General features: G+C 54.3%; 47 protein-coding genes, 6 tRNA genes and 3 rRNA genes (1 of these 56 running past the window's edge). 41 read left to right on the forward strand and 15 right to left on the reverse strand.

The genetic code is table 11. The features are described 5' to 3' along the window. Nucleotides 1–103: 103 nt before the first annotated feature. Complete coding sequence (locus MC50_RS09455) at nt 104–793, forward strand: transporter substrate-binding domain-containing protein (RefSeq protein ID WP_080748441.1); 690 nt, start codon at nt 104–106, stop codon at nt 791–793. Between the two features lie 4 nt (nt 794–797). Here the strand turns inward: MC50_RS09455 and MC50_RS09460 are convergent, their stop codons facing one another. Then, a complete protein-coding gene (locus MC50_RS09460; protein ID WP_032690020.1) occupies nt 798–1,610 on the reverse strand; it encodes a dienelactone hydrolase family protein in 813 nt (270 codons plus the stop codon). 266 nt (nt 1,611–1,876) lie between these two features. Between MC50_RS09460 and udp the strand changes: the two genes are divergently transcribed. The 9 genes from udp (at nt 1,877) to tatD (ending at nt 9,837) form a co-directional block, all read left to right on the forward strand. Then, a complete protein-coding gene (gene udp, locus MC50_RS09465) occupies nt 1,877–2,638 on the forward strand; it encodes a uridine phosphorylase (protein ID WP_004869655.1) in 762 nt (253 codons plus the stop codon). 139 nt (nt 2,639–2,777) lie between these two features. Further along, nucleotides 2,778–4,226: a DNA recombination protein RmuC gene (gene rmuC, locus MC50_RS09470; RefSeq protein WP_032697946.1), complete on the forward strand. Its 1,449-nt coding sequence runs from the start codon at nt 2,778–2,780 to the stop codon at nt 4,224–4,226. 66 nt (nt 4,227–4,292) lie between these two features. Next, the gene (gene ubiE, locus MC50_RS09475; protein ID WP_004869660.1) at nt 4,293–5,048 is read left to right on the forward strand and encodes a bifunctional demethylmenaquinone methyltransferase/2-methoxy-6-polyprenyl-1,4-benzoquinol methylase UbiE; all 756 of its coding nucleotides are present in this window, start codon (nt 4,293–4,295) and stop codon (nt 5,046–5,048) included. Between the two features lie 13 nt (nt 5,049–5,061). Further along, a complete protein-coding gene (ubiJ, locus tag MC50_RS09480; protein WP_032690019.1) occupies nt 5,062–5,667 on the forward strand; it encodes a ubiquinone biosynthesis protein UbiJ in 606 nt (201 codons plus the stop codon). Then, the gene (gene ubiB, locus MC50_RS09485) at nt 5,664–7,304 is read left to right on the forward strand and encodes a ubiquinone biosynthesis regulatory protein kinase UbiB (RefSeq protein WP_032690018.1); all 1,641 of its coding nucleotides are present in this window, start codon (nt 5,664–5,666) and stop codon (nt 7,302–7,304) included. The genes ubiJ and ubiB overlap by 4 nt, the downstream gene beginning before the upstream one ends. Before the next feature lie 131 nt (nt 7,305–7,435). Further along, complete coding sequence (tatA, locus tag MC50_RS09490; protein WP_004869668.1) at nt 7,436–7,687, forward strand: Sec-independent protein translocase subunit TatA; 252 nt, start codon at nt 7,436–7,438, stop codon at nt 7,685–7,687. 3 nt (nt 7,688–7,690) lie between these two features. Continuing rightward, nucleotides 7,691–8,239: a Sec-independent protein translocase protein TatB gene (gene tatB, locus MC50_RS09495; RefSeq protein WP_047663725.1), complete on the forward strand. Its 549-nt coding sequence runs from the start codon at nt 7,691–7,693 to the stop codon at nt 8,237–8,239. A gap of 2 nt (nt 8,240–8,241) precedes the next feature. Continuing rightward, nucleotides 8,242–9,015, forward strand: a complete 774-nt coding sequence (gene tatC / locus MC50_RS09500; RefSeq protein ID WP_004869672.1) for a Sec-independent protein translocase subunit TatC — start codon at nt 8,242–8,244, stop codon at nt 9,013–9,015. 39 nt (nt 9,016–9,054) lie between these two features. Beyond that, nucleotides 9,055–9,837 carry a 3'-5' ssDNA/RNA exonuclease TatD gene (tatD, locus tag MC50_RS09505; RefSeq protein ID WP_032690016.1) on the forward strand — a complete coding sequence of 261 codons (783 nt, stop codon included), beginning with the start codon at nt 9,055–9,057 and terminating at the stop codon, nt 9,835–9,837. Between the two features lie 8 nt (nt 9,838–9,845). Here tatD and rfaH read toward each other — a convergent pair whose 3' ends face one another. Beyond that, the gene (gene rfaH, locus MC50_RS09510; protein ID WP_004869678.1) at nt 9,846–10,334 is read right to left on the reverse strand and encodes a transcription/translation regulatory transformer protein RfaH; all 489 of its coding nucleotides are present in this window, start codon (nt 10,332–10,334) and stop codon (nt 9,846–9,848) included. 177 nt (nt 10,335–10,511) lie between these two features. Here rfaH and ubiD point away from each other — a divergent pair, with 177 nt between their 5' ends. Together ubiD and fre are read left to right on the forward strand one after the other, a co-directional pair. After that, nucleotides 10,512–11,987: a 4-hydroxy-3-polyprenylbenzoate decarboxylase gene (ubiD, locus tag MC50_RS09515; protein WP_032690015.1), complete on the forward strand. Its 1,476-nt coding sequence runs from the start codon at nt 10,512–10,514 to the stop codon at nt 11,985–11,987. A 49-nt stretch (nt 11,988–12,036) separates the two neighbouring features. Next, nucleotides 12,037–12,738, forward strand: coding sequence for an NAD(P)H-flavin reductase (fre, locus tag MC50_RS09520; RefSeq protein WP_004869682.1), 702 nt, complete (start codon nt 12,037–12,039; stop codon nt 12,736–12,738). 296 nt (nt 12,739–13,034) lie between these two features. Here the strand turns inward: fre and fadA are convergent, their stop codons facing one another. After that, a complete protein-coding gene (gene fadA, locus MC50_RS09525) occupies nt 13,035–14,198 on the reverse strand; it encodes an acetyl-CoA C-acyltransferase FadA (protein WP_032690013.1) in 1,164 nt (387 codons plus the stop codon). A gap of 9 nt (nt 14,199–14,207) precedes the next feature. Continuing rightward, nucleotides 14,208–16,397 (reverse strand): fatty acid oxidation complex subunit alpha FadB, encoded by a 2,190-nt coding sequence (fadB, locus tag MC50_RS09530; RefSeq protein ID WP_032690012.1) that lies wholly within the window; start codon nt 16,395–16,397, stop codon nt 14,208–14,210. A gap of 191 nt (nt 16,398–16,588) precedes the next feature. Between fadB and pepQ the strand changes: the two genes are divergently transcribed. The 11 genes from pepQ (at nt 16,589) to birA (ending at nt 28,298) form a co-directional block, all read left to right on the forward strand. Continuing rightward, a complete protein-coding gene (gene pepQ / locus MC50_RS09540) occupies nt 16,589–17,920 on the forward strand; it encodes a Xaa-Pro dipeptidase (protein WP_047663727.1) in 1,332 nt (443 codons plus the stop codon). After that, nucleotides 17,920–18,534, forward strand: coding sequence for an IMPACT family protein (locus tag MC50_RS09545; RefSeq protein ID WP_032690010.1), 615 nt, complete (start codon nt 17,920–17,922; stop codon nt 18,532–18,534). The genes pepQ and MC50_RS09545 overlap by 1 nt, the downstream gene beginning before the upstream one ends. A 41-nt stretch (nt 18,535–18,575) precedes the next feature. Next, on the forward strand, nt 18,576–20,027 hold the full coding sequence (trkH, locus tag MC50_RS09550) for a Trk system potassium transporter TrkH (RefSeq protein WP_004119068.1): 1,452 nt from the start codon (nt 18,576–18,578) through the stop codon (nt 20,025–20,027). A gap of 11 nt (nt 20,028–20,038) precedes the next feature. Next, on the forward strand, nt 20,039–20,572 hold the full coding sequence (gene hemG, locus MC50_RS09555; RefSeq protein WP_032690008.1) for a menaquinone-dependent protoporphyrinogen IX dehydrogenase: 534 nt from the start codon (nt 20,039–20,041) through the stop codon (nt 20,570–20,572). Between the two features lie 388 nt (nt 20,573–20,960). Continuing rightward, a 16S ribosomal RNA gene (locus tag MC50_RS09565) occupies nt 20,961–22,500 on the forward strand. 71 nt (nt 22,501–22,571) lie between these two features. Then, nucleotides 22,572–22,648, forward strand: a tRNA-Ile gene (locus tag MC50_RS09570). A gap of 109 nt (nt 22,649–22,757) precedes the next feature. Next, nucleotides 22,758–22,833: transfer RNA gene (locus MC50_RS09575), tRNA-Ala, on the forward strand. Nucleotides 22,834–23,039: 206 nt separating this feature from the next. Beyond that, a 23S ribosomal RNA gene (locus MC50_RS09580) occupies nt 23,040–25,945 on the forward strand. A 93-nt stretch (nt 25,946–26,038) separates the two neighbouring features. Further along, a 5S ribosomal RNA gene (gene rrf / locus MC50_RS09585) occupies nt 26,039–26,154 on the forward strand. The 16S, 23S and 5S rRNA genes sit together here with 2 tRNA genes alongside, the layout of an rRNA operon. A 156-nt stretch (nt 26,155–26,310) precedes the next feature. After that, a complete protein-coding gene (gene murB / locus MC50_RS09590) occupies nt 26,311–27,339 on the forward strand; it encodes a UDP-N-acetylmuramate dehydrogenase (protein ID WP_047663728.1) in 1,029 nt (342 codons plus the stop codon). After that, entirely contained in the window at nt 27,336–28,298 is a 963-nt protein-coding gene (gene birA, locus MC50_RS09595; RefSeq protein WP_047663730.1) for a bifunctional biotin--[acetyl-CoA-carboxylase] ligase/biotin operon repressor BirA, read from the forward strand. The genes murB and birA overlap by 4 nt, the downstream gene beginning before the upstream one ends. Before the next feature lie 47 nt (nt 28,299–28,345). On the opposite strand, the gene coaA is transcribed toward birA, so the two are convergent. Then, a complete protein-coding gene (gene coaA, locus MC50_RS09600) occupies nt 28,346–29,296 on the reverse strand; it encodes a type I pantothenate kinase (RefSeq protein ID WP_094898638.1) in 951 nt (316 codons plus the stop codon). Nucleotides 29,297–29,820: 524 nt separating this feature from the next. On the opposite strand from coaA, the gene MC50_RS09605 reads away from it, so the two are divergent. From MC50_RS09605 to dcuB, 14 genes are all read left to right on the forward strand, one after another. Beyond that, nucleotides 29,821–29,896, forward strand: a tRNA-Thr gene (locus MC50_RS09605). A gap of 10 nt (nt 29,897–29,906) precedes the next feature. Further along, nucleotides 29,907–29,991 (forward strand) — tRNA-Tyr (locus tag MC50_RS09610). A gap of 119 nt (nt 29,992–30,110) precedes the next feature. Continuing rightward, a tRNA-Gly gene (locus MC50_RS09615) sits at nt 30,111–30,185 on the forward strand. Between the two features lie 5 nt (nt 30,186–30,190). Beyond that, nucleotides 30,191–30,266 (forward strand) — tRNA-Thr (locus MC50_RS09620). Between the two features lie 115 nt (nt 30,267–30,381). Further along, on the forward strand, nt 30,382–31,566 hold the full coding sequence (gene tuf, locus MC50_RS09625) for an elongation factor Tu (protein WP_047663733.1): 1,185 nt from the start codon (nt 30,382–30,384) through the stop codon (nt 31,564–31,566). Between the two features lie 229 nt (nt 31,567–31,795). Next, nucleotides 31,796–32,179 (forward strand): preprotein translocase subunit SecE, encoded by a 384-nt coding sequence (secE, locus tag MC50_RS09635; protein ID WP_004118411.1) that lies wholly within the window; start codon nt 31,796–31,798, stop codon nt 32,177–32,179. 1 nt (nt 32,180) lies between these two features. Further along, on the forward strand, nt 32,181–32,726 hold the full coding sequence (gene nusG / locus MC50_RS09640; protein WP_002438628.1) for a transcription termination/antitermination protein NusG: 546 nt from the start codon (nt 32,181–32,183) through the stop codon (nt 32,724–32,726). A gap of 153 nt (nt 32,727–32,879) precedes the next feature. Beyond that, nucleotides 32,880–33,308 (forward strand): 50S ribosomal protein L11, encoded by a 429-nt coding sequence (gene rplK, locus MC50_RS09645; RefSeq protein WP_003862340.1) that lies wholly within the window; start codon nt 32,880–32,882, stop codon nt 33,306–33,308. 3 nt (nt 33,309–33,311) lie between these two features. Beyond that, the gene (rplA, locus tag MC50_RS09650) at nt 33,312–34,016 is read left to right on the forward strand and encodes a 50S ribosomal protein L1 (protein WP_004118413.1); all 705 of its coding nucleotides are present in this window, start codon (nt 33,312–33,314) and stop codon (nt 34,014–34,016) included. 300 nt (nt 34,017–34,316) lie between these two features. Then, nucleotides 34,317–34,814, forward strand: coding sequence for a 50S ribosomal protein L10 (gene rplJ / locus MC50_RS09660; protein ID WP_001207203.1), 498 nt, complete (start codon nt 34,317–34,319; stop codon nt 34,812–34,814). A 66-nt stretch (nt 34,815–34,880) separates the two neighbouring features. Further along, nucleotides 34,881–35,246 (forward strand): 50S ribosomal protein L7/L12, encoded by a 366-nt coding sequence (rplL, locus tag MC50_RS09665; protein WP_004118416.1) that lies wholly within the window; start codon nt 34,881–34,883, stop codon nt 35,244–35,246. A 325-nt stretch (nt 35,247–35,571) separates the two neighbouring features. Beyond that, nucleotides 35,572–39,600, forward strand: coding sequence for a DNA-directed RNA polymerase subunit beta (rpoB, locus tag MC50_RS09670; RefSeq protein WP_032690001.1), 4,029 nt, complete (start codon nt 35,572–35,574; stop codon nt 39,598–39,600). Between the two features lie 76 nt (nt 39,601–39,676). Beyond that, complete coding sequence (gene rpoC, locus MC50_RS09675; protein ID WP_015585387.1) at nt 39,677–43,900, forward strand: DNA-directed RNA polymerase subunit beta'; 4,224 nt, start codon at nt 39,677–39,679, stop codon at nt 43,898–43,900. A gap of 413 nt (nt 43,901–44,313) precedes the next feature. Further along, a complete protein-coding gene (gene dcuB / locus MC50_RS09680; protein ID WP_032695575.1) occupies nt 44,314–45,654 on the forward strand; it encodes an anaerobic C4-dicarboxylate transporter DcuB in 1,341 nt (446 codons plus the stop codon). Between the two features lie 49 nt (nt 45,655–45,703). Here the strand turns inward: dcuB and MC50_RS09685 are convergent, their stop codons facing one another. The 10 genes from MC50_RS09685 to MC50_RS09730 all read right to left on the reverse strand — a co-directional run bounded on the left by MC50_RS09685 (nt 45,704) and on the right by MC50_RS09730 (nt 54,561). Further along, on the reverse strand, nt 45,704–46,012 hold the full coding sequence (locus MC50_RS09685) for a PTS lactose/cellobiose transporter subunit IIA (RefSeq protein WP_004118423.1): 309 nt from the start codon (nt 46,010–46,012) through the stop codon (nt 45,704–45,706). A gap of 3 nt (nt 46,013–46,015) precedes the next feature. Beyond that, on the reverse strand, nt 46,016–46,321 hold the full coding sequence (locus tag MC50_RS09690) for a PTS sugar transporter subunit IIB (protein WP_004118425.1): 306 nt from the start codon (nt 46,319–46,321) through the stop codon (nt 46,016–46,018). A 172-nt stretch (nt 46,322–46,493) separates the two neighbouring features. After that, a complete protein-coding gene (locus tag MC50_RS09695; RefSeq protein ID WP_032690002.1) occupies nt 46,494–48,026 on the reverse strand; it encodes a sensor domain-containing diguanylate cyclase in 1,533 nt (510 codons plus the stop codon). Nucleotides 48,027–48,334: 308 nt separating this feature from the next. Next, on the reverse strand, nt 48,335–49,468 hold the full coding sequence (gene thiH, locus MC50_RS09700) for a 2-iminoacetate synthase ThiH (RefSeq protein ID WP_032695574.1): 1,134 nt from the start codon (nt 49,466–49,468) through the stop codon (nt 48,335–48,337). Beyond that, a complete protein-coding gene (gene thiG / locus MC50_RS09705) occupies nt 49,465–50,235 on the reverse strand; it encodes a thiazole synthase (protein WP_032689999.1) in 771 nt (256 codons plus the stop codon). The genes thiH and thiG overlap by 4 nt, the downstream gene beginning before the upstream one ends. A gap of 1 nt (nt 50,236) precedes the next feature. Beyond that, the gene (gene thiS / locus MC50_RS09710) at nt 50,237–50,437 is read right to left on the reverse strand and encodes a sulfur carrier protein ThiS (protein ID WP_032689998.1); all 201 of its coding nucleotides are present in this window, start codon (nt 50,435–50,437) and stop codon (nt 50,237–50,239) included. Next, entirely contained in the window at nt 50,421–51,176 is a 756-nt protein-coding gene (locus tag MC50_RS09715) for a HesA/MoeB/ThiF family protein (RefSeq protein ID WP_047663737.1), read from the reverse strand. The genes thiS and MC50_RS09715 overlap by 17 nt, the downstream gene beginning before the upstream one ends. Further along, nucleotides 51,169–51,804 (reverse strand): thiamine phosphate synthase, encoded by a 636-nt coding sequence (gene thiE, locus MC50_RS09720; protein WP_047663739.1) that lies wholly within the window; start codon nt 51,802–51,804, stop codon nt 51,169–51,171. The genes MC50_RS09715 and thiE overlap by 8 nt, the downstream gene beginning before the upstream one ends. Continuing rightward, nucleotides 51,804–53,699, reverse strand: coding sequence for a phosphomethylpyrimidine synthase ThiC (gene thiC, locus MC50_RS09725; RefSeq protein WP_032689994.1), 1,896 nt, complete (start codon nt 53,697–53,699; stop codon nt 51,804–51,806). The genes thiE and thiC overlap by 1 nt, the downstream gene beginning before the upstream one ends. A gap of 364 nt (nt 53,700–54,063) precedes the next feature. Beyond that, entirely contained in the window at nt 54,064–54,561 is a 498-nt protein-coding gene (locus MC50_RS09730) for an Rsd/AlgQ family anti-sigma factor (RefSeq protein WP_032695571.1), read from the reverse strand. A 93-nt stretch (nt 54,562–54,654) separates the two neighbouring features. On the opposite strand from MC50_RS09730, the gene nudC reads away from it, so the two are divergent. The 4 genes in view from nudC to MC50_RS09750 are tightly spaced (at most 42 nt apart) and all read left to right on the forward strand, a layout consistent with a single transcriptional unit that may run on beyond the window. Beyond that, the gene (gene nudC / locus MC50_RS09735) at nt 54,655–55,428 is read left to right on the forward strand and encodes an NAD(+) diphosphatase (RefSeq protein WP_032698409.1); all 774 of its coding nucleotides are present in this window, start codon (nt 54,655–54,657) and stop codon (nt 55,426–55,428) included. Nucleotides 55,429–55,467: 39 nt separating this feature from the next. Next, nucleotides 55,468–56,532: a uroporphyrinogen decarboxylase gene (hemE, locus tag MC50_RS09740; protein WP_032689991.1), complete on the forward strand. Its 1,065-nt coding sequence runs from the start codon at nt 55,468–55,470 to the stop codon at nt 56,530–56,532. Between the two features lie 9 nt (nt 56,533–56,541). After that, nucleotides 56,542–57,213 (forward strand): deoxyribonuclease V, encoded by a 672-nt coding sequence (gene nfi, locus MC50_RS09745; protein WP_032695570.1) that lies wholly within the window; start codon nt 56,542–56,544, stop codon nt 57,211–57,213. 42 nt (nt 57,214–57,255) lie between these two features. After that, nucleotides 57,256–57,671 carry the 5' portion of a YjaG family protein gene (locus tag MC50_RS09750; RefSeq protein WP_032689989.1) on the forward strand. Its footprint extends 175 nt past the window's final position, so 416 of the gene's 591 nt are visible here — the first part of the coding sequence; its start codon is at nt 57,256–57,258; its stop codon lies off the right edge, out of view.

A 57,671-nucleotide genomic window follows, 5' to 3' on the forward strand; every position in this document is an offset into this window, starting at 1 on the left:
TTTTCTTCCGTGCTGGCCCATGCGCCGTGCAACCTGCGGAGTTCTCGCGGCTGGGCTACGCTTAGCTGCACAGGGCACGTACAGACATTTCCGGGGGAGAATGATGACCAGACTTGACGATCCGCAGCGGTCTTTATGTTTTGCTATTAATCTGGGGAACCCGGTTCTTGCCACGTTATTGCCGGATAATACCCCGGGTGGCATCACCGCCGAGTTAGCCAAAAAACTGGCCGCTGAATACGGTTGCGAGGCGCGATTTGTGACCTGGCCGACGGCCGGAAAAGTGGTTGATGCGGCTTTGCTGAACCAGTGGGATATTGCTTTCCTGGCGATTGATCCCGCTCGCGAAGACAAACTGTGCTTCACCCCGCCCTATGTCACGATTGAAAGTTCAGCGCTGGTCAGAAACGACAGCGATATTCACTCCGTACAAGAGATGGATCGCCCGGGAGTGACGATTAACGTCGGGAAAGGGGCGGCCTATGAGCTGTATCTGATTCGCACGTTACAGCATGCCACGATGCGTCAATACGCCACCTCCCAGGAGGCGATCCGCGCTTTTATCGCCGGGGAAGGGGAGATGGTTGCCGGGATCCGTCAACCGCTTGCCAGCGTGGCGCGGGAATATCCCCAGTTTCGCCTGCTGCCTGATAGCTTTAGTCAGATACAGCAAGCGATTTGCGTTCCACGAAACCGGCTACAACACTATGAATTTGTCTGTGGTTGCCTGGCGGCATGGAAGAATGACGGCACGATCGCCGATATGATTAACCGTCATATCGGCAACCGCTAGCGGCTTACGCGCGCTTCCCGCCATACTGTGCAAACCACGCCAGCATGCGCTGCCAGCCGTCTTTGGCCGACTCTTCATGATAGCTGGCGCGATAATCGGCGTTAAAGGCGTGATCGGCTTCCGGGTAGACGATGATCTCTGCTTTGGCGTTGGCCGCGCGAAGCGCGTGGCGCATGGTTTCCACCGTATCCTGCGGAATGCTGGCGTCTTTGCCGCCATACAACCCCAGCACCGGCGCGTTGAGATCAACGGCGATATCCACCGGATATTTCGCTGAGTTGAGGGTTTTCTGCCCGACCAGCTTCCCGTACCAGGCGACGGCGGCTTTCAACTGCGGGTTGTGGGCGGCATAAAGCCAGGTAATGCGTCCCCCCCAGCAGAAGCCGGTGATCAGCAGACGATGAGCATCGCCTCCGTGACGTGCGGCCCAGCTGGCGACATGGTCGAGGTCCGCCAGCACCTGTGCATCCGGCACTTTGCTGACCAGCTCCTGGAACAGGGTGGGGATATCGGTATAGTCATTCGGATCGCCCTGACGGAAGTAGAGCTCTGGTGCGATAGCCAGATACCCCTCCTGCGCCAGACGGCGGCAAATGTCGCGGATATGTTCATGGACGCCGAAAATTTCCTGAACAACGATAACGACCGGGAGCAGGCCATCGGCGTTCTTCGGACGAGCATGATAGGCCGGCATGTTCTCTCCCTGAGTGGGGATCGACGTTTCGCCTGTGGTGATGCTCTCCTCCGAGGTATGAACGGCGGTAGAAGCGTGCGGCGTGGCTGCAGGCGCAAAGCCAGGTTGCTTGGTTGTGGTCATGGTATTCTCCGTACCCTTATTTATTAGCGCATCGATAACTATAGACGCTATCGACCGGACGTTAACAAAGCACAGTGCCTGAAACAGGCTATCTTTTGTTCAGGCACGATGAATATAACTTGTTAATGTGATGTTTATCACTTTTTGATGGAAAATCATTGCAATGTTTTTTGTTCATGGTGATTTTTGTCACAAAATTTAGCGGGTAGCTTCTGTAAAGTACCGTTTTGCTTCTGCTGATAATTCGACCCACAGAGGAGTTTTTTATGTCTAAGTCTGATGTTTTTCATCTCGGCCTCACCAAAAACGATTTACAAGGGGCTACGCTGGCTATCGTCCCTGGCGATCCGGAGCGTGTGGAAAAGATCGCCGCGCTGATGGATAAGCCGGTCAAGCTGGCATCTCACCGCGAATTTACCTCCTGGCGTGCCGAACTGGATGGCAAGTCGGTCATTGTCTGCTCTACCGGTATCGGCGGCCCGTCAACGTCGATTGCCGTTGAAGAACTGGCGCAGCTGGGGATTCGTACCTTCCTGCGTATCGGCACCACCGGGGCTATCCAGCCACACATTAACGTCGGCGACGTGCTGGTCACCACCGCATCGGTACGTCTCGATGGCGCGAGTCTGCACTTTGCGCCGATGGAATACCCGGCCGTGGCTGACTTTGCCTGTACCACTGCGCTGGTTGAAGCGGCAAAATCGATCGGTGCGACCACCCATATCGGCGTTACCGCATCATCTGACACCTTCTACCCGGGCCAGGAGCGCTACGACACCTTCTCCGGTCGCGTGGTCAGCCGTTTTAAAGGTTCTATGGAAGAGTGGCAGTCCATGGGGGTCATGAACTACGAGATGGAATCTGCGACCCTGCTGACCATGTGTGCCAGCCAGGGGCTGCGTGCCGGGATGGTCGCCGGGGTTATCGTCAACCGTACCCAGCAGGAAATTCCGAACGCGGAAACCATGAAGCAAACCGAAAGCCACGCGGTAAAAATCGTGGTGGAAGCGGCTCGCCGTCTGCTGTAATTCCTCGCCTCTCACCCCAGGGCCGGATCTTCCGGCCTTTCTTTTTTGCGCTGCGCCTCGCAGGAAATCTCTTTTAAACTGGACGTTTGTACAGCACAATTCTATTTTTGTGCCGTAAGTTGTTGCCGCAGGGGGCGTTGTGGATATCTCGATTGTGATAAGTGCCATCGTGGCGCTGGCCGTAGGGCTGGTCGCAGGGTGGCTGGCGACCAAAGCCAAAGCTGACCAAATTCGCGCCGACCTTATCGAGGATCGCCGTGAACTGGATATCGAGCTCAGCGCTGCGCGCCAGCAGCTGGTGCAAGAGGCCCACTGGCGCGATGAATGCGAGTTGCTGAATAACGAACTGCGCAGCCTGCGTGACATCAATAGCTCACTGGAGGCCGATCTCCGCGAAGTCACCACCCGCCTTGAATCTACCCGGATACACGCCGAGGATAAAATCCGCCAGATGGTGAACAGCGAACAGCGTCTGAGCGAGCAGTTTGAAAACCTGGCTAACCGCATTTTCGAACACAGCAACCGGCGCGTCGATGAACAGAACCGGCAGAGTTTACATGGCCTGCTAACGCCGCTGCGTGAACAGCTGGACGGTTTCCGCCGCCAGGTGCAGGACAGTTTTGGCCAGGAGGCGCGCGAGCGGCATACGTTGGCCCATGAGATCCGCAATCTGCAGCAGCTGAATGCGCAGATGGCGCAGGAGGCGCTGAACCTGACCCGGGCGTTGAAAGGGGATAACAAAACGCAGGGTAACTGGGGAGAGGTGGTGTTAACCCGCGTGCTGGAAGCTTCCGGGCTACGCGAAGGGTATGAATACCAGACCCAGGTCAGCATCGAAACAGAAGGGCGTTCGCGCATGCAGCCCGATGTGATCGTCCGCCTGCCGCAGGGGAAAGACGTGGTCATTGATGCCAAAATGACGCTGGTGGCCTACGAGCGCTATTTTAATGCCGAAGATGACTACACCCGCGAGGCGGCGCTGCAGGAGCATATCGCCTCGGTGCGGAACCATATTCGCCTGCTCGGGCGTAAAGATTATCAACAGCTGCCGGGCCTGCGCTCGCTCGACTATGTGCTGATGTTTATTCCCGTGGAGCCGGCTTTCCTGCTGGCTATCGACCGTCAGCCTGAACTTATCAGCGAAGCGCTGAAGAACAATATTATGCTGGTCAGCCCGACGACGCTGCTGGTGGCGCTGCGGACGATTGCCAATCTCTGGCGTTATGAACATCAAAGCCGCAATGCGCAGAAAATCGCTGAACGCGCAGGTCGTCTGTACGACAAAATGCGCCTGTTCGTTGATGATATGTCCGCCATCGGACAGAGCCTGGATAAAGCCCAGGATAACTATCGCCAGGCGATGAAAAAGCTCGCTTCCGGGCGCGGGAATCTGCTGGTGCAGGCAGAGGCGTTCCGCGGTCTTGGTGTTGAAGTGAAGCGCGGGATTAATCCTGATTTAGTCGATCAGGCAACGGCTCAGGATGACGAATATCGTTCTGAAGAAGACGAAAACGCGCTGGAAGATAACGAATTTATCGCCGATCGGGCCGATGAGGCGATGTCCGGTGAACCCTCTACGCCGCGTTGAACCGTATGGGAAATGCGCTGAATCTGTTACACTCGGCGAACATTTTCTTGATAAGCAGGCATTGAGATGGTTGAGGATTCACAAGAAACGACGCACTTTGGTTTTCAGACCGTAGCCAAAGAGCAGAAGGCGGACATGGTGGCACATGTATTCCATTCTGTGGCCGCAAAATATGATGTTATGAATGATCTGATGTCGTTCGGTATTCATCGTTTGTGGAAGCGTTTCACCATCGACTGCAGCGGCGTACGCCGCGGACAGACCGTTCTGGACCTGGCCGGCGGCACCGGCGACCTGACGGCGAAGTTCTCTCGCCTGGTGGGTGAAACGGGGCGCGTCATGCTGGCGGATATCAACGACTCCATGCTGAAAATGGGCCGCGAAAAGCTGCGCAACATCGGTATCGTCGGCAACGTTGAATACGTTCAGGCTAACGCGGAAGCCCTGCCGTTTGCCGACAATACGTTTGACTGCATCACCATTTCCTTCGGTCTGCGTAACGTCACCGATAAAGAAAAAGCGCTGCGTTCAATGTATCGCGTCCTGAAGCCGGGCGGTCGTCTGCTGGTACTCGAGTTTTCGAAACCGATTATTGAACCGCTCAGCAAAGCCTATGATGCCTACTCCTTCCACGTGCTGCCGCGCGTAGGGGAGCTGGTTGCCAAAGACGGTGAAAGCTATCGCTACCTGGCGGAATCTATTCGTATGCACCCGAATCAGGACACCCTGAAAGCCATGATGCAGGACGCCGGTTTCGAAAACGTCGACTACTACAACCTGACGGCTGGTATCGTTGCGTTGCACCGCGGTTATAAGTTCTGACAGGAGGGATCGCATGCCTTTCAAACCACTGGTTACCGCTGGCATTGAAACCGCCCTCAATACCTTTCTCTGGCGCGACAAAGCGTTAAAACCTGCTCGCCAGCGTCTGCTGGGGAAGGTGCTGCGCGTTGAGCTGAAGGAGCTGTCGACGCCAGTTGTGCTGGTCTTCAGCGAGCGTCAGGTGGATGTGCTGGGGGCCTGGGAAGGCGATGCCGACTGTACCGTCATTACCCGCCTCAGCGTGCTGCCACAGCTGCGCAACCGTCAACAGCTCACGGCGCTTATTCGCAGCGGTGACCTGGAAGTGCAGGGCGATCTGCAGGTGGTGCAGAACACGGTAGCGCTATGTGACCTGGCGGAATTCGATCCGGCTGAGCTGCTGGCGCCTTACACCGGCGATATCGTTGCGGAAGGGGTCAGTAAGGTCTTTCGCTCCGGAGCTCGCTTTCTGCTGCACGGCGTTCAGCGTCAGCAGCGCTATGTCGCTGAGGCGCTGACCGAAGAGTGGCGTATGGCGCCGGGGCCGCTGGAAATGGCCTGGTTTGGCGAAGAGACCGCGGCTGTGGAACGCGCGCTTTCCGCACTGGAAAAACGGCTGGAAACGCTGGAGGGCAAATGACGCCAGGAGAATTACGGCGCCTGTATCTTATTATCCGCACCTTTTTGAGCTATGGGCTTGATGAGCTCATTCCCAAAATGCGTATCACGCTGCCGCTGCGTATCGGGCGGCGGATGCTGTTCTGGATGCCGAATCGTCATAAAAACCAACCCCTCGGCGAACGTCTGCGCCTTGCGCTGCAGGAGCTGGGGCCGGTGTGGATCAAGTTCGGTCAGATGCTCTCTACCCGCCGCGATCTGTTCCCGCCGCAAATCGCCGATCAGCTCGCGCTGCTGCAGGATCGCGTAGCGCCCTTCGATGGTCGGCTGGCGAAACAGCAGATTGAACAGGCGATGGGCGGCCTTCCCGTAGAGGCCTGGTTTGACGATTTCTCGATTGAACCGCTGGCATCGGCCTCTATTGCGCAGGTCCATACCGCACGGCTGAAAGAAAACGGCAAAGAGGTCGTTATCAAGGTGATCCGCCCGGACATCGTGCCGGTGATTAAAGCGGATATGAAACTTATCTATCGTCTCGCGCGCTGGGTGCCGCGCTTACTGCCCGACGGTCGCCGCCTGCGCCCGCAGGAAGTGGTGCGCGAATACGAAAAAACGCTGTTGGATGAACTTAACCTGCTACGTGAATCGGCCAACGCCATTCAGCTGCGGCGCAACTTTGAAGACAGCCCGATGCTCTATGTACCGGAAGTCTACTCTGATTACTGCAGCGAAGGCATGATGGTGATGGAGCGGATTTACGGGATTCCGGTTTCCGACGTGGAGGCGCTGGAGGCGCAGGGCACGAACATGAAGCTGCTGGCGGAACGCGGCGTGCAGGTCTTTTTCACCCAGGTGTTCCGCGACAGCTTCTTCCACGCGGATATGCATCCGGGCAATATTTTTGTTAGCTACGACCATCCGGAGAACCCCCAGTACATCGGGATCGACTGCGGTATCGTGGGGTCGCTGAACAAAGAAGATAAGCGCTACCTGGCGGAAAACTTCATCGCCTTCTTCAACCGTGATTACCGTAAAGTCGCCGAGCTGCACGTGGATTCAGGCTGGGTTCCTGCGGATACCAATGTTGAAGAGTTCGAGTTTGCTATTCGCACCGTCTGCGAACCGATCTTCGAGAAGCCGCTGGCTGAGATCTCGTTTGGTCATGTGCTGCTGAACCTGTTTAACACCGCCCGGCGCTTCAATATGGAAGTGCAGCCGCAGCTGGTGCTGCTGCAGAAGACATTACTTTACGTAGAAGGGGTAGGCCGCCAGCTCTATCCTCAGTTAGACTTGTGGAAAACGGCGAAACCTTTCCTTGAGTCGTGGATTAAAGATCAGGTCGGCATTCCGGCGCTGGTGCGTGCGTTTAAAGAAAAAGCGCCGTTCTGGATCGAAAGAATGCCGGAGATACCTGAGCTGGTGTACCAGACTTTGCAGCAGAGTAAGCAGCTGCAGACCAGCGTGGATACCATCGTGCGCGACTTCCAGGTGCGACATGTTCGTCAGGGGCAGTCCCGTTATCTGTTTGGTATAGGCGCGGTTCTGTTACTGAGTGGTACGCTGTTATTTATCCACCGCCCGGAATGGGGCATGATGCCAGGCTGGTTGATGGCCGCTGGCGCGGTGTCCTGGCTGATTGGCTGGCGGAAAACGCACTGATGGGAAGCGCCTTTATCACAGCGCATTGGTTTTTGCGCGAAGTCATGCGAGCGGCCTGACAAAGAGGCGGCTTGTGGGATGACGTGTATAATGCGTCCTAATCATTCATCATCTGTCATAGAGGAACGTGTATGGGTGGTATCAGTATTTGGCAGTTATTAATTGTTGTCGTCATTGTGGTTCTGCTTTTCGGGACGAAAAAGTTGAGCTCGCTGGGGTCAGATTTGGGGGCATCGATCAAAGGCTTTAAAAAAGCCATGAGCGATGATGAAAAACCTGAAAAGTCTGCTCCGGATGCAGATTTCACGGCGAAATCGATCGCTGATAAGCCGGATGATGCGAAAAAAGACGAGACAAAACGCCACGACAAAGAGCAGGTGTAATTCGTGTTCGATATCGGTTTTAGTGAACTACTGCTGGTGTTCGTCATTGGCCTCATTGTCCTGGGGCCACAGCGATTGCCTGTAGCGGTAAAAACGGTGGCCAGCTGGATTCGTACGCTACGATCGCTGGCGGCTACCGTACAAAATGAGATCACTCAGGAACTAAAACTGCAGGAGTTCCAGGAAAGCCTGAAGAAAGTGGAAAAGGCGAGCCTGGATAACCTGACGCCGGAGCTGAAAGCGTCAATGGATGAGCTGCGTGAAGCCGCTGAATCTATGAAACGTTCTTATACCGCCCACGATCCTGAGAAAGCGAGCGACGAAGCGAACACGATTCATAACCCGATAGTGAAGGGCAGTGAAGCGCAGCGCCAGGACATTACGCCGGCGACGGCTGAACATCAGGCCAGCGCGCCCGTTCACGCTCCAGCCGCAGAAGAGAGCGTTGTGCCAGAGCAGCCGGCTATGCAGCCTGACCCGCTCCCGGTCGCCAAAGAAAAAGTTGCCGTGACAGCTTCCGATTCCTCCCCTGCATCGAGTGATAAACCGTAAAAATGGGCGTAGAAGATACTCAACCGCTAATTTCGCATTTGATTGAGCTGCGTAAGCGCCTGATCAATAGCATCATCGCGATACTGGTCATTTTCCTGGCGTTAGTGTACTTCGCCAACGACATCTATCAGCTGGTTTCCGCACCGCTTATCCGGCAGATGCCGGTGGGTGCAACGATGATCGCCACCGACGTGGCTTCCCCTTTCTTTACGCCGATCAAACTGACCTTCATGGTTTCGGTGATTCTGTCGGTGCCGGTGATTCTTTACCAGGTCTGGGCGTTTGTTGCCCCGGCGCTGTATAAACATGAGCGTCGGCTGGTTATGCCGCTGCTGGTTTCCAGTACGCTGCTGTTCTATATCGGTATGGCGTTTGCCTACTTTGTCGTTTTCCCGCTGGCGTTTGGTTTCCTGACCCACGCGGCGCCGGAGGGCGTGCAGGTCTCGACGGATATTCGCAGCTATCTCGATTTCGTCATGGCGCTGTTTATCGCCTTTGGCGTTTCGTTTGAAGTGCCGGTTGCGATCGTGCTGCTGTGCTGGATGGGCGTCACGACCCCGGAAGATTTGCGTAAGAAGCGGCCGTACGTGTTGGTGGGAGCATTCGTCGTCGGCATGCTGCTGACGCCACCGGATGTTTTCTCGCAAACGCTGCTGGCAATTCCGATGTACTGCTTGTTTGAGATCGGGGTGTTCTTTGCGCGTTTCTATACCGGAAAACGTCTGACGCGTGACGAGGATGCCGCCGCTGAAGAGGCGGGGAGCAAAGAAGAGTAACCAGCCGCCCGTCAGGGCGGTTGTCATATTGGAGAAGCGATGTTTGATATCGGCGTCAACCTGACCAGTCCACAGTTTTCCCGCGATCGCGATGAGGTCGTGGCCCGCGCTCAGGCGGCGGGCGTGACCGGCATGCTGTTCACCGGGACTAACCTGCATGAAAGCGAGCAGGCCCGGCAGCTGGCACATCGCTATACCCGCTGCTGGTCAACCGCCGGAGTGCATCCTCATGACAGCAGCAGCTGGGCGGCATCGGTGGCTGACTCCATTTTTCAGCTGGCGCGCCAGCCGGAAGTCGTCGCTATCGGCGAATGTGGGCTGGACTTCAACCGCAACTTTTCAACCCCTCAGGAGCAAGAGGCCGCCTTCAGCGCCCAGCTGGCGCTGGCAGCCGAGTTGTCTCTGCCGGTTTTTTTGCACTGCCGCGATGCCCATGAACGTTTCCTGACGCTCCTGACGCCCTGGCTGGATAAACTGCCTGGTGCGGTGCTGCACTGCTTCACCGGAACCCGCGAAGAAATGCGTGCCTGCGTGAACCACGGTTTGTATATTGGCATTACAGGCTGGGTCTGCGACGAGCGACGAGGGCTTGAGCTGCGCGCGCTGCTGCCGGATATCCCGGCAGAACGCCTGCTGATTGAAACGGATGCCCCGTATCTGCTGCCCCGCGACCTTAGCCCGAAGCCCGCTTCCCGCCGGAATGAACCGGTATATCTGCCGCATATTCTGACCCGCATAGCGGGATGGCGCGGGGAGGAGGCTCAGCGGCTGGAAGAGATCGCTGACACGAATGTCAGAACGCTTTTTGGCATCCGTTTTTAAGCGTACCGTCAGATTTTATGAAAGTCGGTATTTTTGATGCTTTGCAGTACCTGCTTGTTAAGCAGATTCAGCAGCAGCATGGAGCGCGCTTCACCATCCGGTTCGCTAAAGATAGCCTGCAGGCCTTCAAACGCGCCGTCGGTAATCAAGACGAAGTCACCTTCGTGCGGTGTTTCCGGGTCGGTGATGCCTTCCGGTTTATAGATAGAGAGCTGGTGAATGACCGCGGACGGTACCGTGGCGGGCTGGGCGCCAAAGCGCACGAAGTTATTCACACCTCGCGTGGCGCTGATAGTCGTAGTGTGGATAATTTCCGGATCGAATTCGACAAACAGGTAATTGGGGAACAAAGGTTCACTGACCGTAGTGCGTTTGCCGCGGATGATTTTTTCCAGTGCGATAGTCGGCATCAGGCAATTAACTGCCTGTCGTTCGAGGTGTTCCTGGGCGCGCTGAAGCTGCCCACGTTTGCAATACAGTAAATACCAGGCTTGCATAATAACTCTTTCCACTCTATTAGCAGCAAGCATAACAAAAGCCTGGGGCGATCGCGAAAGCCAATATAACTGAAATCAAAAATTCTATGTTCTTTCACTCTAATTTAACAAAAGTACAGCATGGCGCTGGCGAACACCGTATAATCAGCCGCCTGTATAGAGGTCAATAATAACTCCATGAAATACCACGATCTACGCGACTTTCTGACATTACTGGAGCAGCAGGGCGAACTGAAAAGAATCTCCCTGCCGGTCGATCCGCACCTTGAGATCACCGAAATTGCCGATCGCACTTTACGTGCCGGCGGCCCGGCCCTGCTTTTTGAAAATCCCAAAGGCTACACCATGCCGGTGTTGTGCAATCTGTTTGGCACTCCGCGCCGCGTCGCCATGGGGATGGGGCAGGAGGATGTCAGCTCGTTGCGTGAAGTGGGTAAGCTGCTGGCTTTTCTGAAAGAGCCGGAACCGCCGAAAGGCTTTCGCGATTTGTTCGATAAGCTGCCGCAGTTTAAGCAGGTATTGAATATGCCGACAAAGCGCCTGCGCGGAGCACCCTGCCAGCAAAAAATCATTGAAGGTGACAACGTTGATCTGACGCGTATTCCGATCATGACCTGCTGGCCGGAAGATGCTGCCCCGCTGATTACCTGGGGACTGACGGTCACTCGCGGTCCGCATAAAGAACGGCAGAACCTCGGCATCTATCGCCAGCAGCTCATTGGTAAGAATAAGCTGATCATGCGCTGGCTCTCCCATCGCGGCGGCGCGCTGGATTTTCAGGAGTGGTGTGCGGCTCATCCGGGCGAACGCTTTCCGGTCTCCGTGGCGCTGGGCGCTGACCCGGCGACCATTCTTGGCGCCGTGACGCCGGTTCCCGATACGCTTTCAGAGTATGCGTTTGCCGGCCTGCTGCGCGGCACCAAAACGGAAGTGGTCAAGTGCATTTCCAACGATCTTGAAGTACCGGCCAGCGCGGAAATTGTGCTGGAAGGGTATATTGAGCCAGGTGAAATGGCGCCGGAAGGGCCGTATGGCGATCATACCGGCTACTACAATGAAGTGGATAATTTCCCGGTATTTACGGTTACGCATATCACTCAGCGTGAAGATGCGATTTATCATTCAACGTATACCGGGCGCCCGCCGGATGAACCTGCGGTCCTGGGCGTCGCGCTGAACGAAGTCTTCGTGCCGATCCTGCAAAAGCAGTTCCCTGAAATTGTTGATTTCTACCTGCCGCCGGAAGGTTGCTCTTATCGTCTGGCCGTGGTCACGATGAAGAAACAGTACGCCGGACACGCCAAGCGCGTCATGATGGGCGTGTGGTCATTCCTGCGCCAGTTTATGTACACGAAGTTCGTGATCGTCTGCGATGATGACGTTAATGCGCGCGACTGGAACGACGTGATCTGGGCGATTACTACCCGTATGGACCCGGCTCGTGATACGGTACTGGTAGAAAATACGCCGATCGATTATCTGGATTTTGCCTCGCCGGTTTCCGGCCTGGGTTCAAAAATGGGGCTGGATGCCACAAATAAATGGCCAGGCGAAACCCAGCGTGAATGGGGTCGTCCTATTAAGAAAGATCCTGAGGTGACGGCGCGCGTTGACGCCATCTGGGATGAGCTGGCTATCTTTAAATCACAGTAAGCGGGGCTAACGCCGCTGTTTTGCTCTATAGACCCGACAGAGGGGACGCATGACAACCTTAAGCTGTAAAGTGACCTCGGTGGAGGCAATTACCGATACCGTGTATCGCGTTCGATTAGTGCCGGAAGCGGCGTTTTCTTTCCGCGCTGGTCAATATTTGATGGTGGTAATGGATGAGCGCGACAAGCGTCCGTTCTCCATGGCTTCCACGCCGGCGGAGCAGGAATGTATTGAACTGCATATCGGCGCCTCTGAGCTCAACCTGTATGCGATGGCGGTTATGGATCGCATTCTGAAAGAGCGCGAGATTGAGGTTGATATTCCGCATGGTGAGGCCTGGCTGCGTGAGGACGAAGATCGTCCGCTGATCCTGATCGCCGGGGGGACCGGGTTCTCCTATGTGCGTTCCATTCTGCTTACCGCCCTGGCGCGTAACCCGAACCGCGATATTGCCGTGTACTGGGGTGGTCGCGAAGCGAAACATCTCTACGATCTGGCAGAGCTGGAAGCGCTGAGCGTGGAGCACCCGGGTCTGCGTGTTGAGCCGGTTGTGGAACAGCCGGAAGAAGAGTGGCGTGGGCGTTCTGGCACCGTGTTGACCGCGGTACTGCAGGACTATGGCACTCTGGCAGAGCATGATATTTATATTGCCGGCCGCTTCGAAATGGCAAAAATTGCCCGTGAGCTGTTCTGCAATGAGCGCAATGCCCGCGAAGATCGCCTGTTCGGCGATGCGTTTGCCTTTATCTGATTCTCACGCCCTCTTCTTCAGGGAGAGGGTAGAGAACGGTAGAAATAAAAAACCCGCCCCTGACAGGCGGGAAAAACGGCAACTAAACCCCCTCTCTTCGCCATGGTCACCATAACTGCGTTGGCTGCGCTTATTCATCCCGAATCACTTACGGTATGTAAGCGCATCAGGGTGAATAAGGGACATCCGTGTCCCTCATCGAAGGCAGCCTTCGGCTGTTCAAATTCGTTCCTGACGAATTTGTCATTCGCCTGCCGCCTTGTTCTGGCACCAATAGCTTTGAGATAACTCTTTAATCAAACTCGCTCAAATACCGTTGCGATCCCCTGACCTAAACCAATACACATGGTGGCAAGACCGAACTGTGCGTCTTTGCGCTCCATCTGGTTAATCAGGGTAGTACTGATACGCGCGCCGGAGCAGCCGAGCGGGTGGCCCAGGGCAATCGCACCGCCGTTGAGATTGATCTTCTCGTCGATCTGCTCCATCAGGCCAAGATCTTTAATGCACGGCAGGATCTGCGCGGCAAACGCTTCATTCATTTCAAAAACGTCGATATCGCTGGCAGCCAGTCCGGCCTTTTTCAGCGCCAGCTTTGATGCCGGTACCGGACCATAGCCCATAATTGATGGGTCACAGCCGACCACCGCCATGGAACGTACGCGAGCGCGAGGTTTTAGCCCCAGCTCGCGGGCACGGCTTTCGCTCATTAATAACATGGCGGCTGCGCCGTCGGAGAGTGCGGAGGAGGTTCCTGCCGTGACGGTGCCGGTCACCGGGTCGAATGCGGGTCTTAATGCAGCCAGCGCTTCCACGGTCGTTTCCGGGCGGATCACTTCGTCATAGTTAAATGACTTCAGCACGCCGTCGGCATCATGGCCACCTGTCGGAATGATTTCCGCTTTAAATGCGCCGGACTGCGTTGCCGCCCATGCGCGAGCGTGGGAACGCGCGGCGAACTGGTCCTGCATTTCCCGGCTGATGCCGTGCAGGCGCGCCAGCATTTCGGCGGTCAGCCCCATCATACCGGCCGCTTTTGCCACATTACGGCTCAGACCCGGGTGAAAATCCACGCCGTGGCTCATCGGGACGTGGCCCATATGCTCCACGCCGCCGATCAGGCAGACGCTGGCGTCGCCGGTCATTATCATGCGCGCCGCATCGTGCAGCGCCTGCATCGATGAACCGCACAGGCGGTTGACCGTGGTGGCCGGTACCGAATGCGGAATCTCGGCCAGCAGTGCGGCGTTACGCGCAATGTTGAAACCTTGCTCCAGCGTTTGCTGTACGCAGCCCCAGTAGATATCGTCAATCGCAGCTGGATCAAGCGACGGGTTACGCGACAGCAGGCTACGCATCAGGTGCGCAGAGAGGTCTTCCGCACGCACGTGGCGAAAGGCGCCGCCCTTCGAACGGCCCATCGGGGTGCGAACTGCATCAACAATGACAACCTGTTCCATTGTGACTCCTTAAGCCGTTTTCAGAACGCCCGCCGGGCGGGCTGGTTCTACCGGGGGATAATAGGGTTCGTTATGGCGTGCTTTATTACGCAGTCCTTCCGGCACTTCGTACAGCGGGCCGAGGTGCTGATACTGCTGCGCCATATCGAGATATTTTGCGCTGCCCAGGGTATCCAGCCAGCGGAATGCGCCGCCGTGGAACGGAGGGAAGCCGAGGCCATAAACCAGCGCCATATCCGCTTCCGCCGGGCTGGCGATAATGCCTTCCTCCAGGCAGCGGACCACTTCGTTGACCATCGGAATCATCATCCGGGCGATAATCTCATCGTCGCTGAAGTCCCGTTTGGGCTGGCTGACTTCCGCCAGCAGCGCGTCGACGGCCGGGTCTTCTTCTTTCTTCGGTTTGCCTTTACTGTCTTCTTGATACCGCCAGAAGCCGAGACCGTTTTTCTGGCCGAAACGGCTGGCGTCGAACAGCGCGTCGATCGCGTCGCGATAATCTTTCTGCATACGCTGCGGGAAGCCGGCGGCCATCACCGCCTGCGCGTGGTGCGCGGTATCGATGCCGACCACGTCGAGCAGGTATGCCGGGCCCATTGGCCAGCCGAACAGTTTCTCCATCACCTTATCGACTTTGCGGAAGTCCGCACCATCGCGAAGCAGTTGGCTGAATCCCGCAAAGTAGGGGAACAGCACGCGGTTGACGAAGAAGCCGGGGCAGTCGTTAACCACGATCGGCGTTTTGCCCATTTTGCTCGCCCAGGCCACGACTTTTGCGATGGTGTCATCTGAGGTTTTTTCGCCGCGAATCACTTCTACCAGCGGCATACGATGCACCGGGTTAAAGAAGTGCATACCGCAGAAGTTTTCCGGACGCTTCAGTACGCTGGCCAGCTCACCGATCGGAATCGTTGAGGTGTTAGAAGCCAGAACCGTATCAGGGCGGACTTTCTCTTCGGTTTCCGTCAGTACGGCCTTTTTCACTTTCGGATTCTCGACGACGGCTTCGACCACGACATCTACGCGCTCAAAGCCAGCATAATCGAGAGTCGGGTGAATCGTGCCAATAACGCCGGCCAGCTTCAGCCCATCAATCTTGCCGCGCTCAAGTTGCTTGTTGAGCAGCTTAGCGGCTTCGTTCATGCCGAGCGTCAGCGATTTGTCGTTAATGTCCTTCATGATCACCGGCACGCCTTTCCAGGCAGACTGGTAGGCGATACCGCCACCCATGATCCCGGCCCCCAGTACGGCGGCCTGTTTCGGCGTCTCAACGTTTTTGGTCAGCTTCTTCGCTTTGGCTTTGACATACTGATCGTTAAGGAAGATACCGACCAGCGCGCGGGCCTCTTTGGTGTGCGCCAGCGGGACAAAGCTTTGGTTTTCCAGATTCAGCGCTTCTTCGCGGCCGAAACGAGCGGCCGCCTCGATGGTTTTTACCGCCGTCATCGGCGCCGGATAGTGTTTCCCGGCGGTCTGCGCCACCATGCCTTTGGCGATGGTGAAGCTCATGGCCGCTTCAATTTTACTGAGCTTCAATGGCTCCAGCTTCGGCTGGCGCTTCGCTTTCCAGTCCAGGTCGCCGTTAATGGCCTGACGCAGCATGGCGAGTGCGCCATCGCGCAGTTTCTCTGGTTTGACGATGCCGTCGACGAGGCCGATTTTCAGCGCCTGATCGGCACTGACATCCTTCCCAGCGGCAATAATTTCCAGCGCGCTATCGGCGCCGAGCAGACGCGGCATTCGTACTGAGCCGCCAAAGCCCGGCATGATACCCAGTTTGGTTTCCGGCAGGCCGATACGCAGGTCCGGCGTAGCCAGACGGTAGTCCGTCGCCAGCACGCACTCGCAGCCGCCGCCCAGCGCATAGCCATTTACCGCTGAAATAGTCGGTACCGGTAAATCTTCCAGACGGTTAAAGACGCTATTGGCAAAATGGAGCCACTGGCTCAACTGCTCCTGTGGTACCAGGAACAGGGACAGAAATTCGGTAATGTCGGCGCCGACAATGAAGGCCGCTTTCCCGGAACGCAGCATCAGCCCCTTAAGATCTTGTTGTTTTTCGAGTACGTCCAGCGCCTCACCGAGGCTGGCTACGGTTGCGGTATCGAGCTTGTTCACCGAGCCGGGAGCATCGAACACCAGTTCGGCAATGCCATCTTCCAGCCAGTCGAGGTACAGGTTGTCGCCTTTGTAGAGCATGTCAGTCTCCTGAATCCAGCAATGTGATCTGGTCGTACCAGATGCAACGGAGTGTGGGATTTATGTTAAAGAATTGCAAATGAGTCTTTAAATAAATGCTGGTCGGATCACACCTGGCGGAAATCACCCTGCCCGGGGCCGATGTGCTAAGATGCGGGGAATCACGATCTAATAAAAGCAAAGGATAAAAGATGGAATCACTAGCCGCGCTCTATAAAAATCATATCGTTACCCTACAAGAACGTACCCGTGATGCTTTGTCTCGTTTTAACCTTGATGCGTTGCTGATTCACTCCGGTGAGCTGGTCAATGTCTTCCTCGACGATCATCCGTACCCGTTTAAGGTCAACCCGCAATTTAAGTCCTGGGTCCCGGTGACGCAGGTACCCAACTGCTGGCTGCTGGTTGATGGCGTCAACAAACCGAAACTGTGGTTCTACCTGCCGGTCGATTACTGGCATAACGTTGAACCGCTGCCGACCTCGTTCTGGACGGAAGAGGTGGAAGTGATTGCCCTGCCGAAAGCCGACGGTATTGGTAGCCAGCTGCCAGCTGCGCGCGGCAATATCGCCTATATCGGGCCGGTGCCGGAGCGTGCGCTCGGTCTGGAGATCGCGGCCAGTCATATCAACCCGAAAGGGGTGATTGATTTCCTGCACTACTATCGTTCCTTTAAGACCGATTATGAGTTGGCCTGCATGCGCGAAGCGCAGAAGTCGGCGGTCAACGGGCATCGCGCGGCCCATGAAGCATTCCTCTCAGGAATGAGCGAATTCGATATCAACCAGGCGTATCTGACGGCCACCGGTCATCGCGACACCGATGTGCCTTACAGCAATATCGTGGCGCTTAACGAACATGCCTCTGTGCTGCACTACACCAAACTGGATCATCGTGCGCCGGCAGAAGCGCGCAGCTTCTTACTGGATGCCGGAGCGGAATACAACGGCTATGCCGCAGACCTGACGCGTACCTGGGCGGCGCACGGCGATAATGACTTTGCTCATTTGATTAAAGACGTTAACGATGAGCAGCTGGCTCTGATTAGCACGATGAAGGCTGGAAAAAGCTATGTGGATTACCATATCCAGTTCCACCAACGCATCGCTAAGCTGTTGCGTAAGCACCAGATCGTAACCAACATGAGCGAAGAGGCCATGGTTGAAAACGACCTGACCGGACCGTTTATGCCGCACGGTATTGGCCATCCGCTGGGCCTGCAGGTCCATGATGTGGCTGGCTTCATGCAGGATGATAGCGGTACTCATCTGGCTGCGCCGTCGAAATATCCGTATCTGCGCTGCACACGTATTTTGCAGCCGCGTATGGTGCTGACCATCGAGCCGGGCATCTACTTCATTGAGTCTCTGCTGGCGCCGTGGCGTGAAGGGCAGTTTAGCAAACACTTCAACTGGCAAAAAATTGAAGCATTGAAGCCGTTTGGCGGCATCCGTATTGAAGATAACGTCGTCATCCACGAAAACAGTGTTGAAAATATGACGCGTGACCTGAAACTGGCGTAATGGAAAGTTGGTTGATACCGGCCGCGCCGGTGACCGTTGTCGAAGAGATCAAAAAAAGTCGTTTTATCACGCTGTTGGCACATACTGACGGCGTGGTAGCGGCAAAGGCGTTTGTTGAGTCCGTCAGGGCGGAGCACCCTGACGCCCGTCATCATTGCGTGGCGTGGGTGGCCGGGCCACCCAATGACTCTCAACAGCTGGGTTTTTCTGACGATGGCGAACCGGCAGGCACCGCGGGTAAACCTATGCTGGCGCAGCTGATGGGCAGCGGCGTCGGCGAGATAACGGCCGTCGTGGTACGCTACTACGGCGGTATTTTGCTGGGTACCGGCGGTCTGGTTAAAGCGTATGGCGGCGGCGTTCATCAGGCGCTTGCCGTGCTGACAACGCAGCGCAAGACGCCGCTGACCGCATATACTTTGCAGTGTGAGTACGGGCAGTTAGCCGGAATTGAAACGCTGTTGGCTCAGTTCTCAGGACAAATTGTCGACAGTGACTATCAGGCCTCCGTCCAGCTTCGTGTGGCGCTTCCGCAAGCTGAAGTGGCGTCTTTTTCGACAAAACTGGCTGATTTTAGTCGTGGCTCGTTGCAATTACTGAAGATTGACGAATAATCCCCACCTGATTTTTTTGCATACCAAAGGAAGCGCCAGAGATGCATTTTCGCGCCATAACCCGAATCGTTGGACTGTTGGTCATTTTGTTTTCGGGGACGATGATCCTTCCGGGATTAGTGGCCCTGATATACCGCGATGGCGCGGGGCGGGCGTTTACCCAGACCTTTTTTGTCGCTCTGGCGATAGGCTCTCTATTATGGTGGCCGAACCGCCGTGAAAAGGGCGAACTGAAATCCCGCGAGGGTTTTCTGATTGTCGTACTCTTCTGGACCGTGCTGGGCAGCGTCGGTGCGCTACCGTTTATTTTCGCCGAACAACCGAATTTGACGATAACGGATGCGTTTTTTGAGTCATTCTCAGGCCTGACTACGACCGGCGCCACCACGCTGGTGGGGCTGGACTCTTTACCTCATGCCATCCTCTTCTATCGACAGATGCTGCAGTGGTTTGGCGGTATGGGGATCATTGTGTTGGCGGTAGCAATACTGCCGATACTGGGCGTCGGCGGGATGCAGTTGTATCGGGCGGAAATGCCGGGACCTCTGAAGGACAATAAAATGCGCCCGCGTATCGCCGAGACGGCCAAAACGCTGTGGCTTATCTACGTGTTGTTGACGGTAGCCTGTGCGCTTGCGCTCTGGTTTGCGGGTATGCCGGCATTTGATGCCATCGGTCACAGCTTTTCGACTATCGCGATTGGCGGCTTTTCTACACATGACGCCAGCGTAGGGTATTTTAACAGTCCAACCATTAACACGATTATTGCGGTTTTCCTGCTGATCTCAGGCTGTAACTATGGCCTCCATTTTTCATTGCTCAGCGGACGCAGTCTGAAGGTGTACTGGCGCGATCCTGAATTCCGCATGTTTATTGGTGTTCAACTGACGCTGGTGGTGATTTGTACGCTGGTGTTGTGGTTGCATGATGTGTATAGCTCGGCGCTGACGACGCTGAATCAGGCCTTCTTCCAGGTGGTCTCAATGGCGACGACGGCGGGGTTTACCACCGACAGCATCGCGCGCTGGCCATTATTCCTGCCGGTGCTGTTATTGTGCTCGGCATTTATTGGCGGTTGTGCCGGGTCGACGGGCGGCGGGCTGAAAGTTATCCGCATACTGCTGTTGTTCAAACAGGGGAACCGTGAACTCAAGCGTCTGGTGCATCCGAATGCGGTATACAGTATTAAGTTAGGCAACCGTGCGCTACCGGAACGTATTCTGGAGGCGGTGTGGGGATTCTTTTCTGCCTATGCGCTGGTGTTCATTATTAGCATGCTGGCGATCATCGCGACCGGAGTGGATGACTTTTCTGCTTTCGCCTCGGTTGTGGCAACGTTAAACAACCTCGGGCCAGGACTTGGCGTAGTGGCGGACAACTTCGCGACAATGAACCCGGTCGCGAAATGGATCTTGATTGCTAATATGCTGTTTGGTCGTCTGGAAGTGTTCACCTTACTGGTGCTCTTTACCCCCACTTTCTGGCGCGAATAACAGGAGTGCTTGTGAAAACGTTGATTCTATTTTCCACCCGCGACGGGCAGACGCGTGAAATTGCCTCCTTCCTTGCCTCTGAGTTGAAAGAGCTGGGTATCGATGCGGATACGGTTAATCTCAACCGTACTGAAGAGGTTGAATGGCGCCACTACGATCGCGTGGTGATTGGTGCATCGATTCGTTACGGACACTTTCATCCGGCGCTGGACCGTTTCGTGAAGAAACACCTGCAATCGCTGAATGCGCTGCCGGGGGCGTTTTTCTCGGTGAATCTCGTGGCGCGTAAGCCAGAGAAGCGTACGCCGCAGACAAATAGCTATACGCGTAAGTTTCTGCTTAATTCGCCATGGCAGCCGCAGCGCAGCGCGGTGTTTGCCGGCGCACTGCGCTACCCGCGCTATCGTTGGTACGATCGCTTCATGATTCGCCTGATAATGAAGATGACCGGCGGTGAAACGGATACCAGTAAAGAAGTCGTCTATACCGACTGGAAGCAGGTTGCCAATTTTGCGCGGGAAGTCGCACAAATGACGAGCAAATAGCACGTAAAATGGGCGTGATGGCGGGAATTTGAGCGGTTGAAAAGTTTTTTTAAAACAGGGCTTGTCAACGTCTCAGAACTCCCTATAATGCGCCTCCACTGACACGGAACAACGGCACGCAAGCCGCCGGGTCAGCGGGGTTCAGAGATGAACGCCAACGGAGAAAAGCGAAAATAAACGCTTGACTCTGAATGAGGAAAACGTATTATACGGGACCTCGCGACAGAGCGCTCAGCGCCGTCGCACTGCTCTTTAACAATTTATCAGACAATCTGTGTGGGCACTCAAAGTGACATGGATTCTTAACGTCCTCGGACGAAAAATGAATACCAAGTCTCTGAGTGAACACGTAATTCATTACGAAGTTTAATTCACGAGCATCAAACTTAAATTGAAGAGTTTGATCATGGCTCAGATTGAACGCTGGCGGCAGGCCTAACACATGCAAGTCGAGCGGTAGCACAGAGAGCTTGCTCTCGGGTGACGAGCGGCGGACGGGTGAGTAATGTCTGGGAAACTGCCTGATGGAGGGGGATAACTACTGGAAACGGTAGCTAATACCGCATAACGTCGCAAGACCAAAGTGGGGGACCTTCGGGCCTCATGCCATCAGATGTGCCCAGATGGGATTAGCTAGTAGGTGGGGTAATGGCTCACCTAGGCGACGATCCCTAGCTGGTCTGAGAGGATGACCAGCCACACTGGAACTGAGACACGGTCCAGACTCCTACGGGAGGCAGCAGTGGGGAATATTGCACAATGGGCGCAAGCCTGATGCAGCCATGCCGCGTGTATGAAGAAGGCCTTCGGGTTGTAAAGTACTTTCAGCGAGGAGGAAGGCATTAAGGTTAATAACCTTGGTGATTGACGTTACTCGCAGAAGAAGCACCGGCTAACTCCGTGCCAGCAGCCGCGGTAATACGGAGGGTGCAAGCGTTAATCGGAATTACTGGGCGTAAAGCGCACGCAGGCGGTTTGTTAAGTCAGATGTGAAATCCCCGGGCTCAACCTGGGAACTGCATTTGAAACTGGCAAGCTTGAGTCTTGTAGAGGGGGGTAGAATTCCAGGTGTAGCGGTGAAATGCGTAGAGATCTGGAGGAATACCGGTGGCGAAGGCGGCCCCCTGGACAAAGACTGACGCTCAGGTGCGAAAGCGTGGGGAGCAAACAGGATTAGATACCCTGGTAGTCCACGCTGTAAACGATGTCGACTTGGAGGTTGTTCCCTTGAGGAGTGGCTTCCGGAGCTAACGCGTTAAGTCGACCGCCTGGGGAGTACGGCCGCAAGGTTAAAACTCAAATGAATTGACGGGGGCCCGCACAAGCGGTGGAGCATGTGGTTTAATTCGATGCAACGCGAAGAACCTTACCTACTCTTGACATCCAGAGAACTTAGCAGAGATGCTTTGGTGCCTTCGGGAACTCTGAGACAGGTGCTGCATGGCTGTCGTCAGCTCGTGTTGTGAAATGTTGGGTTAAGTCCCGCAACGAGCGCAACCCTTATCCTTTGTTGCCAGCGGTCCGGCCGGGAACTCAAAGGAGACTGCCAGTGATAAACTGGAGGAAGGTGGGGATGACGTCAAGTCATCATGGCCCTTACGAGTAGGGCTACACACGTGCTACAATGGCATATACAAAGAGAAGCGACCTCGCGAGAGCAAGCGGACCTCATAAAGTATGTCGTAGTCCGGATTGGAGTCTGCAACTCGACTCCATGAAGTCGGAATCGCTAGTAATCGTAGATCAGAATGCTACGGTGAATACGTTCCCGGGCCTTGTACACACCGCCCGTCACACCATGGGAGTGGGTTGCAAAAGAAGTAGGTAGCTTAACCTTCGGGAGGGCGCTTACCACTTTGTGATTCATGACTGGGGTGAAGTCGTAACAAGGTAACCGTAGGGGAACCTGCGGTTGGATCACCTCCTTACCTGAAAGAACCTGCCTTTGTAGTGCTCACACAGATTGTCTGATGAAAAATAAGCAGTAAAAAATCTCTGCAGGCTTGTAGCTCAGGTGGTTAGAGCGCACCCCTGATAAGGGTGAGGTCGGTGGTTCAAGTCCACTCAGGCCTACCAAATTCGCTACCGTGCTGCGTTATGGCGATACTCACATACTTCAGTATGCTTCGTATCACCACGCCTTGCCCGATATCGAATTACGGTAAACAGAGAGAGAAATTACGATGGGGTTATAGCTCAGCTGGGAGAGCGCCTGCCTTGCACGCAGGAGGTCTGCGGTTCGATCCCGCATAGCTCCACCATCCTTTACTGCTGCACAACAAGAAAACTTCAGAGTGTACCTGAAAAGGTATGCTGCGAAGTTTTGCTCTTTAAAAATCTGGATCAAGCTGAAAATTGAAACGACACACTGTTTCCTTTCTCCGTAATAAGAGAGGAAAAGCGGTGTGTTCGAGTCTCTCAAATTTTCGCAATGCGGACTGTTTTACGAAACAGTTTCGGGTTGTGAGGTTAAGCGACTAAGCGTACACGGTGGATGCCCTGGCAGTCAGAGGCGATGAAGGACGTGCTAATCTGCGATAAGCGTCGGTAAGGTGATATGAACCGTTATAACCGGCGATTTCCGAATGGGGAAACCCAGTGTGATTCGTCACACTATCGTTAAGTGAATACATAGCTTAACGAAGCGAACCGGGGGAACTGAAACATCTAAGTACCCCGAGGAAAAGAAATCAACCGAGATTCCCCCAGTAGCGGCGAGCGAACGGGGAGGAGCCCAGAGTCTGAATCAGCGCGTGTGTTAGTGGAACGGTCTGGAAAGTCCGGCGGTACAGGGTGATAGCCCCGTACACTAAAATGCACACGTTGTGAACTCGAAGAGTAGGGCGGGACACGTGGTATCCTGTCTGAATATGGGGGGACCATCCTCCAAGGCTAAATACTCCTGACTGACCGATAGTGAACCAGTACCGTGAGGGAAAGGCGAAAAGAACCCCGGCGAGGGGAGTGAAAAAGAACCTGAAACCGTGTACGTACAAGCAGTGGGAGCCTCTTTATGGGGTGACTGCGTACCTTTTGTATAATGGGTCAGCGACTTATATTCTGTAGCAAGGTTAACCGTATAGGGGAGCCGCAGGGAAACCGAGTCTTAACTGGGCGTTAAGTTGCAGGGTATAGACCCGAAACCCGGTGATCTAGCCATGGGCAGGTTGAAGGTTGGGTAACACTAACTGGAGGACCGAACCGACTAATGTTGAAAAATTAGCGGATGACTTGTGGCTGGGGGTGAAAGGCCAATCAAACCGGGAGATAGCTGGTTCTCCCCGAAAGCTATTTAGGTAGCGCCTCGTGAACTCATCTTCGGGGGTAGAGCACTGTTTCGGCTAGGGGGTCATCCCGACTTACCAACCCGATGCAAACTACGAATACCGAAGAATGTTATCACGGGAGACACACGGCGGGTGCTAACGTCCGTCGTGAAGAGGGAAACAACCCAGACCGCCAGCTAAGGTCCCAAAGTCATGGTTAAGTGGGAAACGATGTGGGAAGGCACAGACAGCCAGGATGTTGGCTTAGAAGCAGCCATCATTTAAAGAAAGCGTAATAGCTCACTGGTCGAGTCGGCCTGCGCGGAAGATGTAACGGGGCTAAACCATGCACCGAAGCTGCGGCAGCGACACTATGTGTTGTTGGGTAGGGGAGCGTTCTGTAAGCCGTTGAAGGTGGCCTGTGAGGGTTGCTGGAGGTATCAGAAGTGCGAATGCTGACATAAGTAACGATAAAGCGGGTGAAAAGCCCGCTCGCCGGAAGACCAAGGGTTCCTGTCCAACGTTAATCGGGGCAGGGTGAGTCGACCCCTAAGGCGAGGCCGAAAGGCGTAGTCGATGGGAAACAGGTTAATATTCCTGTACTCGGTGTTACTGCGAAGGGGGGACGGAGAAGGCTATGTTAGCCGGGCGACGGTTGTCCCGGTTTAAGCATGTAGGCGGAAGGTTTAGGTAAATCCGGACCTTTTTTAACGCTGAGGTGTGATGACGAGGCACTACGGTGCTGAAGTAACAAATGCCCTGCTTCCAGGAAAAGCCTCTAAGCATCAGGTAACAACGAATCGTACCCCAAACCGACACAGGTGGTCAGGTAGAGAATACCAAGGCGCTTGAGAGAACTCGGGTGAAGGAACTAGGCAAAATGGTGCCGTAACTTCGGGAGAAGGCACGCTGATGGTAGGTGAAGCGACTTGCTCGTGGAGCCGAAATCAGTCGAAGATACCAGCTGGCTGCAACTGTTTATTAAAAACACAGCACTGTGCAAACACGAAAGTGGACGTATACGGTGTGACGCCTGCCCGGTGCCGGAAGGTTAATTGATGGGGTTATCCGTAAGGAGAAGCTCTTGATCGAAGCCCCGGTAAACGGCGGCCGTAACTATAACGGTCCTAAGGTAGCGAAATTCCTTGTCGGGTAAGTTCCGACCTGCACGAATGGCGTAATGATGGCCAGGCTGTCTCCACCCGAGACTCAGTGAAATTGAACTCGCTGTGAAGATGCAGTGTACCCGCGGCAAGACGGAAAGACCCCGTGAACCTTTACTATAGCTTGACACTGAACATTGAGCCTTGATGTGTAGGATAGGTGGGAGGCTTTGAAGTGTGGACGCCAGTCTGCATGGAGCCAACCTTGAAATACCACCCTTTAATGTTTGATGTTCTAACGTAGACCCGTGATCCGGGTTGCGGACAGTGTCTGGTGGGTAGTTTGACTGGGGCGGTCTCCTCCCAAAGAGTAACGGAGGAGCACGAAGGTTAGCTAATCCTGGTCGGACATCAGGAGGTTAGTGCAATGGCATAAGCTAGCTTGACTGCGAGCGTGACGGCGCGAGCAGGTGCGAAAGCAGGTCATAGTGATCCGGTGGTTCTGAATGGAAGGGCCATCGCTCAACGGATAAAAGGTACTCCGGGGATAACAGGCTGATACCGCCCAAGAGTTCATATCGACGGCGGTGTTTGGCACCTCGATGTCGGCTCATCACATCCTGGGGCTGAAGTAGGTCCCAAGGGTATGGCTGTTCGCCATTTAAAGTGGTACGCGAGCTGGGTTTAGAACGTCGTGAGACAGTTCGGTCCCTATCTGCCGTGGGCGCTGGAGAATTGAGGGGGGCTGCTCCTAGTACGAGAGGACCGGAGTGGACGCATCACTGGTGTTCGGGTTGTCATGCCAATGGCATTGCCCGGTAGCTAAATGCGGAAAAGATAAGTGCTGAAAGCATCTAAGCACGAAACTTGCCCCGAGATGAGTTCTCCCTGACTCCTTGAGAGTCCTGAAGGAACGTTGAAGACGACGACGTTGATAGGTCGGGTGTGTAAGCGTAGCGATACGTTGAGCTAACCGATACTAATGAACCGTGAGGCTTAACCTTACAACGCCGAAGCTGTTTTGGCGAAGAGAGAAGATTTTCAGCCTGATACAGATTATATCACTGCGCAGGAATGCGGGGTGATGACAGAATTTGCCTGGCGGCGATAGCGCGGTGGTCCCACCTGACCCCATGCCGAACTCAGAAGTGAAACGCCGTAGCGCCGATGGTAGTGTGGGGTCTCCCCATGTGAGAGTAGGGAACTGCCAGGCATCAAATCAGTAAGAAGCCCATCCTGACGGATGGGCTTTTTGCGTTTTTGTCCATGAAAAACAGAAGCATCCTGAATACCCGCCTGGCCGCAATCAAGCAAGCCTTCCCCCAGCAGATACGGTAAACTAGTGCAGATTTTGCATCAGGAAGCCACTATGAATCACTCCCTCAAACCCTGGAATACCTTTGGCATTGACCGTATGGCCAAAGCGATTGTACGTGCTGAAAATGAACAGCAGCTATTGTCCGCATGGCAACAGGCCACTGCAGAGGATCAGCCCGTTTTGATCCTTGGTGAAGGGAGCAATGTACTCTTCCTGAAGGATTATGCCGGTACGGTGATAATCAACCGCATTATGGGAATTGAGATCACGGAAACGCCTGATGCCTGGCATCTACACGTTGGGGCCGGAGAAAACTGGCATCAACTGGTGCAGTTTACGCTGGATAATGGCATGCCGGGTCTGGAAAACCTTGCATTGATTCCTGGGTGTGCAGGCTCTTCCCCGATTCAGAATATTGGTGCATATGGCGTCGAGCTACAGCGCGTTTGCCAGTATGTTGATTGCATCGAGCTGGCAACTGGCCATAAGCAGCGTCTTTCTGCGAGTGAATGCCGTTTTGGCTATCGTGACAGTATTTTCAAACACGAATATCAGGATCGCTTTGCCATCGTTGCGGTAGGCCTCCGCCTGACAAAGCGCTGGGATCCGATATTAACCTACGGTGACCTGACCCGTCTTGACCGAAACACCGTTACTCCACGTCAGGTATTTGACGCCGTTTGTCATATGCGAATGACTAAGCTTCCTGACCCAAAAGTGAGTGGTAATGCCGGCAGTTTCTTTAAAAACCCAGTGATTGACGCCGGGAAAGGGCAGGAGCTACTGGCCATGTTCCCGAATGCTCCGCACTACCCGCAGGTAGATGGTCGTATAAAACTGGCCGCAGGCTGGCTAATCGATCAATGTCAGCTGAAAGGGAAAACCATCGGCGGGGCCGCGGTACACCGTCAGCAGGCTTTAGTATTAATCAATGATAATCAGGCAACCAGCGACGATGTGATTAAGCTGGCGCATTATGTCCGTCAGCAGGTAGGCGAGAAGTTCAATGTCTGGCTCCAGCCGGAAGTCCGCTTTATTGGCGCAACCGGTGAAGTGAATGCCGAGGAGGCTATTGCATGAGAGATAATACAATCCCCCTGACATTGATATCAATTTTAGCGGATGGCGAATTTCATTCCGGAGAACAACTGGGCGATCGTCTGGGAATGAGTCGTGCGGCAATCAATAAGCATATTCAGACTCTCCGCGACTGGGGGGTTGATGTGTTCACCGTTCCGGGAAAAGGTTACAGCCTGCCAGAGCCGATCCATCTATTAGATGAAAAGCGAATCGCTGCACAGATCGAACATGGACGGGTAACCGTACTTCCCGTTATTGACTCGACCAACCAGTATTTGCTGGATCGTCTTAATGAGTTGCAATCCGGCGATGCCTGCGTTGCAGAATATCAGCAGGCCGGCCGCGGTCGTCGAGGGCGCAAGTGGTTTTCTCCCTTTGGCGCAAACCTCTATCTCTCGATGTACTGGCGGCTGGAGCAAGGGCCTGCTGCCGCAGTGGGATTGAGTCTGGTCATCGGGATTGTTATTGCAGAAGTGCTCCAGAGCCTGGGGGCTGATAAGGTTCGCGTGAAGTGGCCAAATGACCTCTATCTTCAGGATCGTAAACTGTCAGGTATTTTGGTTGAGCTGACGGGAAAAACCGGCGATGCGGCACAGATAGTCAGCGGGGCGGGGATCAACCTGGCTATGCGTCATGTAGAGTCAGATGTCGTCAACCAGGGATGGATTAGCTTGCAGGAAGCAGGCGTATCTATCGATCGTAATACGTTGGCCGCGCGCCTGATTAAAGAGCTTCGCGCTGGCCTGCAGCTCTTTGAACAGGATGGCCTGGCACCTTATCTGGCGCGTTGGGAGAAATTAGATAACTTCCTCAACCGCCCGGTGAAGCTTATTATTGGCGATAAAGAAATATTTGGTATTTCTCGCGGTATCGATACTCAGGGCGCGTTATTGCTTGAGCAGGATGGTGTGATAAAACCCTGGGTTGGTGGTGAGATATCGTTACGAAGTGCAGAATAAACTGAATAAAAAGGGAGCCCTGGCTCCCTTTTTATTTTCTGTAATCGTTATTTACGTAACCGAACCTGATCAACCGAGTGATTGGCGCTTTTCGTCATGATCAAACTAGCTCGCTCACGAGTTGGTAATATATTTTCTTTTAAATTCAGCAGGTTGATCTCATTCCATAATGAGGTGGCAATGTTCACCGCTTCGTCTCTGGAAAGCTTGGCATAATTATGGAAATAAGAGTCCGGGTCGGTAAAGGCCCCTTCACGGAATTTTAAGAAACGGTTGATATACCATGTTTTTAGTAATTCTTCTGGCGCATCAACATATATCGAAAAATCAACGAAGTCAGATACAAATACGTGGTGCGGATCATGAGGATAATCCATCCCGCTTTGTAAAACATTTAATCCTTCCAGAATCAAAATGTCCGGCTGCGCTACGGTTTTATCTCCATCGGGGATCACATCATAAATCAGATGCGAATAAACCGGAGCGGTAGCATTAGGTATGCCGGATTTGAGGTCGGAGACGAACTTGACCAGACGATGCATATCATAGGATTGCGGGAAGCCTTTCTTCTTCATCAGCCCGCGTTCTTTCAATACGGCGTTAGGATGCAGGAAGCCATCGGTCGTTATCAATTCAACATGACGATGTTCCGGCCAGCGGCTGAGCAGCGCCTGTAATACGCGCGCGGTTGTACTTTTCCCTACCGCGACGCTGCCGGCAATACTGATGATATAGGGAATGCGTTGGCCGTTAGTGCCGAGGAATTGTTCCAGCACGGCCTGACGCCGCAGGTTAGAACTGATATAGAAATTAAGCAAACGCGACAGCGGCAAATAGATCTCGGCAACTTCTTCAAGAGAAAGATCTTCGTTGATGCCTTTTAACCGCGTGATTTCTTCCTCTGTCAGCGTCATCGGAACGGAATCACGAAGTGCAGCCCATTGGTTGCGGTTAAATTGTAGATACGGTGTCATTAACGTCTGCTCTTTTTTGCTCATAAGCATGTTCTTAGCATCGCCGAATCAAATGCAGCGAGGGATGCTTCACACAAGTTAATCAGGACAATGGGCAGGAGGGTAACACCAGATTGCGAGGAATAATAAGAAAAAAACTCATCGGATAGCGCTTTCTAATGCAGACATCACAAGAGCGGGGTTCGCAGGTAATTATTAATCAGGTGAATAGAGCGCTCAGGTTAGGTGAGCAATAAATGCCGCGGAAGGGAGTCGTCAGTGGTGCTCTCAGGTGAAGCTGGAATACCTGCTCTGCGGGCTAAAAGATCGATTATCGTATGCAGAGGTGCTCAGGAAATCGCCCGGAAGGTCAAAAATGCCGGTCTTTAACAAAATATCCCAGGTCAGCGTACGATTTACGCTTAGGTAAATGCCGTTTTTTTGTGCTCCGTTGTTTGAAATTGCAACGATTTTCCTTGTTTGAGCACAAAATATGAGCAATGGAACATTTTATGCAATTTTTTAGTTGCATGAACTCGCAGGTCTCCCTAAAATGCGCGCTACTTGATGCCGACTTAGCTCAGTAGGTAGAGCAACTGACTTGTAATCAGTAGGTCACCAGTTCGATTCCGGTAGTCGGCACCATCAAGTGCCTGGTGGGGTTCCCGAGCGGCCAAAGGGAGCAGACTGTAAATCTGCCGTCATCGACTTCGAAGGTTCGAATCCTTCCCCCACCACCATCTTTCGGCAACGCTTTGCGAAGCCAGAGTTGCTTGGTTAAACTAATCAACTCAAACAGAAAAAGAGATAAGTCTCTTTTTTTTGTTATAGAAAGAACTGGGTAGCCGAGTTTCAGGATGCGGGCATCGTATAATGGCTATTACCTCAGCCTTCCAAGCTGATGATGCGGGTTCGATTCCCGCTGCCCGCTCCAGACGTGCTGATATGGCTCAGTTGGTAGAGCGCACCCTTGGTAAGGGTGAGGTCCCCAGTTCGACTCTGGGTATCAGCACCACTTCTTTATCTCTCCTTCCCTGTTTCTCTCTGTTTATTGCATTCAACAAGTCGGGCATGTTGCCCGGTTGATGTGGTGATATCACCGATTTATCCGTGTCTTAGAGGGACAATCGATGTCTAAAGAAAAGTTTGAACGTACAAAACCGCACGTTAACGTCGGTACTATCGGCCACGTTGACCATGGTAAAACAACGCTGACTGCTGCAATCACTACCGTTCTGGCTAAAACCTACGGTGGTTCTGCTCGCGCATTCGACCAGATCGATAACGCACCGGAAGAAAAAGCTCGTGGTATCACCATCAACACTTCTCACGTTGAATATGACACCCCGACTCGCCACTACGCACACGTAGACTGCCCGGGCCACGCCGACTATGTTAAAAACATGATCACCGGTGCTGCTCAGATGGATGGCGCGATCCTGGTTGTTGCTGCGACTGACGGCCCGATGCCGCAGACTCGTGAGCACATCCTGCTGGGTCGTCAGGTAGGCGTTCCGTACATCATCGTGTTCCTGAACAAATGCGACATGGTTGATGACGAAGAGCTGCTGGAACTGGTTGAAATGGAAGTTCGTGAGCTGCTGTCTCAGTACGACTTCCCGGGCGACGACACTCCGATCGTTCGTGGTTCCGCTCTGAAAGCGCTGGAAGGCGAAGCAGACTGGGAAGCGAAAATCATCGAACTGGCTGGCTACCTGGATTCTTACATCCCGGAACCAGAGCGTGCGATTGACAAGCCGTTCCTGCTGCCTATCGAAGACGTATTCTCCATCTCCGGTCGTGGTACCGTTGTTACCGGTCGTGTAGAGCGCGGTATCATCAAAGTGGGCGAAGAAGTTGAAATCGTTGGTATCAAAGATACTGCGAAATCAACCTGTACCGGCGTTGAAATGTTCCGCAAACTGCTGGACGAAGGCCGTGCTGGTGAGAACGTTGGTGTTCTGCTGCGTGGTATCAAACGCGAAGAAATCGAACGTGGTCAGGTACTGGCTAAGCCGGGCTCTATCAAGCCGCACACCAAGTTCGAATCTGAAGTGTACATTCTGTCCAAAGACGAAGGCGGCCGTCATACTCCGTTCTTCAAAGGCTACCGTCCGCAGTTCTACTTCCGTACAACTGACGTGACTGGCACCATCGAACTGCCGGAAGGCGTAGAGATGGTAATGCCGGGCGACAACATCAAAATGGTTGTTACCCTGATTCACCCAATCGCGATGGACGACGGTCTGCGTTTCGCAATCCGTGAAGGCGGCCGTACCGTTGGCGCTGGCGTGGTAGCAAAAGTTCTCAGCTAATCGCTGATAACATTTGACGCAATGCGCAATAAAAGGGCATCATTTGATGCCCTTTTTGCACGCTTTCGAACCAGAACCTGGCTCATCAGTGATTTTTTTTGCCATAATCATTGCTGAGACAGGCTCTGTAGAGGGCGTTAAGTCCGAAACGCAGCAGAGCATTTCGGTTTGGTTGCCTCGCTCTCGCGGGGCAAAATTATTTGTCTGAATTCTTGTGACAGGTTGGTTTATGAGTGCGAATACCGAAGCTCAAGGGAGCGGGCGCGGCCTGGAAGCGATGAAGTGGGTGATCGTTGCTGCGCTGCTGATTGTGGCCATCGTAGGCAACTTCCTTTATCGTGACATTATGCTGGCGGTGCGTGCGCTGGCTGTAGTGATTCTGATCGCTGCTGCCGGTGGCGTCGCGCTGTTAACCACTAAAGGTAAGGCGACCGTCGCCTTCGCCCGTGAAGCGAGAACCGAAGTCCGCAAGGTTATCTGGCCAACTCGCCAGGAAACGCTGCACACCACGCTGATTGTTGCTGCGGTTACTGCGGTAATGTCACTGATCCTGTGGGGACTGGATGGTATTCTGGTTCGCCTGGTATCCTTTATCACTGGCCTGAGGTTCTGAGATGTCTGAAGCTCCTAAAAAACGTTGGTACGTCGTTCAGGCGTTTTCCGGTTTTGAAGGTCGCGTAGCTACCTCGTTGCGTGAACATATCAAATTACACAATATGGAAGAGTTGTTTGGCGAAGTCATGGTGCCGACCGAAGAAGTGGTCGAGATCCGTGGTGGCCAGCGCCGCAAGAGCGAGCGTAAATTCTTCCCGGGTTACGTTCTGGTCCAGATGGTAATGAACGACGCAAGCTGGCACCTGGTGCGCAGCGTACCGCGCGTGATGGGCTTTATCGGCGGTACTTCTGACCGTCCGGCACCGATCAGCGATAAAGAAGTGGATGCGATCATGAATCGCCTGCAGCAGGTTGGCGATAAGCCGCGTCCGAAAACTCTGTTCGAGCCGGGTGAAATGGTACGCGTTAGCGATGGGCCGTTCGCTGACTTTAACGGCGTGGTTGAAGAAGTTGACTACGAGAAATCTCGTCTGAAGGTCTCTGTTTCCATCTTCGGCCGTGCTACTCCGGTTGAACTGGACTTTGCCCAGGTAGAGAAAGCCTAACCGGCGATCAAAAAAGCAGCGATTTAATCGTTGCACGAGGCGCGAAATTGACATACAATTTCGCGCCTTTTGTTTTTATGGGTCTGATTCCCATAAAGCGATATTTATCACGGGGAGCCTTTTCAGGCGCTACACCCAAACGAGGAAATTTAAATGGCTAAGAAAGTACAAGCCTACGTCAAGCTGCAGGTTGCAGCTGGTATGGCAAACCCGAGTCCGCCGGTTGGTCCAGCACTGGGTCAGCAGGGTGTGAACATCATGGAATTCTGCAAAGCGTTCAACGCCAAAACTGAATCCATGGAAAAAGGTCTGCCGATTCCGGTTGTTATTACCGTTTACGCTGACCGTTCTTTCACTTTCGTTACCAAAACTCCGCCGGCAGCAGTTCTGCTGAAAAAAGCGGCTGGTATCAAGTCTGGTTCCGGTAAACCGAACAAAGACAAAGTGGGTAAAATTTCCCGCGCTCAGCTGCAGGAAATCGCGCAGACCAAAGCTGCCGACATGACTGGTTCCGACATTGAAGCGATGACTCGCTCCATTGAAGGTACTGCACGTTCCATGGGCCTGGTAGTGGAGGACTAAGAAATGGCTAAACTGACCAAGCGCATGTCCGTGATTCGTGACAAAGTTGATGCGACCAAACAGTACGACATCAACGAAGCCATCTCTCTGCTGAAAGAACTGGCTACTGCTAAGTTCGTTGAAAGCGTAGACGTTGCCGTTAACCTCGGCATCGACGCTCGTAAATCTGACCAGAACGTCCGTGGCGCGACTGTACTGCCGCACGGTACTGGCCGTTCCGTTCGCGTAGCCGTATTTGCCCAGGGCCCGAACGCTGAAGCTGCTAAAGCTGCAGGCGCCGAGCTGGTAGGTATGGAAGATCTGGCTGACCAGATCAAAAAAGGCGAAATGAACTTTGACGTTGTTATCGCTTCTCCGGATGCAATGCGCGTTGTTGGCCAGCTGGGCCAGGTTCTGGGTCCGCGCGGCCTGATGCCAAACCCGAAAGTGGGTACCGTTACTCCGAACGTTGCTGAAGCTGTTAAGAACGCTAAAGCAGGTCAGGTTCGTTATCGTAACGACAAAAACGGCATCATCCACACCACCATCGGTAAAGTGGACTTTGACGCTGACAAACTGAAAGAAAACCTGGAAGCTCTGCTGGTTGCGCTGAAAAAAGCAAAACCGACTCAGGCTAAAGGCGTGTACATCAAGAAAGTTAGCATCTCCACCACCATGGGTGCTGGTGTTGCCGTTGATCAGGCTGGTCTGAGCGCTTCTGCGAACTAAGATTAGCTTTACGTGGGCGGTGGATTTGTCTACAATTCTACCCCCACGATTCTGTTAGCTTCGGCCAGACAGATAAAAACAGATTTGTTCGTTGGAGCCTGGCCTATCCAGGCCTCCGTCGAAGACCGCAGGTGTTTCGTCAGAAACTTAATCCCCTGCGTAGACGGTGACAGAACGCTAAGATTATTTTTTGGATACTCTGGCTTGTTTCTGCTCACCGTATTAAAGACGCTCTTTCGTTGGAAAGAGTGAAGTGAGTTCCAGAGCATAAGCTCTGGCAAACATCCAGGAGCAAAGCTAATGGCTTTAAATCTTCAAGACAAACAAGCGATTGTTGCTGAAGTCAGCGAAGTAGCCAAAGGTGCGCTGTCTGCAGTAGTTGCGGATTCCCGTGGCGTTACTGTTGATAAAATGACTGAACTGCGTAAAGCAGGTCGTGAAGCTGGCGTTTACATGCGTGTTGTTCGTAACACCCTGCTGCGCCGCGTCGTTGAAGGTACTCAGTTTGAGTGCCTGAAAGACACGTTTGTTGGTCCGACCCTGATTGCATACTCTATGGAACACCCGGGCGCTGCCGCTCGTCTGTTCAAAGAGTTCGCGAAAGCGAATGCAAAATTTGAGGTCAAAGCTGCAGCCTTTGAAGGTGAGCTGATCCCGGCGTCGCAAATCGACCGCCTGGCAACTCTGCCGACCTACGAAGAAGCAATTGCACGCCTGATGGCAACCATGAAAGAAGCTTCGGCTGGCAAACTGGTTCGCACTCTGGCTGCTGTACGCGATGCGAAAGAAGCTGCTTAATCGCAGTTGTCTTTATAAAGCGCTCGCTTACGTATAAACTTATTCTGATATTCAGGAACAATTTAAATGTCTATCACTAAAGATCAAATCATTGAAGCAGTATCCGCTATGTCCGTAATGGACGTTGTTGAGCTGATCTCTGCAATGGAAGAAAAATTCGGTGTTTCCGCTGCTGCTGCTGTAGCTGTAGCTGCTGGCCCGGCTGAAGCTGCTGAAGAAAAAACTGAATTCGACGTAATTCTGAAAGCTGCAGGCGCTAACAAAGTTGCTGTTATCAAAGCAGTACGTAGCGCAACTGGCCTGGGTCTGAAAGAAGCTAAAGACCTGGTAGAATCTGCACCGGCTGCACTGAAAGAAGGCATCAGCAAAGACGACGCTGAAGCTCTGAAAAAATCTCTGGAAGAAGCTGGCGCTGAAGTTGAAGTCAAATAAGCCAACCCTTCCGGTTGCAGCCTGAGAAATCAGGCTGAGGCTGGTGACTTTTTGGTCACCAGCCTTTTTGCGCTGTAAGGCACCAGTAGCGTTTCACGCTGTTTGACTACTGGGTTGTCCTTTCAATGCTTGTTTCTATAGACGACTTAATATACTGCGACAGGTCAGGGTCCCTGAGCTGTGTAAATCGCAACGAAATGGTTTAAGCGTGATAGAAACAGGCATTGCGGAAAGTGTTCCATTTTCCGGTCCACAAAATAGTGTTGCATAAAAAACTGCCTTATTTGGGCAGACGGGTCGACTTGTCAGCGAGCTGAGGAACCCTATGGTTTACTCCTATACCGAGAAAAAACGTATTCGTAAGGATTTTGGTAAACGTCCGCAGGTTCTGGACATACCTTATCTCCTTTCCATCCAGCTTGACTCGTTTCAGAAGTTTATCGAGCAAGATCCTGAAGGGCAGTACGGTCTGGAAGCTGCTTTCCGTTCCGTGTTCCCGATTAAAAGCTACAGCGGTAACTCTGAGCTGCAATACGTCAGCTACCGTCTGGGCGAACCTGTTTTTGATGTTAAAGAATGTCAGATCCGTGGCGTGACCTACTCGGCACCGCTGCGCGTTAAACTGCGTCTGGTGATCTACGAGCGTGAAGCGCCGGAAGGCACCGTTAAAGACATTAAAGAACAAGAAGTCTACATGGGCGAAATTCCGCTCATGACCGACAACGGTACCTTTGTTATCAACGGTACTGAACGTGTTATCGTTTCTCAGCTGCACCGTAGCCCGGGCGTCTTCTTTGACTCTGACAAAGGTAAGACTCACTCTTCCGGTAAGGTCCTGTATAACGCACGTATCATTCCTTACCGCGGTTCCTGGCTGGACTTCGAGTTCGATCCGAAAGACAACCTGTTTGTCCGTATCGACCGTCGTCGTAAGCTGCCGGCCACCATCATCCTGCGCGCGCTGAATTACACCACTGAGCAGATCCTTGACCTGTTCTTCGAGAAAGTGGTCTTTGAAATTCGCGACAACAAGCTGCAGATGGAACTGGTACCGGAGCGTCTGCGCGGTGAAACGGCTTCCTTCGACATCGAAGCGAACGGCAAAATCTACGTCGAGAAAGCCCGTCGTATTACCGCTCGCCATATCCGTCAGCTGGAAAAAGACGATATCAAGCATATCGAAGTTCCGGTTGAATATATTGCGGGTAAAGTTGCGGCCAAAGATTACATCGATGAAGCCACTGGCGAACTGATCTGCCCGGCGAACATGGAGCTGAGCCTGGATCTGCTGGCGAAACTGAGCCAGTCCGGTCACAAGCGCATCGAGACCCTGTTCACCAACGATCTGGACCACGGTCCGTACATTTCTGAAACGGTACGCGTCGACCCGACTAACGATCGTCTGAGCGCACTGGTAGAAATCTACCGCATGATGCGCCCGGGTGAGCCGCCGACTCGTGAAGCGGCTGAAAGCCTGTTTGAGAACCTGTTCTTCTCCGAAGACCGCTACGATCTGTCTGCGGTAGGTCGTATGAAGTTCAACCGCTCTCTGCTGCGTGACGAAATCGAAGGTTCCGGTATCCTGAGCAAAGACGACATCATCGAAGTGATGAAGAAGCTCATCGATATCCGTAACGGTAAAGGCGAAGTCGATGATATCGACCACCTCGGCAACCGTCGTATCCGTTCCGTAGGCGAAATGGCGGAAAACCAGTTCCGTGTTGGCCTGGTACGTGTGGAGCGTGCGGTGAAAGAGCGTCTGTCTCTGGGCGATCTGGATACCCTGATGCCTCAGGATATGATCAACGCCAAGCCGATTTCTGCAGCAGTGAAAGAGTTCTTTGGTTCCAGCCAGCTGTCTCAGTTTATGGACCAGAACAACCCGCTGTCCGAGATTACGCACAAGCGTCGTATCTCCGCACTCGGCCCAGGCGGCCTGACCCGTGAACGTGCGGGCTTTGAAGTTCGAGACGTACACCCGACTCACTACGGTCGCGTATGTCCAATCGAAACGCCTGAAGGTCCGAACATCGGTCTGATCAACTCCCTGTCCGTGTACGCACAGACTAACGAATACGGCTTCCTCGAGACTCCGTATCGTAAAGTGACCGACGGTGTTGTGACCGACGAAATTCACTACCTGTCTGCTATCGAAGAAGGCAACTACGTTATCGCTCAGGCGAACTCCAACCTGGATGACGAAGGCCACTTTGTAGAAGATCTGGTGACCTGCCGTAGCAAAGGCGAATCCAGCTTGTTCAGCCGCGATCAGGTTGACTACATGGACGTTTCCACCCAACAGGTGGTTTCCGTCGGTGCGTCACTGATCCCGTTCCTGGAACACGATGACGCCAACCGTGCATTGATGGGTGCGAACATGCAACGTCAGGCGGTTCCGACTCTGCGCGCTGATAAGCCGCTGGTTGGTACCGGTATGGAACGTGCTGTTGCCGTCGACTCCGGTGTTACTGCAGTTGCTAAGCGTGGCGGTACCGTACAGTACGTCGATGCATCCCGTATCGTTATCAAAGTTAACGAAGATGAGATGTACCCGGGCGAAGCAGGTATCGACATCTATAACCTGACCAAGTACACCCGTTCTAACCAGAACACCTGCATCAATCAGATGCCTTGCGTGTCCCTGGGTGAGCCAATTGAGCGCGGCGACGTGCTGGCAGATGGTCCGTCCACCGACCTCGGTGAACTGGCTCTCGGTCAGAACATGCGCGTAGCGTTCATGCCGTGGAACGGCTACAACTTCGAAGACTCCATCCTCGTCTCCGAGCGTGTGGTTCAGGAAGATCGTTTCACCACGATTCATATTCAGGAACTGGCGTGTGTGTCCCGTGACACCAAGCTGGGGCCGGAAGAGATCACCGCTGATATCCCGAACGTGGGTGAAGCTGCGCTCTCTAAACTGGATGAATCCGGTATCGTTTACATCGGTGCAGAAGTGACCGGCGGCGACATTCTGGTTGGTAAGGTAACGCCGAAAGGTGAAACCCAGCTGACGCCAGAAGAGAAACTGCTGCGTGCGATCTTCGGCGAGAAAGCGTCTGACGTTAAAGACTCTTCTCTGCGCGTACCAAACGGTGTTTCCGGTACGGTTATCGACGTTCAGGTCTTCACCCGCGATGGCGTGGAAAAAGACAAACGTGCGCTGGAAATCGAAGAGATGCAGCTGAAGCAGGCCAAAAAAGACCTGTCTGAAGAACTGCAGATCCTCGAAGCTGGCCTGTTTGGTCGTATCTACGCGGTGCTGGTTGCCGGTGGTGTTGAAGCTGAGAAGCTCGACAAGCTGCCGCGCGATCGCTGGCTGGAACTGGGCCTGACCGACGAAGAGAAACAAAATCAGCTGGAACAGCTGGCTGAGCAGTACGACGAACTGAAACACGAGTTCGAGAAAAAACTCGAAGCGAAACGCCGCAAAATCACTCAGGGCGACGATCTGGCACCGGGCGTGCTGAAGATTGTTAAAGTGTATCTGGCCGTTAAACGTCAGATTCAGCCGGGTGACAAAATGGCAGGTCGTCACGGTAACAAGGGTGTTATTTCTAAGATCAACCCGATCGAAGATATGCCTTACGATGAAAACGGTACGCCGGTCGACATCGTACTGAACCCGCTGGGCGTACCATCTCGTATGAACATCGGTCAGATTCTGGAAACCCACCTGGGTATGGCTGCGAAAGGCATCGGTGAGAAAATCAACGCGATGCTCAAACAGCAGCAGGAAGTCGCCAAACTGCGCGAGTTCATCCAGAAAGCGTATGACCTGGGTACCGATGTTCGTCAGAAGGTCGATCTGAATACCTTCACCGATGATGAAGTTCTGCGTCTTGCTGAAAACCTGAAAAAAGGTATGCCGATCGCCACGCCGGTATTCGACGGTGCGAAAGAGTCTGAAATCAAGGAACTGTTACAGCTGGGTGGCCTGCCGACTTCCGGTCAGATCACTCTGTTCGACGGTCGTACCGGCGAGCAATTCGAACGCCAGGTTACCGTTGGCTACATGTACATGCTGAAACTGAACCACCTGGTTGATGACAAGATGCATGCGCGTTCTACCGGTTCTTACAGCCTGGTTACTCAGCAGCCGCTGGGTGGTAAGGCTCAGTTCGGTGGTCAGCGCTTCGGTGAGATGGAAGTGTGGGCGCTGGAAGCTTACGGCGCAGCATACACCCTGCAGGAAATGCTCACCGTTAAGTCTGATGACGTCAACGGTCGTACCAAGATGTATAAAAACATCGTGGACGGCAACCATCAGATGGAACCGGGCATGCCGGAATCCTTCAACGTACTGTTGAAAGAGATTCGCTCGCTGGGCATCAACATCGAACTGGAAGACGAGTAACTCTCGCTCAAACAGGTCACTGGTGCCGGGGTAACCCCCGGCGCCAGATTGTGCTAACTCCGACGGGAGCAAATCCGTGAAAGACTTATTAAAGTTTCTGAAAGCGCAAACTAAAACCGAAGAGTTTGATGCGATCAAAATTGCTCTGGCATCGCCAGACATGATCCGTTCATGGTCTTTTGGTGAAGTTAAAAAGCCGGAAACCATTAACTACCGTACGTTCAAACCAGAGCGTGACGGCCTTTTCTGCGCCCGTATCTTTGGGCCAGTAAAAGATTACGAGTGCCTGTGCGGTAAGTACAAGCGCCTGAAACACCGTGGTGTTATCTGTGAGAAGTGCGGCGTTGAAGTGACCCAGACCAAAGTGCGTCGTGAGCGCATGGGCCACATCGAACTGGCCTCTCCGACCGCCCACATTTGGTTCCTGAAATCGCTGCCGTCCCGTATCGGCCTGCTGCTGGATATGCCGCTGCGCGATATCGAACGTGTTCTGTACTTCGAATCCTATGTGGTTATCGAAGGCGGGATGACCAACCTGGAACGTAATCAGATCCTGACTGAAGAGCAGTATCTGGATGCGCTGGAAGAGTTTGGTGACGAATTCGATGCGAAGATGGGTGCGGAAGCTATTCAGGCCCTGCTGAAAAGCATGGATCTGGAGCAAGAGTGCGAGCAGCTGCGTGAAGAGCTGAACGAAACTAACTCCGAAACCAAACGTAAAAAGCTGACCAAGCGTATCAAGCTGCTGGAAGCGTTTGTTCAGTCTGGCAACAAGCCGGAGTGGATGATCCTGACCGTTCTGCCGGTTCTGCCGCCAGATCTGCGTCCGCTGGTACCGCTGGATGGTGGTCGTTTCGCGACTTCTGACCTGAACGATCTGTATCGTCGCGTCATTAACCGTAACAACCGTCTGAAACGTCTGCTGGATCTGGCTGCGCCGGATATCATCGTACGCAACGAAAAACGTATGCTGCAGGAAGCGGTTGATGCCCTGCTGGATAACGGTCGTCGCGGTCGTGCGATCACCGGTTCTAACAAGCGTCCTCTGAAATCTTTGGCCGACATGATCAAAGGTAAGCAGGGTCGTTTCCGTCAGAACCTGCTCGGTAAGCGTGTTGACTACTCCGGTCGTTCTGTTATCACCGTAGGTCCATACCTGCGTCTGCATCAGTGCGGTCTGCCGAAGAAAATGGCGCTGGAGCTGTTCAAACCGTTCATTTACGGCAAGCTGGAACTGCGTGGCCTGGCCACCACCATCAAAGCCGCGAAGAAAATGGTTGAGCGTGAAGAAGCTGTGGTCTGGGATATCCTGGACGAAGTTATCCGCGAACACCCGGTACTGCTGAACCGTGCACCAACACTGCACCGTCTGGGTATCCAGGCATTTGAACCGGTACTGATCGAAGGTAAAGCTATCCAGCTGCACCCGCTGGTTTGTGCGGCATATAACGCCGACTTCGATGGTGACCAGATGGCTGTTCACGTACCGCTGACGCTGGAAGCCCAGCTGGAAGCGCGTGCGCTGATGATGTCTACCAACAACATCCTGTCCCCGGCGAACGGCGAGCCAATCATCGTTCCGTCTCAGGACGTTGTACTGGGTCTGTACTACATGACCCGTGACTGTGTTAACGCCAAAGGCGAAGGCATGGTGCTGACTGGCCCGAAAGAAGCGGAGCGTATTTATCGCGCCGGTCTGGCCTCTCTGCATGCGCGCGTTAAAGTGCGTATCACCGAATACGAAAAAGATGAAAACGGCCAGTTCGTTGCGAAAACCAGCCTGAAAGACACGACCGTTGGCCGTGCGATTCTGTGGATGATCGTGCCGAAAGGTCTGCCGTTCTCTATCGTGAACCAGGCGCTGGGTAAGAAAGCCATCTCTAAGATGCTGAATACCTGCTACCGTATTCTGGGCCTGAAACCGACCGTTATTTTTGCGGACCAGACGATGTACACCGGCTTTGCTTATGCAGCGCGTTCAGGTGCATCCGTTGGTATCGATGACATGGTCATCCCGGAGAAAAAACACGAGATCATCAGCGAAGCGGAAGCTGAAGTTGCTGAGATCCAGGAACAGTTCCAGTCCGGTCTGGTTACCGCGGGCGAACGCTACAACAAAGTTATCGATATCTGGGCTGCGGCGAACGATCGTGTATCCAAAGCGATGATGGATAACCTGCAAACCGAAACCGTGATTAACCGTGACGGCGTCGAAGAGCAGCAGGTTTCCTTCAACAGCATCTACATGATGGCCGACTCCGGTGCGCGTGGTTCTGCGGCACAGATTCGTCAGCTGGCGGGTATGCGTGGTCTGATGGCGAAGCCGGATGGCTCCATCATCGAAACGCCAATCACCGCGAACTTCCGTGAAGGTCTGAACGTACTCCAGTACTTCATCTCTACTCACGGTGCGCGTAAAGGTCTGGCGGATACCGCACTGAAAACAGCGAACTCCGGTTACCTGACCCGTCGTCTGGTTGACGTTGCCCAGGACCTGGTCGTTACTGAAGATGACTGTGGTACCCTGGAAGGCATCACCATGACCCCGGTTATCGAGGGTGGCGATGTTAAAGAGCCGCTGCGCGATCGCGTACTGGGTCGTGTGACCGCTGAAGACGTTCTGAAGCCGGGTACCGCGGACATTCTGGTTCCACGCAACACGCTGCTGCACGAGCACTGGTGTGACCTGCTGGAAGAGAACTCCGTTGACTCCGTCAAAGTGCGTTCCGTTGTATCCTGTGACACCGACTTTGGTGTATGTGCGCACTGCTACGGTCGTGACCTGGCGCGTGGCCACATCATCAACAAGGGTGAAGCAATCGGCGTTATCGCGGCACAGTCCATCGGTGAACCGGGTACACAGCTGACGATGCGTACGTTCCACATCGGTGGTGCGGCATCTCGTGCGGCTGCTGAATCCAGCATTCAGGTGAAAAACAAGGGTAGCATCAAGCTGTCTAACGCCAAGTCGGTTGTTAACTCCGCTGGCAAGCTGGTTGTGACCTCTCGTAACACCGAGCTGAAGCTGATCGACGAATTCGGTCGTACTAAAGAAAGCTATAAAGTGCCTTACGGTGCTGTGATGGCGAAAGGCGATGGCGAGCAGGTTGCCGGCGGTGAAACCGTGGCAAACTGGGATCCGCACACCATGCCGGTTATCTCTGAAGTCAGTGGTTTCATCCGCTTTACTGACATGATTGACGGCCAGACCATTACCCGTCAGACCGACGAATTAACCGGCCTGTCATCCTTGGTTGTTCTGGATTCTGCAGAACGTACCGCGGGCGGTAAAGATCTGCGTCCAGCGCTGAAAATTGTTGATGCGCAGGGCAACGACGTTCTGATCCCAGGCACCGATATGCCTGCTCAGTACTTCCTGCCGGGCAAAGCGATTGTACAGCTGGAAGATGGCGTACAGATCAGTGCGGGTGACGCTCTGGCGCGTATTCCTCAGGAATCCAGTGGTACCAAGGACATCACCGGTGGTCTGCCGCGCGTTGCGGATCTGTTCGAAGCACGTCGTCCGAAAGAGCCGGCTATCCTGGCGGAAATCAGCGGTATCATTTCCTTCGGTAAAGAAACCAAAGGCAAACGTCGTCTGGTTATCACTCCGTTAGACGGCAGCGATCCGTACGAAGAGATGATTCCGAAATGGCGTCAGCTGAACGTGTTCGAAGGTGAACGTGTAGAACGTGGTGATGTGGTTTCCGACGGTCCGGAAGCACCGCACGACATTCTGCGTCTTCGTGGCGTACACGCGGTAACGCGTTATATCACCAACGAAGTACAGGACGTTTACCGTCTGCAAGGCGTTAAGATTAACGATAAACACATCGAAGTTATCGTTCGTCAGATGCTGCGTAAAGCGACCATCGAAAGCGCCGGTAGCTCCGACTTCCTGGAAGGCGAACAGGTTGAATACTCCCGCGTCAAGATTGCTAACCGCGATCTGGAAGCGAACGGCAAAGTGGCGGCGACTTACTCCCGCGACCTGCTGGGTATCACCAAAGCGTCTCTGGCAACCGAGTCGTTCATCTCTGCCGCATCGTTCCAGGAGACCACGCGTGTCCTGACCGAAGCAGCCGTTGCGGGTAAACGCGACGAACTGCGCGGCCTGAAAGAGAACGTTATCGTCGGTCGTCTGATCCCGGCGGGTACCGGCTATGCGTACCACCAGGATCGTATGCGCCGCCGCGCCGCGGGCGAACAGCCTGCAGCACCTCAGGTGAGCGTGGAAGAAGCTTCTGCTAACCTGGCAGAACTGCTGAACGCAGGCCTGGGCGGTTCCGACAACGATTAATCGTTGACGCTACGCTTAAAAAGCCAGTCAGGTCTCCTGACTGGCTTTTTTATTATCCCGGTATGGCGCCACGATAATATCCGCTTCTGCCCTCTCATAATGAATTACATTCCATTAATATTTCCCCCTCAATTAAGCAGCAAACAATTCATATAAAAGTCGACTGGCTGTTTTTTCTTAATACCCACACTTATTGATGGGTAAAAATTCTACACGTATCAAAAAATCAGCAAATCAAAGGCGATATAGTCAAAAAGTCCAATTAATCATGTGATTACTTTTTCTTTTATCTTCGGTTTGATGACGCCGAGGAGGGCGGTTTATACCCGTAAAAAGCGATGGGGGAGATGGCTAAATAATACGGCAGCGGAAGATAAGTCTTTTGATTTTCATAGCCAGGGGCTGGGGGATGCATGGAATTCGCAATACAACTCATCATTATCTTAATTTGTCTCTTTTATGGTGCCAGAAAAGGCGGTATCGCACTGGGTCTTTTAGGCGGTATCGGGCTGGTTATTTTAGTCTTTGTCTTTCATCTTCAGCCGGGCAAGCCGCCGGTTGATGTGATGCTGGTGATTATTGCGGTTGTTGCCGCCTCGGCGACGCTTCAGGCTTCCGGCGGGTTAGATGTGATGCTGCAGATTGCAGAGAAACTTCTGCGGCGCAATCCAAAATATGTCTCCATCGTGGCTCCCTTCGTCACCTGTACGCTGACCATTCTTTGCGGCACTGGCCACGTGGTTTATACAATTCTGCCGATTATTTATGACGTCGCTATCAAGAACAATATTCGCCCCGAGCGCCCGATGGCGGCAAGCTCCATTGGCGCACAGATGGGGATTATCGCCAGCCCGGTGTCCGTAGCGGTGGTGTCCCTGGTGGCGATGCTGGGCAACTTTACCTTCAACGGTAAGCACCTCGAATTCCTCGATCTGCTGGCGATTACCATTCCCTCTACGCTACTGGGGATTCTGGCAATCGGTATTTTTAGCTGGTTTCGCGGTAAAGACTTAGATAAAGACGAAGCGTTTCAGGCTTTCATCTCAACGCCGGAAAACCGTCATTATGTTTATGGCGATACGGCAACGCTGCTGGACAGAAAACTGCCGACCAGTAACTGGGTCGCTATGTGGATCTTCCTGGCGTCGATTGCCGTGGTTGCCGTTCTGGGGGCCTTCTCCGAACTGCGTCCGGCATTCAACGGCAAGCCGCTGTCGATGGTCCTGGTGATTCAGATGTTCATGCTGCTCTCCGGCGCACTTATCATCATCATTACCAAAACTAACCCGGCGTCGATTTCTAAGAATGAGGTTTTCCGCTCGGGGATGATCGCCATTGTGGCGGTATACGGTATCGCCTGGATGGCGGAAACGATGTTCGGCGCGCACATGACGGAGATTAAAGGCGTGCTCGGCGAAATGGTGAAGGAGTATCCGTGGGCCTATGCCATCGTACTGCTGCTGGTCTCCAAATTTGTCAATTCCCAGGCCGCAGCACTGGCGGCGATTGTCCCGGTGGCGCTGGCGATTGGCGTCGATCCGGCCTACATCGTCGCCTCCGCGCCAGCCTGCTACGGCTATTATATTCTGCCAACCTACCCGAGCGACCTGGCGGCGATTCAGTTCGATCGCTCAGGGACGACGCATATCGGCCGTTTTGTGATTAACCATAGTTTTATTCTACCGGGGCTCATTGGCGTCAGCGTTTCGTGCGTGTTTGGCTGGGTCTTCGCCGCGCTTTACGGCTTCTTATAATAAAAAAGCAGGTGCCTGAAGGGCACCTGCTATTCACTGCGTTTATTGACTACGCGGTGCGACGATACAGTTCAATCATATCGGTTGCCAGATCCTGTATCACCATGGCATTCATCAGATGATCCTGGGAGTGAACGGTAATCAGGTTCACCGGCAGCTTACCTGTGCCTTCATCCAGGCCGATGAGCTGGGTCTGGATTTTATGCGCGTGCTTCACAAACTCATGTGATTCTGCCATTGCCTGCTCAGAAGCCGCAAAATCACCTTTGCGGGCCAGCTGCAGAGCCGTTAATGCTGAACTGCGGGCAGAACCAGCATTCACCAACAGCTCCATAATGATCGTTTCTAAATCTTCCATGACTTACTCCATCAACTTCAGGGCTTTGTCGAGAACAGCATCGCCTTTCATCATGCCGTAGTCCATCATATCGATAACGGCGACTTTTTTACCAAACGGGTCGGCCAGCGCCTGGAGTTTAGCTTGCTCGTACTTCACCTGCGGACCGAGCAGGATAATATCGGCAGTAGCAAGGTTATCTTTAAACTCGGCAACCGGTACGGCTTTGATGGAGACTTCCACACCTTTTTGTTGTGCAGCAGCCTGCATGCGTTGAACCAGCATGCTGGTGGACATTCCAGCGGCGCAGCATAAAACGATATTCTTCATAGTAGATGGCCCTTATGTTCCCTTGATGCATCATCTTTATCGCGGGCCGACAGACACGACAACCGCTTTGCCGTGATTGTGTGTAAGGCATCACAAAATAATGAAACCGGTTTCGGTTTTGGGGTTGAAAACAGTAAAATCCGGGCTGACGGGCCTGCGGATGCAGGCGGTTTTAAGCGCGGACGATACGGTTTTTTCCCTGCTGCTTGGCTTTATAAAGCGCTTCATCGACGCTCACCACTAGCTGCTCCAGAGGCTCCATATTCCATTCTCCCAGGCCCGCGCTGAAGGTTACCGTCAGTCCTTCTTCACGCCAGGTGCGTTGGGCAATGTTAAGTCGCCAGCTTTCCAGTATCGCCGGCGCATTGGCAATATGCTCGCCGGTGAAAATCACGGCAAACTCTTCGCCGCCATAGCGGTAGAGTGAAATTTGCAGGGGCTGGAAGATCTGCAGCCCTTCCCGGGCGACATTGCGCAGAACGATATCGCCATTGAGGTGACCCCAGGTGTCGTTTATCGTCTTGAAGTTATCAATATCAACCAGCGCAAGAGAGAAAGGCTGGTGATCGTTCATCAGCGCGGCGATATCGCTGTCGAAGGCGCGGCGGTTTTTACAGCCGGTGAGCGCATCGATGGTAGCCTGGCGGACATAGATCAGTTCGCGCTGTTTATTACTTTCGATGGCTTTACTCAGCATCGCTTCCAGCCGCGGAGCACGGTTGACGTCGCCGGTTTTAATCGCGTTGATGATATTCATCAGCACCGTGTGCGACGCATGGCGCAGGTAGAGGCCAAAGAGAATAATCACAATGGCGGCCAGGGCAAACCCCCAAAGCACAATATCGGTTTCATAGCGGGTTAAATCGACCAGCGTGGTGTTATCAACGCGGTAGATGACAAACCAGTCTGGATTGGTGAACGAATAATAGTAATACCAGATGCCATTTTTCTCGTCATACAGCTGACCCTCGGCGCTGGTCATTTTGTCCATGAGATCGTCGCGGACATAGGGTTTAAAAAGCGCGCCGGTATCCGGATGAAGTACGACTTTCCCGTCGCGCTGCACGACGAAAAACTCGCCCTGAACAGGGGCAACCATCTGGCGCAAAGCGTATCCCATTGACGTCAGATCCAGATGAAATGCGAGGCTGCCTTTGAGCCGGCCTTCCGGTGAGATGACCGGTTTGTAGAGCGTAATGGTGGGATGCTGTGTAAAGAAATCCAGATAGGGACTGGTATAGTGGCTGAAAGTACTGGCTTCCGCCTGTTTGATAAACCAAGGTCTGGACTTCGGATCGAAGGCGCGGCTGTTATCATTTTCCAGCACCTCAGGTGCCCGGAGGTAATGGCCCTGGGTATCCGCCAGCGAAATAGAAGAGACGGTTGGCATCAGCTCCTGCAGCTGCATTAATTCCTGCAACCCACTTTGCGGGTCTATATTAATGGCCTGATTTAACTTGTCGTTTTTCGCAAAGAACTTGGTTGCTCTGGCGAGGATATAATCATTTCCACGCAGCAGAGATTCCGTATAGTTAACGGCCAGGTTATGGGTGAAATTGCGATTAACGTGGTGATAGTCCTCAAGGAAGTTCTGTCTCTGCGTCGTGGTGACGAATACGGCGATCAGCAAAAAGCTGAGTAAAATCCCTGTAAAACCAATAAGAATTGGCATGGTAAAAGAGAGCTTTCTACTGTGACGAGCCATGTGTTTTAAATCGTTCCAGAAGGTTTTTTCCATGGGAAGAAGCGCAGGATTAGTCGCAATGCCTGGCAAGCGAATCAGATGTTGCCTGGTTAATTATAACTGTGGCCAGCGGGAGGATGGGATTTATCTTCGATCGTGATGGCTATCAATGCGATGGAGCAGGGCGAAAGTGAGGAAGAGATATCATTCGCCCTGGACAGCATCCACTGCTGACCAGGGCAGAATAGAGAAACGGAAAGATGACCACCATCGCCCGTTTCTCTTATTGCGATCGTCCACGAAGAACGTTTAAGGCGTTACATTCCTCATCATGATGACCGGGAAGCGCGTCCCAGCCAGCTATCCCAGTCTTTCCATACCGGCTGCAGTCCGTTGGCTACCAGCGCGCTGGCGACCTCTTCCGGGCGACGGTCATCGTGAGGCGCGAACTGCTCCAGCTCCGGGTGGTTATCGGCATACCCGCCGGGCTGGGTTTTCGAAAATGCGCTGACGTTGTTGATGGCCAGCGGGATAACCCGATCGCGGAACCAGGGGGATTCACGGGTGGAGAGCGAGAGCTCCACTTCCGGGGCCAGCAGACGGAAGGCGCAAATGGTTTGCACCAGCTGCCGTTCATCCATTAATGAGGCAGGCTCGATACCCCCGGCGCAAGGGCGTAGTCGCGGAAAGGAGATGGAGTAGCGGCTGCGCCAGTAGCGTTGCTGGAGCCACAGCAGATGTTCCGCCACCATAAAGCAATCCACGCGCCAGCTGTCGGAGAGGCCAATTAATGCGCCAAGGCCAATCTTATCAATCCCCGCCTGTCCAAGCCTGTCCGGCGTATCCAGCCGCCAGAAGAAATCCTGCTTTTTGCCTTTCAGATGATGTTTCGCATACATGCTTTCATGATAGGTCTCCTGATAGACCATCACGCCGTCCAACCCGAGGGTTTTCAGCTCGGCGTACTCCTCCATCGCCAGCGGCTGGACCTCCATATGCAGCGAGGCGAACTGGCGGCGAATTGCGGGCAGATGCTGGCGAAAATAGTCCATGCCGACTTTGCCCTGATGTTCGCCGGTCACCAGCAGCAGATGCTCAAAGCCCATTTCGCGGATCGCCGTGCATTCACGGGCAATTTCCGCCTCATCCAGGGTCTTGCGCTTGATGCGGTTACTCATTGAGAAACCGCAGTAGGTACAATCGTTGGCGCACAGATTAGAGAGATACAGCGGGACATAAAAGCTGACGGTATTCCCAAAGCGCTGGCGCGTCAGGCGCTGCGCGCGCTGCGCCAGAGGCTCCAGATAACCCGCGGCGGCAGGAGAGAGCAGGGCCATCATATCGTCACGGCTGAGCTGTTTTGCCGCCAGGGCACGTTCTACGTCGGCGGGGGTTTTACTGTTGATACGCAGGCGAATGTCGTCCCACTCCAGCTGCCGCCAGCGGTCAGTGAAGGTCTTCATACCAGCGCCTCCAGAAAGCCGGTCAGTGGGCTGGTGGCCTGCGCCTGAGCGCTGCGCGCCCCCGGGCCAGCCTGTCGCGCCAGCAATCCGGCATCAATCGCCAGGCGGAAAGCGCGGGCCATGGTGACCGGGTCGTCGGCAACGGCGATGGCGGTATTCACCAGTACCGCGTCAGCGCCCATTTCCAGCGCCTGAGCCGCATGGCTTGGCACGCCAATACCGGCATCAACCACCACAGGTACCGTGGCCTGCTCGATAATAATTTCCAGCATCGCTTTGGTTTCCAGCCCCTGGTTGGAACCGATCGGCGCGCCGAGCGGCATCACCGCCGCGCAGCCCGCTTCTTCCAGACGCTTGCACAGTACCGGATCGGCGCCGCAGTAGGGCAGCACGACGAAGCCTTCCCGTACCAGAATTTCTGCGGCTTTCAGCGTTTCAATCGGATCGGGGAGCAGCCAGCGCGCGTCCGGGTGGATTTCCAGTTTCAGCCAGTGGGTACCCAGCGCCTCCCGCGCCAGACGCGCGGCAAATACGGCTTCTTCTGCCGTTTTGGCCCCGGAGGTATTGGGCAGCAGGCTCACGCCAGCCGCCAGCAGCGGCGCGAGGATAGCGTCATTATGCTGACGGAGATCGACGCGTTTCATCGCCAGCGTCACCAGCTGACTGCCGGAGGCGCGAATGGCCTCCACCATGACGTCGGGGGCGGCGAATTTACCGGTACCGGTGAAAAGATGTGATTCAAATGTTTTATCCGCAATACGTAACATGTCAGCCTCCGGCGATAACCTGAAAAAGCAGGATTTGGTCGCCTTCCTGCAGAAGATGGTGATCCCACCGCTCGCGCGGCAGGATGTGTTGATTGAGCGCCAGCGCGACGCCCGGCTGCTGCTGTTCCAGTTGAGTGAGCAGAGCGGCGACGGATGTCGCTTCGGCGCACTGCAACGGTTCATCGTTAAACCACACCTGCATGCTGCCCTCCACATACCGGGCAACCCTGAGCCCGCTGTAATACAAGCGCGCGCCAGCTGCTGGTGCGGGCATCGAACAACCGCAAAGTATTACGCGGCGTCGCCATACCGCTGAGCAACTTGATAGCCTCCAGCGCCTGCAGGGTGCCCATCATGCCGACCACCGGGCCGATAATGCCCGCCGTACGACAGTTGCGTTCGGGCTCGTGAGTGTCCGGCCACAGGCAGCGATAGCAGCCCTGTTCCCACGGCGGCGTCAGTACCATCAGTTGGCCTCCCAGCCCGACGGCGCTGGCGGTAATCAGTGGTGTTGCCAGTGCGACGCAGGCGGCATTGATCGCCTGGCGGGTCACCATGTTATCGGTGCAATCCAGTACCACATCGGCTTTCGCCACTTCATCCAGCAGGGCCTTTCCGCCTAACCGCTGCTTCAGTGCAATCAGCTCAATCTGCGGGTTGAGACGAGCCAGCCTTGCTCTGGCGGCCGTGGTTTTGGGTTGCGCGATATCATCGCTGGTGAACAGAATTTGCCGCTGTAGGTTGCTGACGTGCACGTCGTCATCGTCGGCCAGCACCAGCGTGCCGACACCGGCGCCAGCCAGATACAGCGCAGCAGGCGAGCCCAGCCCGCCGAGACCGACGATCAATACCCGGCTGGCCAGCAGCTTTTGCTGGCCTTCGATGGCGATATCCTCCAGCAGCAGCTGGCGGCTATAGCGCATAAAATCGCTGTCATTCATCGCCTGCTCCTGCGATTTCCAGCAGCTGGGCGGCGGCCTGTTGCCAGTCTGCCGCCTGGGTAATCGCGCTGACGACCGCAATACTGCCGACGCCGGTGTCCAGCACCGCCGGCGCGCGCGCCAGGCTGATGCCGCCGATCGCCACCGTCGGGTAATCCCGCAGGCGCTGGATATGTTGAGCGAGCTGCGTCAGTCCCTGAGGGGCGGAAGGCATCTGTTTGGTTTGCGTAGGAAAAACGTGGCCCAGGGCGATATAGGAGGGGCGTGCGGCCAACGCAACGTCGATCTCCATATCGTCATGGGTCGAGACCCCAAGACGCAGGCCGGCGTGGCGAATGGCGCTGAGGTCTGTGGTTTCCAGATCCTCCTGGCCTAAATGCACGCCGTAAGCCTGATGTTTGATGGCCAGCTGCCAGTAGTCGTTGATAAACAGCCGGGCATGATATTGACGACCAAGCGCGATAGCGGCGATCACATCGTCCTCAACGTCGCTGTCGCGCTTATCTTTGATGCGCAGCTGAAGGGTACGCACGCCGGCTTTCAGCAGGCGCTCAATCCATACCACGCTATCAACAACCGGATAGAGGCCTAAACGGAACGGGACGGGAGGAAAATCGGGTTGATACATCAGGCTTGCTCCTTACGTAAATAGATCTCACCGCCAAGAGCGCGGAAATCCTGGGATTTATCGGCCATACCGGCTGCGATATGCTGCCGGGCGGCATAATCGCGGACCTCCTGGGTGATTTTCATTGAACAGAATTTAGGCCCGCACATGGAGCAGAAGTGGGCGACTTTGCCGGACTCCTGCGGCAGCGTTTCATCGTGATAGGCGCGGGCGGTGAACGGGTCGAGCGCGAGGTTAAACTGGTCTTCCCAGCGGAATTCAAACCGCGCTTTGGACATGGCGTTGTCGCGGATCTGCGCTCCGGGGTGCCCTTTGGCGAGGTCAGCGGCATGGGCGGCGATTTTGTAGGTGATCAATCCTTGCTTCACGTCCTCTTTATTGGGCAGGCCGAGATGCTCTTTCGGCGTGACGTAGCAGAGCATGGCGCAGCCGAACCAGCCGATCATCGCCGCGCCGATACCGGAGGTGAAGTGGTCATAGCCGGGAGCGATATCGGTGGTTAATGGCCCAAGCGTGTAGAACGGCGCTTCGTGGCAGTGGGTCAGCTCTTCAGTCATATTGCGGCGGATCATCTGCATGGGTACATGGCCTGGACCTTCGATCATGACCTGCACATCATATTCCCAGGCGATTTTTGTCAGCTCCCCCAGGGTGTGCAGCTCGGCGAACTGCGCTTCGTCGTTGGCATCCTGAATGGAACCCGGGCGCAGGCCATCGCCTAAGGAGAGCGAGACATCATAGGCGGCGCAGATTTCGCAGATTTCGCGAAAATGCTGGTAGAGGAAGTTTTCCTGATGATGGGACAGGCACCACTTCGCCATGATCGACCCGCCGCGGGAGACGATGCCGGTCAGCCGTCCGGCGGTCATCGGCACGTAGCGCAGCAGGACGCCGGCATGGATGGTGAAATAGTCAACGCCTTGTTCTGCCTGCTCCAGCAGGGTGTCGCGAAAGGCTTCCCAGGTGAGGTTTTCGGCGATACCGTTCACCTTCTCCAGCGCCTGGTAGATGGGGACGGTACCGATAGGGACCGGGCTGTTGCGCAGGATCCACTCGCGGGTTTCGTGAATATAACGTCCGGTGGACAAATCCATGACCGTGTCAGCGCCCCAGCGTGTCGACCACACCAGTTTTTCTACCTCCTCTTCGATGGAGGAGGTGACCGCCGAGTTACCGATGTTGGCGTTGACCTTCACCAGAAAATTGCGGCCGATAATCATCGGTTCCGACTCAGGATGGTTGATATTTGCTGGAATGATTGCGCGACCGGCGGCGACTTCATCACGGACGAACTCCGCGGAGATATTCTCCGGCAGGCGGGCGCCAAAACCTTCGCCCGGATGCTGGTGGCGCAGCACCTCGCTGCGAATGCGCTCGCGGCCCATATTTTCCCGGATAGCGATAAACGCCATCTCCGGCGTGACGATGCCCTGACGTGCGTAGTGGAGTTGCGTGACGCATTTGCCTGATTTTGCGCGTTTGGGGGCCAGCGAGCCGCTAAAGCGCAGCGCATCCAGCTCCTCATCGGCCAGACGCGCTTTGGTGTAGAGGGAGCTGCGTTCGCGTAGCGGCTCGCAATCGTGGCGAGCGTCAATCCACGGCTGACGCAGCTTCGCCAGTCCCTGCCGGACGTCGATGGCGATATCAGGATCGCCATAGGGGCCGGAGGTGTCATACACCGGTATGGCTTCGTTCTCTTCATACTGCGGGTTGATTTTGTCGCCGCCGATCGGCGTGGGGCTGAGCTGGATTTCGCGCATCGGTACGCGAATATTATCCTGCGCGCCCTGAACATAGATGCGTCGTGAGCGGGGAAAGGCGGTACCTTCCAGAGTGTCAATAAAGTGTTGCGCGCGTTCGCGCTGTTCCCGGCGGGTCGGTTTGCTTGCGGACATAGCTCATTCCAGATAAAGAGGAGATGGCTTGTCAGACGACGGATGGAGTAACAGAGGCGATCGGTCCTGGACGGACGGTCGCGAATAGCAGTTTACTCTTGTTCCCTTCGCAGGTATTAGCCTGATCAGGTTCCGCGGATCCCGAATTAACGGTCTCAGCCTTTTCCACTTTATTCTTCGCGCTGCCTCTTCGTTGGCTTCGTCCGCTCACTCCAGTCACTTACTGATGTAAGCTCCTGGAAGTTCACTGACTGGCCGTCTTGAGGCATCACGAATGCTTTTGTGGAAAATAGGCACTCCGACAAGATAGCACTCCCTCCGCAGAGGGAGAATGTCTGTAAATTACTCGTTAACGGTTCACAACTCAAGCAGTCGGCGCGATATTGTCGCTGACGTTGCCCTGCAGGTTGTACGAAATGGCGAGGGCGATCAGCTTATCTTCCAGCGCAAAGCGGGCTTCCAGCGCTTCGCCGATATCGGACAGCGCCTGCTGGAACTCAAGATAATTATCGTGATCGATGGCGTTTTCGAGGCAGGTGTCGTAGTAATCCATAATTTGCTGGGTATTGGCTTCCAGCTGCGGATAGAGCCTGGTAGCTGCCAAAAGTGGCGTATCACCTTCCATTTCGCCAAGAATACGTTCATAAATACTAAAATGGCCGGAGGAGAGGTAATCCACCAGGCTTTGGCAAAAGCTATCCAGCGCCTTTTCGTTAAGCCGCATAAAGGATTCTTTTCCCGGTTTCAGGCCAACCAGCTTGTAGTAAGCGACGAGCAAATGCTTACGTACATGCAGCCAGCGATCGACCAGTTCATTACTGCCTCCAACACGTTCCGTTAGGTTTTCCAGCTGGTTTAACATGGTTGACTCCGCAAGATTAAGAAAATAACGTTGCTCACCAAAATGTAAATATAATGTTAAAAGTGCCAGTAAAACGAAGGTAGTGCAATAGATATGGATCGTATTATTGAAAAATTAGATCGCGGCTGGTGGATCGTCAGTCACGAACAAAAATTATGGTTACCGGACGGGGAATTACCACATGGCGAAGCGGTAAATTTTAATCTTGTCGGCCAGCACGCACTGCATATTGGCGAATGGCAAGGCGACGCGGTGTGGATGGTGCGCCAGGATCGTCGGCATGATATGGGATCGTTGCGTCAGTTATTGGATCAGGATCCGGGGCTGTTTCAACTGGCGGGGCGCGGGATCCAACTGGCCGAATTTTACCGCTCGCATAAATTCTGCGGTTACTGCGGGCATCCTATGCATCCCAGCAAAACTGAATGGGCGATGCTATGCAGCCACTGCCGCGAACGTTATTACCCGCAAATCGCGCCCTGCATGATCGTGGCGATTCGTCGGGGCGATTCTATCTTGCTGGCACAGCATACCCGCCATCGCAATGGCGTACATACGGTACTGGCCGGGTTTGTCGAAGTGGGAGAGACCCTTGAGCAGGCGGTTGCCCGCGAGGTCATGGAAGAGTGCGGTCTGAAGGTGAAAAATCTGCGTTACGTGACCTCCCAGCCGTGGCCGTTCCCGCAGTCGCTAATGACCGCATTTATGGCGGAATATGACAGCGGCGACATTGTGATCGATAAGAAAGAGCTGTTGCAGGCTGGCTGGTATCGCTATGACGCTTTACCGCTGCTGCCGCCGCCGGGTACCGTCGCGCGCCGCCTGATAGAAGACACCGTGGCAATCTGTCGGGCCGACGAGGAATGACGTGATACAATAACGGCCTGACGCTTAAGGAACTGCAAAATGACCGAACTGAAGAACGATCGTTACCTGCGTGCGCTGCTGCGCCAACCCGTTGATGTGACCCCGGTGTGGATGATGCGCCAGGCGGGCCGCTATTTACCGGAGTACAAAGCCACTCGCGCAGAAGCGGGCGACTTTATGTCGCTGTGTAAAAACGCCGATCTGGCCTGCGAAGTGACATTGCAGCCGCTGCGCCGCTATGCGCTGGATGCGGCGATCCTCTTCTCGGACATTTTGACCATCCCTGACGCAATGGGGCTGGGGCTCTATTTCGAAACCGGCGAAGGCCCACGTTTTACTTCGACGATTACCGGCAAGGCTGACGTCGACAAACTGCCGATCCCCGATCCGGAAGATGAACTCGGTTACGTGATGAATGCCGTGCGCACCATTCGTCGTGAGCTAAAAGGCGAAGTTCCGCTGATTGGTTTCTCGGGCAGTCCGTGGACCCTGGCGACCTATATGGTTGAAGGGGGCAGCAGTAAGGCCTTCACTGTCATCAAAAAAATGATGTATGCCGACCCGCAGGCGCTGCACGCGCTGCTCGAAAAGCTGGCTAAAAGCGTCACGCTGTACCTGAACGCGCAAATCAAAGCGGGCGCCCAGTCGGTGATGATTTTCGATACCTGGGGGGGCGTGCTGACCGGCCGCGATTATCAGCAGTTCTCGCTCTATTACATGCACAAAATCGTTGATGGCCTGCTGCGTGAAAACGAAGGCCGCCGCGTACCGGTGACCTTATTCACCAAAGGCGGCGGACAGTGGCTGGAAGCGATGGCCGAAACCGGCTGCGATGCGCTGGGTCTCGACTGGACCACCGATATCGCCGACGCTCGCCGTCGCGTCGGCCACAAAGTGGCGCTACAGGGCAATATGGACCCTTCTATGCTCTACGCGCCCGCTGGCCGTATTGAAGAAGAAGTGGCGACCATACTGGCCGGCTTTGGTCAGGGAGAGGGCCATGTCTTCAACCTGGGTCATGGCATCCATCAGGATGTGAATCCTGAACACGCCGGCGTATTTGTGGAAGCAGTGCACCGGCTGTCGGCGCAATACCATCGCTAAGGAGCGAATATGGATCTGGCGTCGCTACGCGAACGGCAGCAGGAGCTGGCCGCGTCGGTCATTCGTGAGGATCGACTGGATCGGGAGCCTCCGCGGCTGATCGGCGGTGCGGACGTTGGCTTCGAGCAAGAAGGTGAAGTGACGCGGGCGGCTATTGTGCTGCTCGCTTATCCATCTCTGGAACTGGTTGAGTATCAGGTGGCGCGAGTGGCCACCACCATGCCGTATATCCCCGGTTTTCTCTCCTTTCGTGAAACGCCCGCGCTGCTGGCGGCGTGGGAACAGCTTTCCCAAAAACCCGATCTCTTATTTGTCGACGGCCACGGGATTTCTCATCCCCGGCGCCTGGGCGTCGCCAGCCATTTTGGCCTGCTGGTGGATGTCCCGACCATTGGGGTGGCGAAAAAGCGCCTGTGCGGGCGCTTTACGCTTCCCGGCGATGAACCGGGGGCACTGGCGCCGCTGATGGATAAAAACGAACAGCTGGCGTGGGTCTGGCGCAGCAAAGCGCGTTGCAACCCGCTGTTTGTCAGCACCGGTCACCGGGTGGCTCTCGATAGTGCGCTGACATGGGTTCAGCGCTGCATCAAGGGCTACCGCCTGCCGGAGCCTACGCGCTGGGCCGATGCGGTTGCCTCGCGGCGTCCGGCATTTGTGCGTTGGCAAGCAAATCAGCGCTGATTCAGGTACACTGCGGCTAATTTCTGACTTCGAGAATTCATCATGTTACAAAACCCGATTCATCTGCGCCTGGAGAAGCTGGAAAGTTGGCAGCACGTCACCTTTATGGCCTGTTTGTGCGAGCGCATGTACCCCAATTACGCAATGTTCTGCCAGCAAACCGGATTTGCCGATGGCCAGCTGTATCGTCGTATCCTCGATCTGATTTGGGAAACCCTGACCGTCAAAGATGCGAAGGTGAATTTCGATAGCCAGCTGGAAAAACTGGAAGAGGCGATTCCGGTTGCCGACGACTATGATCTGTACGGCGTGTACCCGGCTATCGATGCCTGTGTTGCTCTGAGTGAACTGATTCATTCGCGTCTGAGCGGAGAAACGCTTGAGCATGCCATTGAGGTGAGCAAGAGTTCGATTACGACCGTCGCGATGCTGGAAATGACCCAGGCAGGTCGTGAAAT

The organism is Klebsiella planticola, from assembly GCF_000783935.2.
GTDB lineage: Bacteria > Pseudomonadota > Gammaproteobacteria > Enterobacterales > Enterobacteriaceae > Klebsiella > Klebsiella planticola.

What these genes read in the sequence shown, in the direction of transcription:
- ubiE (WP_004869660.1), top strand. Translation starts at nt 4,293, where the DNA reads ATGGTTGAGGATTCACAAGAAACGACGCACTTTGGTTTTCAGACCGTA.
- ubiJ (WP_032690019.1), top strand. Translation starts at nt 5,062, where the DNA reads ATGCCTTTCAAACCACTGGTTACCGCTGGCATTGAAACCGCCCTCAAT.
- rplJ (WP_001207203.1), top strand. Translation starts at nt 34,317, where the DNA reads ATGGCTTTAAATCTTCAAGACAAACAAGCGATTGTTGCTGAAGTCAGC.
- rfaH (WP_004869678.1), bottom strand. Translation starts at nt 10,334, where the DNA reads ATGCAAGCCTGGTATTTACTGTATTGCAAACGTGGGCAGCTTCAGCGC.
- nudC (WP_032698409.1), top strand. Translation starts at nt 54,655, where the DNA reads ATGGATCGTATTATTGAAAAATTAGATCGCGGCTGGTGGATCGTCAGT.
- secE (WP_004118411.1), top strand. Translation starts at nt 31,796, where the DNA reads ATGAGTGCGAATACCGAAGCTCAAGGGAGCGGGCGCGGCCTGGAAGCG.
- ubiD (WP_032690015.1), top strand. Translation starts at nt 10,512, where the DNA reads ATGAAATACCACGATCTACGCGACTTTCTGACATTACTGGAGCAGCAG.
- udp (WP_004869655.1), top strand. Translation starts at nt 1,877, where the DNA reads ATGTCTAAGTCTGATGTTTTTCATCTCGGCCTCACCAAAAACGATTTA.
- rplA (WP_004118413.1), top strand. Translation starts at nt 33,312, where the DNA reads ATGGCTAAACTGACCAAGCGCATGTCCGTGATTCGTGACAAAGTTGAT.
- coaA (WP_094898638.1), bottom strand. Translation starts at nt 29,296, where the DNA reads ATGAGCAAAAAAGAGCAGACGTTAATGACACCGTATCTACAATTTAAC.
- thiS (WP_032689998.1), bottom strand. Translation starts at nt 50,437, where the DNA reads ATGCAGGTGTGGTTTAACGATGAACCGTTGCAGTGCGCCGAAGCGACA.
- thiE (WP_047663739.1), bottom strand. Translation starts at nt 51,804, where the DNA reads ATGTATCAACCCGATTTTCCTCCCGTCCCGTTCCGTTTAGGCCTCTAT.
- MC50_RS09690 (WP_004118425.1), bottom strand. Translation starts at nt 46,321, where the DNA reads ATGAAGAATATCGTTTTATGCTGCGCCGCTGGAATGTCCACCAGCATG.
- rplK (WP_003862340.1), top strand. Translation starts at nt 32,880, where the DNA reads ATGGCTAAGAAAGTACAAGCCTACGTCAAGCTGCAGGTTGCAGCTGGT.
- tuf (WP_047663733.1), top strand. Translation starts at nt 30,382, where the DNA reads ATGTCTAAAGAAAAGTTTGAACGTACAAAACCGCACGTTAACGTCGGT.
- ubiB (WP_032690018.1), top strand. Translation starts at nt 5,664, where the DNA reads ATGACGCCAGGAGAATTACGGCGCCTGTATCTTATTATCCGCACCTTT.
- rplL (WP_004118416.1), top strand. Translation starts at nt 34,881, where the DNA reads ATGTCTATCACTAAAGATCAAATCATTGAAGCAGTATCCGCTATGTCC.
- birA (WP_047663730.1), top strand. Translation starts at nt 27,336, where the DNA reads ATGAGAGATAATACAATCCCCCTGACATTGATATCAATTTTAGCGGAT.
- fadA (WP_032690013.1), bottom strand. Translation starts at nt 14,198, where the DNA reads ATGGAACAGGTTGTCATTGTTGATGCAGTTCGCACCCCGATGGGCCGT.
- MC50_RS09455 (WP_080748441.1), top strand. Translation starts at nt 104, where the DNA reads ATGACCAGACTTGACGATCCGCAGCGGTCTTTATGTTTTGCTATTAAT.
- MC50_RS09695 (WP_032690002.1), bottom strand. Translation starts at nt 48,026, where the DNA reads ATGGCTCGTCACAGTAGAAAGCTCTCTTTTACCATGCCAATTCTTATT.
- MC50_RS09545 (WP_032690010.1), top strand. Translation starts at nt 17,920, where the DNA reads ATGGAAAGTTGGTTGATACCGGCCGCGCCGGTGACCGTTGTCGAAGAG.
- nfi (WP_032695570.1), top strand. Translation starts at nt 56,542, where the DNA reads ATGGATCTGGCGTCGCTACGCGAACGGCAGCAGGAGCTGGCCGCGTCG.
- fre (WP_004869682.1), top strand. Translation starts at nt 12,037, where the DNA reads ATGACAACCTTAAGCTGTAAAGTGACCTCGGTGGAGGCAATTACCGAT.
- thiH (WP_032695574.1), bottom strand. Translation starts at nt 49,468, where the DNA reads ATGAAGACCTTCACTGACCGCTGGCGGCAGCTGGAGTGGGACGACATT.
- rpoB (WP_032690001.1), top strand. Translation starts at nt 35,572, where the DNA reads ATGGTTTACTCCTATACCGAGAAAAAACGTATTCGTAAGGATTTTGGT.
- MC50_RS09685 (WP_004118423.1), bottom strand. Translation starts at nt 46,012, where the DNA reads ATGGAAGATTTAGAAACGATCATTATGGAGCTGTTGGTGAATGCTGGT.
- trkH (WP_004119068.1), top strand. Translation starts at nt 18,576, where the DNA reads ATGCATTTTCGCGCCATAACCCGAATCGTTGGACTGTTGGTCATTTTG.
- thiG (WP_032689999.1), bottom strand. Translation starts at nt 50,235, where the DNA reads ATGTTACGTATTGCGGATAAAACATTTGAATCACATCTTTTCACCGGT.
- fadB (WP_032690012.1), bottom strand. Translation starts at nt 16,397, where the DNA reads ATGCTCTACAAAGGCGACAACCTGTACCTCGACTGGCTGGAAGATGGC.
- nusG (WP_002438628.1), top strand. Translation starts at nt 32,181, where the DNA reads ATGTCTGAAGCTCCTAAAAAACGTTGGTACGTCGTTCAGGCGTTTTCC.
- tatC (WP_004869672.1), top strand. Translation starts at nt 8,242, where the DNA reads ATGGGCGTAGAAGATACTCAACCGCTAATTTCGCATTTGATTGAGCTG.
- murB (WP_047663728.1), top strand. Translation starts at nt 26,311, where the DNA reads ATGAATCACTCCCTCAAACCCTGGAATACCTTTGGCATTGACCGTATG.
- MC50_RS09460 (WP_032690020.1), bottom strand. Translation starts at nt 1,610, where the DNA reads ATGACCACAACCAAGCAACCTGGCTTTGCGCCTGCAGCCACGCCGCAC.
- pepQ (WP_047663727.1), top strand. Translation starts at nt 16,589, where the DNA reads ATGGAATCACTAGCCGCGCTCTATAAAAATCATATCGTTACCCTACAA.
- dcuB (WP_032695575.1), top strand. Translation starts at nt 44,314, where the DNA reads ATGGAATTCGCAATACAACTCATCATTATCTTAATTTGTCTCTTTTAT.
- MC50_RS09730 (WP_032695571.1), bottom strand. Translation starts at nt 54,561, where the DNA reads ATGTTAAACCAGCTGGAAAACCTAACGGAACGTGTTGGAGGCAGTAAT.
- tatA (WP_004869668.1), top strand. Translation starts at nt 7,436, where the DNA reads ATGGGTGGTATCAGTATTTGGCAGTTATTAATTGTTGTCGTCATTGTG.
- MC50_RS09715 (WP_047663737.1), bottom strand. Translation starts at nt 51,176, where the DNA reads ATGAATGACAGCGATTTTATGCGCTATAGCCGCCAGCTGCTGCTGGAG.
- thiC (WP_032689994.1), bottom strand. Translation starts at nt 53,699, where the DNA reads ATGTCCGCAAGCAAACCGACCCGCCGGGAACAGCGCGAACGCGCGCAA.
- hemE (WP_032689991.1), top strand. Translation starts at nt 55,468, where the DNA reads ATGACCGAACTGAAGAACGATCGTTACCTGCGTGCGCTGCTGCGCCAA.
- tatD (WP_032690016.1), top strand. Translation starts at nt 9,055, where the DNA reads ATGTTTGATATCGGCGTCAACCTGACCAGTCCACAGTTTTCCCGCGAT.